This window comes from Cytobacillus praedii (genome assembly GCF_001439605.1).
GTDB classification, from domain to species: Bacteria; Bacillota; Bacilli; order Bacillales; family Cytobacillaceae; genus Cytobacillus; species Cytobacillus praedii.
In genome coordinates this window covers 1-40,868 of record NZ_LMBX01000037.1, presented here as the reverse complement: position 1 = coordinate 40,868, position 40,868 = coordinate 1, and the positions used below count along the sequence as shown (strand labels likewise).

Annotated in this window: 45 protein-coding genes, 1 riboswitch and 1 other annotated feature; of the genes, 30 read left to right on the top strand and 15 right to left on the bottom strand. The window is 35.9% G+C overall.

Annotated features, from left to right (window positions below; all coding sequences use genetic code 11):
* Positions 1 to 174 precede the first annotated feature (174 nt).
* From ASU02_RS23840 to ASU02_RS26155, 4 genes are all read left to right on the top strand, one after another.
* On the top strand, positions 175 to 699 hold the full coding sequence (locus tag ASU02_RS23840) for an NfeD family protein (protein ID WP_057767922.1): 525 nt from the start codon (positions 175 to 177) through the stop codon (positions 697 to 699).
* Positions 700 to 714: 15 nt separating this feature from the next.
* Positions 715 to 2,247, top strand: coding sequence for a flotillin family protein (locus ASU02_RS23835; RefSeq protein WP_057767921.1), 1,533 nt, complete (start codon positions 715 to 717; stop codon positions 2,245 to 2,247).
* Positions 2,248 to 2,477: 230 nt separating this feature from the next.
* Positions 2,478 to 2,594 carry a YjcZ family sporulation protein gene (locus ASU02_RS26160; protein WP_131237814.1) on the top strand — a complete coding sequence of 39 codons (117 nt, stop codon included), beginning with the start codon at positions 2,478 to 2,480 and terminating at the stop codon, positions 2,592 to 2,594.
* A 44-nt stretch (positions 2,595 to 2,638) separates the two neighbouring features.
* The gene (locus ASU02_RS26155; RefSeq protein WP_082620647.1) at positions 2,639 to 2,770 is read left to right on the top strand and encodes a YjcZ family sporulation protein; all 132 of its coding nucleotides are present in this window, start codon (positions 2,639 to 2,641) and stop codon (positions 2,768 to 2,770) included.
* A gap of 55 nt (positions 2,771 to 2,825) precedes the next feature.
* On the opposite strand, the gene ASU02_RS23830 is transcribed toward ASU02_RS26155, so the two are convergent.
* The 5 genes from ASU02_RS23830 to ASU02_RS23810 are packed head-to-tail and all read right to left on the bottom strand — an operon-like array spanning position 2,826 to position 6,396.
* A complete protein-coding gene (locus ASU02_RS23830; RefSeq protein WP_057767920.1) occupies positions 2,826 to 3,599 on the bottom strand; it encodes a TatD family hydrolase in 774 nt (257 codons plus the stop codon).
* A complete protein-coding gene (locus tag ASU02_RS23825; protein ID WP_057767919.1) occupies positions 3,596 to 4,339 on the bottom strand; it encodes an ABC transporter ATP-binding protein in 744 nt (247 codons plus the stop codon). The genes ASU02_RS23830 and ASU02_RS23825 overlap by 4 nt, the downstream gene beginning before the upstream one ends.
* Positions 4,336 to 5,103, bottom strand: a complete 768-nt coding sequence (locus tag ASU02_RS23820) for an ABC transporter permease (RefSeq protein ID WP_057767918.1) — start codon at positions 5,101 to 5,103, stop codon at positions 4,336 to 4,338. The genes ASU02_RS23825 and ASU02_RS23820 overlap by 4 nt, the downstream gene beginning before the upstream one ends.
* Positions 5,100 to 5,393, bottom strand: a complete 294-nt coding sequence (locus ASU02_RS23815) for a thiamine-binding protein (RefSeq protein ID WP_057767917.1) — start codon at positions 5,391 to 5,393, stop codon at positions 5,100 to 5,102. Before ASU02_RS23815 ends, ASU02_RS23820 begins: the two co-directional genes overlap by 4 nt.
* Before the next feature lie 13 nt (positions 5,394 to 5,406).
* Positions 5,407 to 6,396, bottom strand: coding sequence for an ABC transporter substrate-binding protein (locus tag ASU02_RS23810; RefSeq protein ID WP_057767916.1), 990 nt, complete (start codon positions 6,394 to 6,396; stop codon positions 5,407 to 5,409).
* Positions 6,397 to 6,505: 109 nt separating this feature from the next.
* Positions 6,506 to 6,614: riboswitch (TPP riboswitch) on the bottom strand.
* 210 nt (positions 6,615 to 6,824) lie between these two features.
* Between ASU02_RS23810 and ASU02_RS23805 the strand changes: the two genes are divergently transcribed.
* On the top strand, positions 6,825 to 7,424 hold the full coding sequence (locus ASU02_RS23805) for a cell wall hydrolase (RefSeq protein ID WP_057767915.1): 600 nt from the start codon (positions 6,825 to 6,827) through the stop codon (positions 7,422 to 7,424).
* A gap of 120 nt (positions 7,425 to 7,544) precedes the next feature.
* Here ASU02_RS23805 and ASU02_RS23800 read toward each other — a convergent pair whose 3' ends face one another.
* Positions 7,545 to 7,967 carry a YkvA family protein gene (locus ASU02_RS23800; protein ID WP_057767914.1) on the bottom strand — a complete coding sequence of 141 codons (423 nt, stop codon included), beginning with the start codon at positions 7,965 to 7,967 and terminating at the stop codon, positions 7,545 to 7,547.
* Between the two features lie 26 nt (positions 7,968 to 7,993).
* Positions 7,994 to 8,863 (bottom strand): metal-dependent hydrolase, encoded by an 870-nt coding sequence (locus ASU02_RS23795; protein ID WP_057767913.1) that lies wholly within the window; start codon positions 8,861 to 8,863, stop codon positions 7,994 to 7,996.
* A gap of 367 nt (positions 8,864 to 9,230) precedes the next feature.
* On the opposite strand from ASU02_RS23795, the gene ASU02_RS23790 reads away from it, so the two are divergent.
* The 7 genes from ASU02_RS23790 (at position 9,231) to ASU02_RS23760 (ending at position 19,700) form a co-directional block, all read left to right on the top strand.
* Entirely contained in the window at positions 9,231 to 10,811 is a 1,581-nt protein-coding gene (locus ASU02_RS23790) for a peptide chain release factor 3 (RefSeq protein ID WP_057767912.1), read from the top strand.
* Positions 10,812 to 10,983: 172 nt separating this feature from the next.
* Positions 10,984 to 12,378, top strand: coding sequence for a Na+/H+ antiporter NhaC (gene nhaC / locus ASU02_RS23785; RefSeq protein WP_057767911.1), 1,395 nt, complete (start codon positions 10,984 to 10,986; stop codon positions 12,376 to 12,378).
* A 148-nt stretch (positions 12,379 to 12,526) separates the two neighbouring features.
* Complete coding sequence (locus tag ASU02_RS23780; RefSeq protein WP_057767910.1) at positions 12,527 to 15,790, top strand: efflux RND transporter permease subunit; 3,264 nt, start codon at positions 12,527 to 12,529, stop codon at positions 15,788 to 15,790.
* 163 nt (positions 15,791 to 15,953) lie between these two features.
* On the top strand, positions 15,954 to 16,430 hold the full coding sequence (locus tag ASU02_RS23775; protein WP_057767909.1) for a hypothetical protein: 477 nt from the start codon (positions 15,954 to 15,956) through the stop codon (positions 16,428 to 16,430).
* Positions 16,431 to 16,589: 159 nt separating this feature from the next.
* Entirely contained in the window at positions 16,590 to 17,714 is a 1,125-nt protein-coding gene (locus ASU02_RS23770) for a DUF5667 domain-containing protein (RefSeq protein WP_057767908.1), read from the top strand.
* 133 nt (positions 17,715 to 17,847) lie between these two features.
* Positions 17,848 to 18,600 (top strand): RNA polymerase sigma factor SigI, encoded by a 753-nt coding sequence (gene sigI, locus ASU02_RS23765; protein ID WP_057767907.1) that lies wholly within the window; start codon positions 17,848 to 17,850, stop codon positions 18,598 to 18,600.
* Complete coding sequence (locus tag ASU02_RS23760) at positions 18,597 to 19,700, top strand: anti-sigma factor domain-containing protein (protein WP_057767906.1); 1,104 nt, start codon at positions 18,597 to 18,599, stop codon at positions 19,698 to 19,700. The genes sigI and ASU02_RS23760 overlap by 4 nt, the downstream gene beginning before the upstream one ends.
* A gap of 32 nt (positions 19,701 to 19,732) precedes the next feature.
* Here ASU02_RS23760 and ASU02_RS23755 read toward each other — a convergent pair whose 3' ends face one another.
* Positions 19,733 to 19,939, bottom strand: coding sequence for an alpha/beta-type small acid-soluble spore protein (locus ASU02_RS23755; protein ID WP_057767905.1), 207 nt, complete (start codon positions 19,937 to 19,939; stop codon positions 19,733 to 19,735).
* 266 nt (positions 19,940 to 20,205) lie between these two features.
* Between ASU02_RS23755 and ASU02_RS26280 the strand changes: the two genes are divergently transcribed.
* From ASU02_RS26280 to ASU02_RS23730, 6 genes are all read left to right on the top strand, one after another.
* Positions 20,206 to 20,355 (top strand): cytochrome c oxidase subunit 2A, encoded by a 150-nt coding sequence (locus ASU02_RS26280; RefSeq protein ID WP_095396760.1) that lies wholly within the window; start codon positions 20,206 to 20,208, stop codon positions 20,353 to 20,355.
* Positions 20,356 to 20,367: 12 nt separating this feature from the next.
* A complete protein-coding gene (locus tag ASU02_RS23750) occupies positions 20,368 to 20,829 on the top strand; it encodes a cytochrome c oxidase subunit II (RefSeq protein WP_057767904.1) in 462 nt (153 codons plus the stop codon).
* Positions 20,830 to 20,844: 15 nt separating this feature from the next.
* Positions 20,845 to 22,542 (top strand): cbb3-type cytochrome c oxidase subunit I, encoded by a 1,698-nt coding sequence (locus ASU02_RS23745; RefSeq protein ID WP_057767903.1) that lies wholly within the window; start codon positions 20,845 to 20,847, stop codon positions 22,540 to 22,542.
* A gap of 212 nt (positions 22,543 to 22,754) precedes the next feature.
* Positions 22,755 to 23,387: an SCO family protein gene (locus ASU02_RS23740; protein ID WP_057767902.1), complete on the top strand. Its 633-nt coding sequence runs from the start codon at positions 22,755 to 22,757 to the stop codon at positions 23,385 to 23,387.
* A 2-nt stretch (positions 23,388 to 23,389) separates the two neighbouring features.
* The gene (locus tag ASU02_RS23735; RefSeq protein ID WP_057767901.1) at positions 23,390 to 23,947 is read left to right on the top strand and encodes a hypothetical protein; all 558 of its coding nucleotides are present in this window, start codon (positions 23,390 to 23,392) and stop codon (positions 23,945 to 23,947) included.
* Positions 23,948 to 24,093: 146 nt separating this feature from the next.
* A complete protein-coding gene (locus tag ASU02_RS23730) occupies positions 24,094 to 25,458 on the top strand; it encodes a TrkH family potassium uptake protein (RefSeq protein WP_057767900.1) in 1,365 nt (454 codons plus the stop codon).
* Between the two features lie 224 nt (positions 25,459 to 25,682).
* On the opposite strand, the gene ASU02_RS23725 is transcribed toward ASU02_RS23730, so the two are convergent.
* Positions 25,683 to 26,033: a DUF3905 domain-containing protein gene (locus ASU02_RS23725; RefSeq protein WP_057767899.1), complete on the bottom strand. Its 351-nt coding sequence runs from the start codon at positions 26,031 to 26,033 to the stop codon at positions 25,683 to 25,685.
* 140 nt (positions 26,034 to 26,173) lie between these two features.
* Between ASU02_RS23725 and ASU02_RS26760 the strand changes: the two genes are divergently transcribed.
* Positions 26,174 to 26,335, top strand: a complete 162-nt coding sequence (locus ASU02_RS26760; RefSeq protein ID WP_165571574.1) for a hypothetical protein — start codon at positions 26,174 to 26,176, stop codon at positions 26,333 to 26,335.
* Entirely contained in the window at positions 26,335 to 26,469 is a 135-nt protein-coding gene (locus tag ASU02_RS27290; protein ID WP_269746011.1) for a hypothetical protein, read from the top strand. The genes ASU02_RS26760 and ASU02_RS27290 overlap by 1 nt, the downstream gene beginning before the upstream one ends.
* A 33-nt stretch (positions 26,470 to 26,502) precedes the next feature.
* Here the strand turns inward: ASU02_RS27290 and ASU02_RS23720 are convergent, their stop codons facing one another.
* On the bottom strand, positions 26,503 to 28,257 hold the full coding sequence (locus tag ASU02_RS23720; protein WP_057767898.1) for a B12-binding domain-containing radical SAM protein: 1,755 nt from the start codon (positions 28,255 to 28,257) through the stop codon (positions 26,503 to 26,505).
* 315 nt (positions 28,258 to 28,572) lie between these two features.
* On the opposite strand from ASU02_RS23720, the gene ASU02_RS27285 reads away from it, so the two are divergent.
* Positions 28,573 to 29,394, top strand: a complete 822-nt coding sequence (locus tag ASU02_RS27285; protein ID WP_408607309.1) for an N-acetylmuramoyl-L-alanine amidase — start codon at positions 28,573 to 28,575, stop codon at positions 29,392 to 29,394.
* A gap of 78 nt (positions 29,395 to 29,472) precedes the next feature.
* Here the strand turns inward: ASU02_RS27285 and ASU02_RS26150 are convergent, their stop codons facing one another.
* Complete coding sequence (locus ASU02_RS26150; protein ID WP_332307663.1) at positions 29,473 to 29,571, bottom strand: DUF2164 family protein; 99 nt, start codon at positions 29,569 to 29,571, stop codon at positions 29,473 to 29,475.
* A gap of 220 nt (positions 29,572 to 29,791) precedes the next feature.
* Here ASU02_RS26150 and ASU02_RS23710 point away from each other — a divergent pair, with 220 nt between their 5' ends.
* A complete protein-coding gene (locus ASU02_RS23710) occupies positions 29,792 to 30,016 on the top strand; it encodes a glucosaminidase domain-containing protein (protein WP_157684561.1) in 225 nt (74 codons plus the stop codon).
* 97 nt (positions 30,017 to 30,113) lie between these two features.
* Here the strand turns inward: ASU02_RS23710 and ASU02_RS23705 are convergent, their stop codons facing one another.
* Entirely contained in the window at positions 30,114 to 30,443 is a 330-nt protein-coding gene (locus ASU02_RS23705; RefSeq protein ID WP_057767895.1) for a potassium channel family protein, read from the bottom strand.
* 257 nt (positions 30,444 to 30,700) lie between these two features.
* Here ASU02_RS23705 and ASU02_RS23700 point away from each other — a divergent pair, with 257 nt between their 5' ends.
* The 3 genes from ASU02_RS23700 to lysS all read left to right on the top strand — a co-directional run bounded on the left by ASU02_RS23700 (position 30,701) and on the right by lysS (position 34,045).
* Positions 30,701 to 31,072: a YunG family protein gene (locus ASU02_RS23700; RefSeq protein WP_057767894.1), complete on the top strand. Its 372-nt coding sequence runs from the start codon at positions 30,701 to 30,703 to the stop codon at positions 31,070 to 31,072.
* A 700-nt stretch (positions 31,073 to 31,772) separates the two neighbouring features.
* Positions 31,773 to 32,132, top strand: coding sequence for a VOC family protein (locus ASU02_RS23690; protein ID WP_057767892.1), 360 nt, complete (start codon positions 31,773 to 31,775; stop codon positions 32,130 to 32,132).
* Between the two features lie 94 nt (positions 32,133 to 32,226).
* Positions 32,227 to 32,493, top strand: a binding site (T-box leader).
* A gap of 91 nt (positions 32,494 to 32,584) precedes the next feature.
* The gene (gene lysS / locus ASU02_RS23685; RefSeq protein WP_057767891.1) at positions 32,585 to 34,045 is read left to right on the top strand and encodes a lysine--tRNA ligase; all 1,461 of its coding nucleotides are present in this window, start codon (positions 32,585 to 32,587) and stop codon (positions 34,043 to 34,045) included.
* Between the two features lie 198 nt (positions 34,046 to 34,243).
* Here the strand turns inward: lysS and ASU02_RS23680 are convergent, their stop codons facing one another.
* Positions 34,244 to 34,780, bottom strand: coding sequence for a hypothetical protein (locus ASU02_RS23680; protein ID WP_057767890.1), 537 nt, complete (start codon positions 34,778 to 34,780; stop codon positions 34,244 to 34,246).
* Between the two features lie 519 nt (positions 34,781 to 35,299).
* Here ASU02_RS23680 and ASU02_RS23675 point away from each other — a divergent pair.
* The gene (locus ASU02_RS23675; RefSeq protein ID WP_057767889.1) at positions 35,300 to 35,860 is read left to right on the top strand and encodes a CBO0543 family protein; all 561 of its coding nucleotides are present in this window, start codon (positions 35,300 to 35,302) and stop codon (positions 35,858 to 35,860) included.
* Between the two features lie 31 nt (positions 35,861 to 35,891).
* On the opposite strand, the gene ASU02_RS23670 is transcribed toward ASU02_RS23675, so the two are convergent.
* On the bottom strand, positions 35,892 to 36,080 hold the full coding sequence (locus tag ASU02_RS23670) for a DUF4177 domain-containing protein (protein WP_057767888.1): 189 nt from the start codon (positions 36,078 to 36,080) through the stop codon (positions 35,892 to 35,894).
* Positions 36,081 to 36,504: 424 nt separating this feature from the next.
* On the opposite strand from ASU02_RS23670, the gene ASU02_RS23665 reads away from it, so the two are divergent.
* On the top strand, positions 36,505 to 38,064 hold the full coding sequence (locus ASU02_RS23665) for a glycoside hydrolase family 10 protein (protein ID WP_057767887.1): 1,560 nt from the start codon (positions 36,505 to 36,507) through the stop codon (positions 38,062 to 38,064).
* 141 nt (positions 38,065 to 38,205) lie between these two features.
* On the opposite strand, the gene ASU02_RS23660 is transcribed toward ASU02_RS23665, so the two are convergent.
* Positions 38,206 to 38,670 (bottom strand): hypothetical protein, encoded by a 465-nt coding sequence (locus ASU02_RS23660; protein ID WP_057767886.1) that lies wholly within the window; start codon positions 38,668 to 38,670, stop codon positions 38,206 to 38,208.
* Positions 38,671 to 38,834: 164 nt separating this feature from the next.
* On the opposite strand from ASU02_RS23660, the gene ASU02_RS23655 reads away from it, so the two are divergent.
* The 3 genes from ASU02_RS23655 (at position 38,835) to ASU02_RS23645 (ending at position 40,665) form a co-directional block, all read left to right on the top strand.
* A complete protein-coding gene (locus ASU02_RS23655) occupies positions 38,835 to 39,410 on the top strand; it encodes a nucleotidyltransferase family protein (protein ID WP_057767885.1) in 576 nt (191 codons plus the stop codon).
* Between the two features lie 232 nt (positions 39,411 to 39,642).
* Positions 39,643 to 40,095, top strand: a complete 453-nt coding sequence (locus ASU02_RS23650; RefSeq protein ID WP_198317486.1) for a GyrI-like domain-containing protein — start codon at positions 39,643 to 39,645, stop codon at positions 40,093 to 40,095.
* A 126-nt stretch (positions 40,096 to 40,221) separates the two neighbouring features.
* On the top strand, positions 40,222 to 40,665 hold the full coding sequence (locus tag ASU02_RS23645; protein ID WP_057767884.1) for an NUDIX hydrolase: 444 nt from the start codon (positions 40,222 to 40,224) through the stop codon (positions 40,663 to 40,665).
* Positions 40,666 to 40,868: the final 203 nt, after the last annotated feature.

Here is a 40,868-nt window from a genome sequence, read left to right as displayed (position 1 = left end):
TAGAGAAAGGTGAATTTGAGGTCTCTCAAATTCACCTTTCTCACTATTTGAAGCTAGTTATGTCCCAGCCTCATTTTTTTGTTTTGTAAGAATTTTGAAACTTTTGTCCTGCTTATACGTATATAAATTAAATCGAATATATCTGATAATAGATAATGAAGGGATGTGAAAAAAATGGAACTTTTTGGCGTGCCTATTCAAACACTATACCTTTATGTACTTGTCATTTCTGGTAGTTTAATCATCTTATACTTGTTTTTTGGTGATATGGTCGAAGGCTTGTCTGAGGCAGCGGGGTTTCTCAATCCAGTTCTAGTATTAGCTTTCTTAACCTTTTTATCAGCAATTGGCTATTTATTGGAGATCCTTACGGGGATGAATAGTGTACTCATACTTATCATCGCCGCAATCACTTCTGTAATTTTAGATACATTATTAAATGTTTTTGTTCTTATTCCATTAGCAAATACTGAAGAATCTCTTGTTTATACGGAAGATTCTTTAAAAGGGAGAATTGCTGCGGTAATTATCCCGATTCCAGAAGATGGCTTTGGAGAAGTTTTGATCGAAAGCTATAGCGGCAGAATATCAAAGCCTGCTGCTAGCTTAGATAATAAAGACATTGGTGAAGGACAAAAAGTTCTTGTTATCGATGTGAAAGATGGGGTACTTTATGTAGTTCCTCAAAATGAATATTAGATAGGGGGAGAGAAAATGCTTCAAATTTGGATTATTGTAGGGATTGTTGCATTCTTATTAATTGCCTTATTGGGTGTATTTATTTCGAAATATCGCACGGCTGGACCTGATGAAGCTTTAATTGTGACAGGAAGCTATTTAGGCAGCAGAAATGTTCATGTAGATGAATCCGGTAACAAAATTAAGATTATTAGAGGTGGAGGGACATTCGTACTGCCTGTATTTCAGCAAGCAGAACCGTTAAGTTTGCTTTCTAGCAAACTAGAAGTCTCCACTCCTGAGGTTTATACAGAGCAGGGAGTACCTGTCATGGCAGATGGAACAGCAATTATTAAGATTGGGGGATCAATTGGTGAAATTGCCACCGCAGCAGAACAATTCCTAGGAAAAAAGAAAGAAGATAGGGAAAATGAAGCAAAGGAAGTACTAGAAGGTCATTTACGCTCCATACTTGGTTCGATGACTGTTGAAGAAATCTACAAAAACCGTGATAAATTTTCTCAAGAAGTTCAAAGGGTTGCCTCACAGGATCTTGCTAAAATGGGTCTGATCATCGTTTCCTTCACAATTAAAGATGTCCGTGATAAGAATGGCTATCTTGATTCATTAGGGAAGCCAAGAATTGCACAAGTAAAACGGGATGCTGATATTGCGACAGCTGAAGCAGAAAAAGAAACGCGAATTAAACGTGCTGAAGCCGATAAGGATGCACAAAAGGCTGAGCTTGAAAGAGCGACCGAAATTGCTGAAGCAGAAAAAGAAAACCAAATGAAAATGGCAGATTACCGCAGGGATCAGGATATTGCTAAAGCGCGTGCAGACCAAGCGTATGATCTTGAGACTGCCCGTGCCAAGCAGGAAGTAACAGAACAAGAAATGCAAATTAAGATTATCGAGCGTCAAAAGCAAATTGAATTAGAGGAAAAAGAAATTTTAAGAAGGGAACGACAATACGATTCAGAAGTAAAGAAAAAAGCAGATGCGGATCGTTATGCAGTAGAGCAAGCTGCTGAAGCAGAGAAGAAGAAACAATTTGCTGAAGCAGATGCCAATAAGTACCGAATTGAAGCACAAGCAAAGGCTGAGGCTGAGCGAGTGAGAGCGGATGGATTAGCAAAAGCAGATTCACAGCGTGCACAAGGTGAAACGGAAGCTGAAATCATCCGTCTGAAAGGTCTTGCCGAAGCTGAAGCGAAGCGCAAAATTGCTGAGGCATTTGAGCAATATGGTCAAGCTGCAATCATGGATATGGTCTTAAAAATGCTTCCGGAATATGCAAAGCAAGTGGCAAGCCCGCTGTCAAATATTGATAAAATTACGGTGGTTGATACAGGCAGTGATGGGAAAAATGGCGGTGCGAATAAAGTCACCGGCTATGCAACGAACCTTATGTCTACAATGCAGGAAAGCTTGAAAGCTTCTTCGGGTATTGATGTAAAAGAGTTATTGGAAAATTTCTCAGGAAAATCGAATATACGTGATAGCATCGATCATTTAACGCTGGAATTGAAGGATAATAAACCAAAAGAAGATAAAAGTGAATTGTAAGAGAGGGAAAAAAGTGTAGACCTATCTCTCTTCAAAGAGGTATAAATAGCCCATTTTTTAATGATAAAAAAAGTACTGAAATCGAATAAAAACATCCATTTAGAGGGGTCCTTTTCATATGGGCCTCTCTTTATTTATGGGGATTATACCTAAAATTGTGCATTCGTCTATCGCACAATATAGGGTAAATGAATAGGATATATGGAAACAAACAAAGGAGGTATATGAACATGGGAAATGAATGTGGAGGCGTTGGTTGCGGTGGAGGCTTCGCTCTACTTGTCGTATTGTTTATCCTATTGATTATTATTGGAGCTTCATGGGGTTGCGGTGGTTACGGATATTAATAATAGGAAAATATGAATTTTAGACAGCAAGGAGGAGATCGTGTATGTATGGATACGGCGGCTATGGCTATGGTTGCTGTGGATATGGGGGAGGAGCTGGATATGGCGGCGGTTTTGCCTTAATCGTTGTTCTTTTCATCCTTCTAATCATTGTAGGCGCAGCTTGTTTTAGATAATTGGGTTTAGAAAAAGCAGGAATTCTCCTGCTTTTTTTGTTGTTTGATTGCTTTTTTATATAGTGTAGAAGCTTTTGGTATTTTTAAGCAGTTGACAGTAGACCTCCTGTACTGACATTCCTTTTAGCTTGGATAGGGAGGAAACTGACTCATTCATCATTTTTGGATGGGTAGCTAAACCCTGAAATGGCCCTTCAAATGGCCAAGGTCCATCCGTTTCAACCATGACTTGATCAATTGGAAACACTTTTGCAATCTCCCGAATTTCTTCTTCATAGACAATATCGGGTGTGAAAGAAATAAAGTAGCCATTTTTTATGAGACGCTGTATGGTTTTGCTATCCCCTTTAAACCAATGAAAATGAGCCTTTGCAATGGAGTGTTTTTCTAAAAGGTCACATACGGCAGGGGCATCATCATAAACGGCATGAAGAACAATTGGCTTCTCCCACTTTTTTGCAAGGACCATAAATGCCTCTAATAGTTCGATATAGCCTTGTAGTGGAAAAGATGGATCGGCTTTCTCCATTCGTAAGTAATAGGGAAGTCCTACCTCACCAATGGCAATCATTTTTTCTTTGTGTGATTCTATCCATGTCATTAAATTTGCGAGATCTTCTGAATTCGGTAAAGACTGTTCAGGATGATACCCGAAAGCTGGCTTCACTTTTGAATACTTTTCAGACAATAATAGATTTCTCTTTGCAGATTCTAAGTCATATGAAACAGAAATAACGGATTGAATAGATGGGGAACTTGAAATAATCGCTTCAATTTCCTCATCTTTATAATGATCAAGATGAATATGGGAATCGATCATCGATTTCATACGCTGTCCCTCCCTTTTAATGCAAAGTGAATCGTTCTCTTGCTTTCCAAAAATTGATCCTTAAGTAAAAGCTCTTCCTTTCTCGGTCGGCTAAAAGGAACCTTCAGCTCAGAAATAACATGTGACGGCCGGTGAGAAAGAACAAAAATTCGATCAGAAAGGAACAGTGCTTCTTCAATATTATGGGTAACAAAAAGAATGGTTGGTTTATGAGAATCCCATATATCGAGAAGCCATTTTTGCATATCAATCCTGGTTAATTCATCGAGTGCGGAAAAGGGTTCATCTAGAAGAATGATTGGCTGCGGACTTAAGAGCGCACGAATAAATGCAACTCGCTGCTTCATTCCACCTGATAACTCATGTGGGTAGGAATGCATAAATTCATTGAGTCCTGCCTTTTCAATCATCTCAATCGCTTTCTCTCGATTTATTTCTCCTTGAAGCTCCTGGCCTAATAACACATTTTGCAGAATCGTTCTCCATGGGAGCAATGAAGGAGTTTGCGGCATGTAGCTTATGGAGCCGTTCTTTCCAATTATGCTTTTATTTTGTAACTGAATCTTTCCTTCATCAGGAGTTAGGAGCCCACCGACTAAGTTAAAAATCGTACTTTTTCCGCTGCCTGAAGGTCCAAGGATAGAGACGAATTCTCCTGCCTTTACATCCAAGCATAGTCCCTGAATAACCTCATTATCTCCAAATCTTTTCGAGACATTTTCAATTGTAAGTATACTCATTGTTTATCATCCTCCATTCTTTTCCAGCGGATTAGAAAACGTTCTGCCAAAAGAATGAGCATAAATAATAAAAGACTTAATATCATAATAAATAATATCGCTACGAATACTCGATCTGTTCGAAAGGAAGAGGATGCTAGGGTCATATATACACCAATTCCTGATTTGGCACCGAGCCACTCTGAGATGACGGCTCCCATCACACTATATGTAGCTGAAATCTTTAAGCCAGAGAATATAGCTGGCAAGGAAAACGGAAGCTCAAGCTTCCAGAAAAGCTGCCTTCGATTAGCTCCAGCCATCATCATATAATGCTTCAGTTCATTTGGTGTTTGTCTAAACCCATCTAAAGCAGCAACAGTGATGGGGAAGAAACAGACAAGTGTGATGACTATAATCTTTGGCATTAACCCAAAGCCAAACCAAATAACCAATAAGGGAGCAAGAACGATGATTGGTACATTCTGTGATAAAATCAGCAAAGGGTAGATTGATTCTCTAACCATTGGAATAAGATGAAGGATAATAGCTGTCAGCAGTCCAACACTTGAACCGATAACAAATCCGAGCAACGAAAGTTTAATAGTTGATTGCAGATGCTCATGAAAATTTCCCCAGCCATCTATTGCTTCTTTAAGAATATCTGTTGGTGGTGGGAGAAGCCACGCAGGAATATCAGCAAGTTTAACTGCCACTTCCCAAATAATGAATAAAAGGAGGAGAACAAGAGCCGGTCTCCATCCTTTTAATAGATTGTTCATCATGAACGATATTTCTCCGTTAAATCATTCATTTCAATTCCTGAAGGCTGATATAAAATTTTTACTTGAGAAATGACATTTCTGCTCCCTTTTTCGATCATTTTTTCGTTCATATCAGCTATGATTCTTAATAAATGTTCCAATTCACCTTCCATAGTTGTTTCCAGCGGGTGAACCTCATACTTAACTCCTGACTCATCAATTACACGAATTGCTTCATCAACGTAGGGAATGACGTCTTCCCCGTTTTTTGTTTTTGGTATGATTTGAATACTTACTAATGCATTTGCCATACTTTAACACTCCTTATTCAGGTAAAAATTCATTCGTAAATGCTTTCTCTGCTTCTAATTTCTTATCAAGCAAACCGTTTTCAAACATCCAATCTGCATAGTTTTTCCATACGTTTAGCTTCTGCTCACCCCATCTTGAGGCATCGTCTTGGTAATGGGGAGCTAACCATTCCTGGCTTTTTTTCACAAGCTCTGCATCTAGATCTGGGGCAGCTTTCAATAGAATGTCAGCAGCTTCTTTAGGATTTTCGATGGTATACTTATACCCTTTAGACGCGGCTTTAACAAATGCTTTTACTGTTTCAGGATTGCTTTCAATCATTTTTTCATTTGTTGCAAGTACAGGAGTATAATAATCAAGCTTTTCGCTATAATCAGTTAAATAAACCATATTAATTTTTTCCCCGCGCAGCTCTGCCTCGACGCCTGTCCAGCCATAATAAATCCAAGCGAAATCAATATCGCGTTTTACAGCTGTGAAGAAATCAGCATCTCCCATATTCACGATCGAAACATCTTCAACATTTGCCTTTTCGATTTTCATTAACGAATCAAGAACGGACTTTTCAACAGGTGATCCCCATCCCCCATATGTTTTTCCTGCAAAGTCTTTCGGTGATTTGATATTTTTTTCTGCAGGGGAAGCAAATCCAGAAGTATTATGCTGAATCACTGCTGCAACGGAGACAAGAGGAACCCCTTGTACACGTGCTTGGGTAATACTTTCCTGATAACTAACTCCAAAATCAGCCTTTCCAGATGCAGTTAGCTGATCAGCGCCAGCTTCTCCAGGCATAATGATTTCCACATCAAGGCTTTCTTCTTCAAAGTAGCCTTTTTCCTTTGCAACATATAAACCAGTATGGTTCGTATTTGGTGTCCAATCAAGAACAACCGTAACCTTTTCTAGGTCTTTTTTGTCCTTTTCCTTTGTTTGATCATTGCCGCTGCTGCAGCCAGCAAGCAAGAGTGCAGTGCAAATAAGTGTGATCCATTTCTTCATTCTTTTAACCTCCAGGTGATTTATCTTTATGCTCTCCAGAATCTATGGATTTTTTGCAAAATAAAAACGCCCTTGGCATGAACCAGGGCGCATATAAACTAAACACATATTTGTTTTAGAATATGTTCCCTCCGCTGGTATCAACCAGATCAGGTTCAAAGGGTTATCATCATATTGATGAAATCTCAACCGATTACTCGGTTCCCCTACAATTCTGCCTATTAAATTTGTCAAAAGCATTTTTATTCCTAACCTATTATAACAGATATGTTCTAATTGACTAGAAAAAAGGACTAATTATATAAATTTGATTTGAAATTCCACTATTTTACTGTATTTCTATGGAAGAAATTGAGGTGTGGAGATGTTTAGTTTTCTATGTTACGGTTATATACGTTGTTCATGCAAGATAAAAAGGAGGAGATTGAATGAAGATACTTGCAGCGATTTTTGCAGGGTTCATGATACTCTCATTCCAGTTTGTCCAAACAGATAAAAATCACGCATACGCGGAAACGTTAGATCATGTTGATATATATACGGTTCAAAAAGATGATTCACTTTTTGACATTGGAATGAAATATGGAGTATCTGAGATAGATGTAATGAAAATTAATCACAAAGAATCAGAAAAAATTCATCCTGGTGAAAAGCTAATTTTACCAAAATCCGTCTCGAAAGAAGAAAAGGAACTTCTAGCAAGACTCGTCCATGCAGAAGCAAAAGGGGAGCCTTATGCAGGGAAGGTTGCTGTTGCACTAGTCGTTTTAAACCGAGTGGAAGATAATCGTTTTCCTGATAAAATTAAAGACGTCATTTATGAAGAAAGACAGTTTCAACCGGTGGATAACGGAGCTATTAATGAGCCTGCTGATAAAAGCTCCAAAAAGGCAGTCATGGAGGCACTTGCTCTTGAAGGTAAAGGAAATGATTCTGTCTATTTCTTCAATCCTGACGAAACAAGCAGTACATGGCTAAGAGCACAAACAGTGACAGAAGTAATTGGCAATCATCGCTTTGCTAAGTAAGAACATCTCTACAAGAGATGTTCTTTTTTGTAAAGGGATCAGTTAATAGGATGAAGACTTAGATACCGAGGGCACAAGATGAGCCATCCGGTAACCAACACTGAAAAAACAAAATTTCTGTCACATTTGCTTGTTTTCTTCTGCATCAAGGGGCTGATTTCGTTTCCAGCTCTTGTATTTCTCTAATTCATCAGAAAGTTGCTTGATAGCAAAGGCAATGACCGCTGCATCGTCAACAATGCCTAGACCAATCAAAAAATCCGGTATAATATCAATCGGAGAGATAAAGTAAAGGATAGAAGCAATAATGAACAAGATAGACTTTTTTGATATTGCTCGATATTCTCCGCTTGACCAAGACTTAAGAAGTTGAATAAGGAGCTGAAATTTCTCCCATATTCCAGAAAAAGATGCTTTATTTGCTTTTGCTTTCTTTTCAGTTTTTTTGAGCAATTGATTGGTTTCTCCTGGATTATCTACATATTGTTTTGCTTTTGAAAGAAATTTTTTATAGCCTGCTTCATGGTCTTTTTCATCTGGCATTTTTTTTTCCTCCAATTACATGAAAATTAGTTGTTTTTCTCAATATATTCAAATAGAAAAGATTGTCCATTCCGGTAAAAACGCGGGTCGTATAGGCCAATACGGTCATTATCATCAACAAGAACAACGAATGGTGCCCATTCATATAGGGTTTTAGCTTCAGGACGCTTATCAAATAGCATGTCCAAATCAGCTCCTTCAGATGAAAGCAATACATACTGCTCCTTTGTCTTATGAAATAGACTATCAGAAAAAATTGTTACAGTATCTTCTTTTTTAGCAACTACAGAAAAGGTCCAAGGAATGAAGCCAGCTGATAATGCCACTTGATCATAATTTTTATCATACTGGTTATAAATAAATATCCCTTGTATGGTTTGTACCATAAAATGCAGGAAGATAAACATCCAAGCTATTCTAAAATAGAATGGAGATTTTCCCCGTTTCCTCTTTGAAAAGATATAGGCTAAACCCATAATTATCCATACAACAAAATCAACAATGGGAATTGTTCCAAATGTAATTCTTAACGATGAGAATGGTTCTAAATACCCTGTTCCCCACGCATTAAATAAATCACTTGTATTATGTATAGTGACAGCAAGCCATCCAAAAAAGAACAGTTTTTTATCTTTTACCTTAAACAATAGCAGGCATAGGATCGAAAAGAGTAATGCCCACAGGGGAGTTAGGAAAATGGAATGAGTAATGCCTCGATGCCACATTTGATACATTCCTTCTGTATCCCAAAAGCGAGACAGGACATCAATATCCGGAATTAGACTTGCTCCGACTGCAGTAACAAGATAGGCTCGTTTATGCTTTATATCCAGGTGCTTCTTATCAACTGTTCCGTATAAAGTAAGCCCAAATAGAGTGTGAGTAATAGAATCCACTGGATCACCTCCGAATCATAAAAGATTATCTATGAATAGTATAGTTCATGAACGTTCTAGAAAAAAAGCAATAAGATGTGTAAATGCAGCATTGCAATCTTTTTTTCAGAGCGATAAAATGAAAGGTATGATTAAATTGAGAATTCCATCAGTGTGATATTCAAATTGCGCTGATAGGTAATTTGCGATAAAGTGAAGCTTTCATCAGTGGAGGGGTCTTTTATCTCCCACTGATAGTTAGCTGAACCAATCGGGCATTTACGGGCAGTTGATCCCCCACTTAGGCTTTTTTGTTTCCTCGAGTTTGAAGTGGTTTCTTACTGCCCGTTAATCTGCGATAAATTTGAGAGTCAGCGAGGAATTAACAATGGCAAAAAAGTTTGAAGAAGAAGTTTTATCACGCCGGACATTTGCAATTATTTCCCACCCGGATGCAGGTAAAACAACATTAACAGAAAAATTGCTCCTATTTGGAGGAGCTATCCGGGATGCAGGAACGGTAAAGGGAAAGAAGACTGGAAAATATGCAACAAGCGACTGGATGGAAATTGAGAAGCAAAGAGGAATCTCAGTAACTTCCAGTGTGATGCAGTTTGATTATAATGGTGCGCGGGTTAATATTCTTGATACACCAGGACACCAAGACTTTAGTGAAGATACGTATCGGACATTAACTGCTGTAGACAGTGCTGTCATGATTATCGATTCTGCAAAAGGGATTGAGGAGCAAACACTTAAGCTCTTTAAAGTTTGCCGAATGAGAGGGATTCCAATTTTCACCTTCATTAATAAATTGGATCGACAAGGGAAAACACCATTAGAACTTCTAGCAGAGCTTGAAGAGGTCATGGGGATTGAATCGTATCCGATGAATTGGCCAATTGGAATGGGCAAGGAATTCCTGGGTATTTATGATCGTTTTAATAATCGAATTGAGCAATTCCGTGTAGATGAGGACGAGCGCTTTGTTACTTTAAATGAAGATGGTGAAATTGAAGGGGAGCATGGATTGAAGGATTCAGGTCTATATGAGCAAACCCTTGAAGAAATATTGCTCTTGAATGAGGCTGGCAATGAGTTTTCTAAAGAGAGAATTGCTAAAGGAGAATTAACGCCTGTTTTCTTCGGCAGTGCTTTAACAAATTTTGGTGTGCAAACGTTTTTGGAATCGTATTTACAATTTGCACCTCCGCCACAGCCTCGAAATTCAACTGCTGGTGAAGTTGATCCGCTATCAGACAATTTCTCAGGATTTATTTTTAAAATTCAAGCGAACATGAATCCTGCTCATAGAGACCGGATTGCTTTTCTGAGAATATGTTCGGGGCAGTTTGAACGTGGCATGACTGTAAATATTCCGAGAACTGGGAAGCAAATTAAGCTTGCACAATCCACACAGTTTATGGCAGATGATAGAAGTACAGTTGATCTTGCTGTAAGCGGTGATATAATTGGTATTTATGATCCAGGAACATACCAAATTGGAGACACATTAACTGCGGGTAAGGAAAATTTCCAATTTGACCGCCTGCCTCAATTTACACCTGAGCTGTTCGTCAGAGTTTCTGCGAAAAATGTCATGAAGCAAAAGCACTTCCATAAAGGGATTCAGCAGCTTGTACAAGAAGGTGCGATTCAGCTTTATAAAACGGTAAAAACGGAGGATCTTTTGCTTGGTGCAGTGGGCCAGCTTCAATTTGAAGTATTTGAGCATCGAATGAAAAATGAATACAACACAGAAGTATATATGGAAAGAGTTGGATCGAAAATTGTCCGTTGGGTTGAAGGAGATGAGGTAAGTGAAAACCTCTCTAGTTCCCGAAGTCTTCTTGTTCATGATCGTTATGATAAAAAAGTATTCTTATTCGAAAATGATTTTGCACTAAGATGGTTCCAAGATAAAAATCCAGATGTTAAATTGTATAATCCTATGGATTCAGAGCATTAAAATAAAACGGTTCCTGTCAAGGAGCCGTTTTTATTTTGTATTGACATCTTTTAAAAAAAATAATATAGTAATATCATATTATTTCACTTTAACGCTAAAAAGCGTCTAAGTAAAATAGTGAAATAGATTCGCAGAATAAATGCTGCGTTTACAACATGAGGAGGTTTTTCATATGCAGCATGATCTGCCAAAATTGTCGATTTCTCCAGTAGAAGCACTTATTATTACTCTTATTCTTTTAGGTGGAATTAGCTATGCAATTATCTTTTCTGGAGTGGTTCCCCATGTTCCAATTGTATTAGCGGTTATTTGTTTATTGGTATATGGATTAATAAAGCGAGTGCCTATTAAAGATTTAGAAGCAGGGCTTGTGGATGGAGCGAAATCAGGACTTGGAGCAGTATTTATCTTCTTCTTTATTGGGATGTTAATCAGCAGCTGGATGGCAAGCGGGACAATACCCACATTTATATTTATGGCTTTAGAGGTAGTGGATGGGAAGTTCTTTTATGCCATAGCTTTTGTTGTTTGTTCAATCATCGGTTTAAGTGTTGGCAGTTCGCTTACAACGGCAGCTACCATTGGTGTTGCTTTCATGAGTGTGAGCTCAGCACTTGGATTATCGGAGGTGATTACAGCTGGAGCGATCATTTCTGGTGCTTTTTTCGGGGATAAAATGTCTCCACTTTCAGATACAACAAGTCTTGCATCCATGATTGTTAAAGTGGATATTTTTGAGCATATTAAAAACATGACTTGGACGACAGGACCAGCATTTGTACTATCTCTCATCCTTTTTGCTATATTATCACCTAGTGAAGCTTCAGCAAGCTTTGAAATGATTAATACGCTAAAAGCACAGCTTTTAAAGCTAGAATTTGTACATTGGTATTCCTTGATTCCTTTTATTCTATTAACGGTTCTCGCGATAAAAAAGGTTTCTGCTATCATAACTCTTTCTGCCAGTGTTGTAACGGCCTTAGCGATCAGCTTCTTTGTACAAAATGATATGAGTTTGGAGAAGATGATGAATTTATTATTTTTCGGTTTTAAATCTGATACAGGAGTTGAAGAAATCGATTCCCTTTTAACAAGGGGCGGGATGGAAAGTATGATGTTCTCTATTTCCTTAGTCTTATTAGCACTTTCCATGGGTGGTCTGCTTTTTAAACTAGGGATATTACCTGCTCTTTTGGAGGGGATAAAGGGACTGTTAAGTAAACAATCATCATTAATTTCTGCGACCGCTGGAACAGCTATCGGGATCAATTTTCTCCTTGGTGAACAATACCTATCCATATTATTAACGGGAAATGCCTTCCAGGAATCATATGATAAAGCAGGTCTTGAACGAAAAAATTTATCGAGAGTGCTGGAGGATGCGGGAACGGTTATTAACCCATTAGTCCCGTGGAGTGTATGTGGTGTTTTTCTCACAGGAGTTTTAGGCGTAGCAACTATCGATTATTTGCCATTCACCTTCTTCTGTTTATTATCTCCAATATTAACTGTTGGATTTGGGCTAACTGGATTTACAATAACAAAAAGTGCAAAGGCTGCAGCATAAATGGCTGCCTTTGCACTTTTTTGTTTGATTATCTTTTCATTCATGGGGATAAACTTGCATCAAGAAGTGACCTTTACTATAGTTAGAATAATAGTTGATTTACATACAATTACATATTTTCCAATATAATTTTAAAGGAGAACCCGGCATGAGAATTAGCAGCTTTTCGATAAAACGACCTATTTTTACATTGGTTACAATGTTCTTAATTCTGATTTTAGGAATTGTATCTGTTTTAAATATTCCGATGAAGCTTATTCCTGATATTAATCCGCCGGTTGGTGTTGTTGTTTCTACATATCCAGGTGCAAGCCCTGATGAGGTGGTAGAAAAGGTTACGAAACCTTTAGAGGAAAGTTTAGCGACAGTTCCTGGTTTAAAAACAATGACATCCTCATCACAGGAAAGTGCCAACTTTATTCTCATGCAGTTCTCTTGGACGACTGATATAGATGAGATTCAAAATGAAGTCATCCAACGATTAGATCAGGCCATTATACCAGATGATGCCGATCGTCCTCGCTTTCTAAAATTCGATCCTTCTCAATTCCCTATCATTCAATTATCTTTAAGTGGAGAAAATAATCCACAAGAGTTGAGACATTTAGCAGACCAGCTCAAATTAGAACTGACAAAGGTCGAAGGGGTAGCAAGTGTTAACCTGTCTGGTACAGCGGTTAAGGAACTCAGGGTGGAACTAAATCAAGGAAAACTAAAGGAATATGGGCTCAGTCAAGAGGATATCGTACAAACGATACAGGCCAATAATATTTCATTGCCAGGAGATACTATCTTATCAAACGGAAAAGAATTAACAACAAGGGTTATTAGTACGATTAACTCTATTGATTTATTAAAAAACTTAACAGTTTCTGTTAATCCATTGAATGGCCAAAAAATCTCATTGCAAGATATAAGCAAGGTTGAATTGGTAAATCAGGATGATCGGACAATTACCAGAACAAACCAAGAACCGGCTGTTCTGTTAAGTATCCTCCAGCAATCTGATGCAAATACAGCAGCGGTTTCAAAAGCGTTTAAGGCCGAACTTGAGAACCTGCTAGATAAAGAAAGATTTACTGGTATTGATTATGATATATTATTTGACCAAGGTGATTATATTCAGCTTGCAATTGGGAATATCTCCAGTTCACTGATTCTCGGTGGCCTTTTTGCCATGATTGTTCTTTTCCTTTTTCTGAGAAACGTAAAAAGTCCATTAATTATTGGGATCTCTATACCATATTCTGTGATTTTTACCTTTGTTTTGATGTATTTTTCTGATTTCACTTTAAATATTATGACTTTAGGCGGTCTTGCCCTTGGGATTGGGATGCTTGTTGATAATGCAATTGTTGTCATTGAGAATATTTATCGTCATTTATCGATGGGAAAAGATTCGAAAGAAGCAGCATGGGCAGGTGCAAAAGAGGTTGGAGGAGCGATTACAGCTTCAACACTTACCACTATTGCTGTGTTTGTCCCTGTCGTATTTATCTCCGGAATTATTGGAGAACTCTTCACGTCGTTTGCAATGACAATCTCTTTCAGTTTATTTGCTTCATTAATCGTCGCTCTTACAGTTGTCCCAATGCTTGCAAGCCGTCTCTTAAAAGCACCAGCAGTAAATATTGAAGCGAAAAGGCAAGAATCAAAAATCATGCTTATACTTGAAAAAGCGGTTAAATGGTCCTTGCGCCATCGTTTAGCTGTTATTTTTATCTCTTTGCTGTTTTTTGGCGGAGGAGTGTATGGGTTAACGACAGTTGGTACTCAATTTTTGCCTAATACGGATGAAGGTTTTTTTAGTATTCGTGTAAAGCTTGAAAATGGCATAGCATTAACAGAAACAGAAAAAGTTATTTCTGCATTGGAAAAGAAGCTTCAAGACGAAGAGGATGTTGAAACATATGTCAGCCTTATAGGAACGACCCAGGAAGGTTCATTCCGCGGATCTAGAAATGCAAATATTGCAGAACTCTACGTGAAAATGAAGAAAATTGATAAACGGGATCGATCTACTTTTGAATTTGTTGATGAGTTGAAGAAGGAGATTGAACAAGCAGCATATAATGCAAATGCAACAGCAGAATTATCGTTTAAACTGCAATCTTCAGCAGGAACATCGCCTAATACTTTGACATTTAGTGTTAGAGATGCGAACGTAGAACGTCTAAATAAAAATGTAGAAAAAATATACAAAGAGTTAATTAAACTGGAAGATGTAACTGAATTATCGACGGATTTAATGGAAACAGTGGAAGAGATCAGGATCAATGTGGATCGTGAAAAGGCTCTAGAACAAGGGTTAGTTCCTTCACAAATAGCCATGATAGTAAATGATGTGACGAGAGGTAACCAAGCTACACAAATTATTGATGAGAATACAACTATTTATCCAGTATTTGTCGAGTATGACCGGGAAGTCACACAAAATCTAAATCAATTAAAAACACTTTTGATAAAAAAACCGGATGGAAAGTTTATTCCTCTTCAGGAAGTAGCAGCGATAGAGAAGGGGGAAGGACCTGTAAGCATCCAGCGTATTAATCAGCAAAGTGCTGTCCAGTTTACATTGAAATATAGAGATTCAACTAACTTAGGAGCGATATCCAAAAAGGTTGATAAGAAAATTGAGAATCTTGACCTGGCTGAAGAAACGAATATTGTCTTTGGTGGAGATCGAGAATTACTCGAATCCTCGATAGATGATATGGTCATGGCTTTTGTGCTAGCGATCATTTTTATTTATCTCGTTATGGCAGCACAATTTGAATCTTTAAAATATCCATTTGTTATTATGTTTACTGTTCCGCTGATGATTATTGGTGTTTCTATCGCATTAATTGCAACACGAACGCCAATAGGGATTACAGCGATTATCGGTATAATTGTTCTGGCAGGAATAGTTGTCAATAATGCAATTGTCATTGTAGATTACATTAATCAGAAGAAAGAAACTGGAGTAAAAACGTATGATGCAATCGTTATTTCTGTGAAGGACCGTGCCAGACCTATTCTAATGACAGCTTTGACAACTATACTTGGCTTAATTCCGCTTGCTCTTGGCATCGGAGAAGGGACAGAAATAAATCAGCCAATGGGCATTTCAGTAATAGGAGGATTAATAAGCAGTACATTCTTAACCTTGTTTATCATCCCAGTTGTATACAGTCTTTTTGATAAGGAGACCAGACGTTTAAATAAAATGTATGCGACACCCGATGGTCATCTGGTCCCAGCTTATTTACTCGAAGAGTATATGGATACAGCTAAAGAAAAAGAAGCATTCGGAGAGAATACGCTGCCTATTAGCGAACCTGAGAATGGGAAATTTGATAGGGCTGATATGGCAGTCATGCTTGAAGAACTATTAAAAATCGTAAAGCAAGATAGAAATAACAAAGATTGAAAAGTAAAGTCAAATGAATAAAATAAAAATTTGCCGTTAATCAGTGGATTAGCGGTTTTTTTACGCTATAAAAGTAATAATAAGATATATAACAAAAATGGGAAATTAGAATCAGTCTGATTAAATGAGAGTGATCTAATTATGGAGCGGTTGGTGATTTAGGGTGAAAACGCAAGGTAAACTTGAGGCTGTTTTATGGAGTATAGCACTTCCTGGATTCAGTCAGCTACTTACGGGCCAAGTAATAAAAGGGACGCTTTTTGTATTGCTTGAATTCGTTATTAATATGTACAGTAACTTTAATTCTGCTATCATGTTCAGCTTTCTAGGAGAAATTGATAACGCCATCCAGGTAATAAATTTTCAATGGCTAATGTTTTATCCTTGTCTATACTTTTTTGCGATGTGGGATGCTTACCGAAGTGCGATGCCTGAGAAGGAAGAATTATCCTTCCTTCCATTTGTTTTTAGTGCATATTTTGTTACAGTAGGTCTAATGTACTCTACCCGTATAAAATTATTTGGCATATTAATAGGACCTGTATTTTTCCCAATGCTTTCCTTAATTCCGGGTTTAATTATTGGGTTCATAATTAGGTGGATTATTCTGTCAATAAGAAAATCCAGTACTCTGAAATAAGCAGCATCGCAATTAATAATGGCTTTAACAATTAAAATTTGTTAAAGCTTTTTTAGTTTTAATAAAAATTATTTGGCAACCCCCAGAAACACCTCATAACGAATCGTAAAGTTGTAATGAACATAGCGGCCGCTTATATCTAATTATGAGGTGAAAGAGTTGAAATTTTTATCAAACAATGAATTACAGAAATTAGGAAGAACATCTTTAGCATTAATACTTGCAGGGACGTTCACATTTTCAACGTCACTGGCTTCTGCTGCTGAAAATACAGGAGAAACAGAACATTATGAGACAGTTGAATTACCAGATAATCTTAATGTACCTAAAGAAAGTTCAAGTGTGGGTAATGAGGAACATACGAACGGGGACAAAGTGAAAGAAGAAACACCATCATTATTACCAGGAAGCTTTTTCTACTTTGCTAAATTAACTATGGAAAAAATTCAGCTTGCACTAACATTCAATCAAGAAAAGGAAGCAAAATTATTGGCTGCTTTTGCTGCTGAGCGTTTAGCAGAAGCGGAGGTGCTTTTTTCAGAGGGCAAGGAAGATGAAGCACTTAAGGCGATTAAAAATTCATTTGAAAGCTTAGAAAATGCTGAATCAATTATTGGAGAAGAGAAAAAATCTGATGCAGGTCCTGCTGATAGCGCTGAAGAAAAGATAGAAAGTGAAGAATCAGTAGAAGCGGAGCCGGAAAAAGATGAGGCATCAGAGGAGGTTATTGCTGAAGAAGGTGAAGTAGATCAGTTACTATCGCAAAATATTATTGCTTTAACTGCTGCAATGGAGAAAGTGAAAAATCCAAAAGCAAAAGCTGCGTTACAAAAAAATATTGAAAAAAGTTATGAAAAGCTAGCTTTAAAAATAGAAAAAATGAAGATGAAAGAAAAACATACAGATGAAGGAGCAGAAGAGGAATCTTCAAATATTTCAGAAATAGATGAGAACGTAACAGAAATTGTTGATGACAAAGTCGAAGCAGCAACCGTGGAAAAGGAAGATGAAATAGCTCCTCTAAAACAGAAAAAGCAAGAAAAAGCTGTTCAAAATCAGGAAAAGAAAGCAGCACATAAAGAATTAAAAATTCAAAAAGCATTAATTAAAGAAGAAACAAAAAATGCTCAAAAAAGTGAAAAGCAAGAGATCAAAGAAAATAAAGAGATTTTAAAAGCAGAGAAAAAATTAGAAAAAGCAAAAACAAAGGGAAATGACAAATATAAGGGCGGACAAAAGCGAAATGCACAAAAAGAACACGGGAAAAATAATGGAAACCATTAATTAAATGGGGAACCATCATATGCAAGGAAGCGCAGTCCATATGTGGTGTACTTTTCCTTTTCGTTTTAGCATACCCTTATAAACTCTACTGGGACAACGTATGTTATAATGTCTTGAATGAAGAGGTGAGGCTATGCTAAGTATGCTATTCATGGCGAAAAAACGAAAAAGAACGCTTGAAGAAGCGATTCATTTAATTCAGCAGGGTGATGCTGCCTTACAAAATGAAATCATAGATTCTTATAAACCATTTATCGCTAAAACCGTTTCCTCTGTATGTAAGAGATATATTCATGAATCGGATGATGAATTTAGCATTGGTCTCATTGCATTTAATGAAGCGATTCAAAAGTATAGTTCTGAAAAGGGAAGCTCATTAATCAGTTTTGCAGAAGTGCTAATAAAAAGACGAGTGATTGATTATATTCGGCAACAGGCAAAGTATCAAGATTTAAGTGTTGATTTCACCTATGGCTTTAATGATGATGAAGAGCAGCAGGCAGGAATGATCGTAGAAAATGAACGATCGCTAGATGAATTTAAAAAAAAGACTGAAGAAGAATTAAGAAGAGAAGAAATCATACGATTTACAGCTTTTCTTCGTGAATTTGAGCTCAGTTTCCAGGATCTGCTTGAGCAATCCCCTAAACATGCCGATGCAAGGAAAAACGCCATGATTGTGGCAAAAAAGTTAACAGAAAATGAAGAACTTAAACAAATACTATTAGACAAAAAAAGACTCCCGATCAAAAAACTTGAAAAGGAGGTATCAATTAGTCGGAAAACGATCGAAAGAAACCGTAAATATATTATTGCGATCGCTCTCGTTCTAATTGGTGATTATATTTATTTAAAGGATTATATTAAAGGGGTGTTAGAAACGTGAAAACAGGTATCATAATGGAAATGAACGAGCGTTTTTTAACACTGTTAACCCCTGAAGGTGAATTTCTTCGTGCACATAACCATCACAACCATTATCAGCTGGGGCAAGAAATAGAGTTTTTTCCGATTGTAATCGATGAAACGAAGAAGTCAATACTTCCCCCCGTTTTTCAAAGCTTTAAAGGGAAAGCGATTTTCTCTGTTGCACTAATCATTATGCTTACCTTTGCTAGTCTTATTCCTTTAAAAGGGTCGAATGAAGTATATGCCTATATGTCGATTGATGTGAATCCGAGTATTGAATTAGGCGTGAATGATAAGTTCCAAGTGATCGAATTTGTGTCTTACAATAATGCTGGGAAAAAAATCATCGAACAAATCCATGATTGGAAAAATGAAAATATCCATGTATTAACAAATGAAATTCTTCAAAAGATGAAGGAACAAGGATATATTAAACCAAATCGGGAGATAGTGATAGCTACAGTATATAAAGAGGACCGATTAGAGAAAAATAAGCGCTGGGAAGCAGAAATGAATGAAATTAAGAATACAATTAATAGAGAAAATCTTGAGCTGAAGGTTGTAGAAGGGTCAAACGAAGATAGAGCACAAGCGTTAGAAGAGGGTTTAACAACGGGTCAATATAAGATACAGCAATATAATACGAAACCTGCAGCTACTCAGCATTCAGAAGAAAAAACATTTAAGAATAATTCCAAAAAGCTAGATAAGCCGAATGAAAATAAGAATCTTACTCAAACGCAATCAACTAAACAGCCAGAACAGCAAGTAGAGCAAGAGGCAGGACATCAAACAAAAGTGCAAATGCCAGATAAACACCATGAAAATGATAAATCTGAAGGCAATCGTAATAGAAAAACAACAGAGTTTAATAACAGAAAACAAACCCCTCCAGGACAAGAAAAAAAAATGGAGAAGATACAAAATAAGCCGAATAAGGAGAAAGATAAGTTCAATCCTCCAGGACAGGCTAAAAAATCAGAAAAAAAGCCGGATCAGATGGACGGTAAAAACAATTTAAAACAGCAAAGTAACAATAAAGATAACCAGCATAAGAAAACACATAAAGATGACTAGGAAAAGTCCGGTGAATACCGGACTTTTTCTATTTAGATTCGCGGATTATTATGGCCTGTCATTTGAGCTTGAGCTTGTTTGACTAATCTCTTCGTAATTTCGCCCCCGACTGACCCATTTGCCCTCGATACGGTGTCAGACCCTAAATGAACCCCGAACTCTTGAGCAATTTCATACTTTACTTGATCTAAGTATTGTTCGATTCCAGGAACTAATAGCTTATTACTGCTTCTTGTCATTACTTTCAACCCCTTTGCTGTCGGTTACAGAGTATTAATTTTCCCTGTACTTGTATTATGGATAAATAGTAACGAATTATTGATGGAAATATTTACGGATGGTCTTTCTTCCTGTAAATAAAGTCAATAGAAATTTTTGTGAAATTATTTTCACATATATGAACAAAATTTCAAAATCACATTTGCTATGTGATATTATGCACTATTCGTCACAATGCCTTCACCTATAATGAGAACAGATATCACACAAGGAGGGGATTAGTTCTATGGAAACAAAGGTTAATAAAACTAAAACAGAAGTAGTTTCAACTGAAGAGGAGACACATAAAGGCACAATTATTTCTGTAAGTGTGGTAGGATTGGTCATTCTTATAACATATTTAGTTCTATACGGACTATTTATGGCTAGATATTAGGAGGGGAAAAAAATGCATCGTTCCGAGAAGATTTGGTTAACGTTAAGCTTTGGTATGATCATGGTGTTTATGATCTTTGCAGGTTATCAAGCATTTGCTTTAGAAATGGGACCACCAAGTCATGGTGAAAGAATAGATCCGCAAAAGGTAGATCAAACAGCACCTTTTGATCAGCCTGGAATTAAGCAAATTGGGGAAAATGAATACGAAGTCGTGATGACATTACAAATATTCAGCTTTACTCCTAGTGATATTGAAGTTCCAGCAGGATCAACTGTACATTTTACATTAACTTCTAAAGATGTAGTACACGGATTTCAAGTGGCTGGAACAAACATAAATGCAATGGTTATGCCAGGTTATGTGCAAAAAATCACTCAAAAGTTTGATAAAGCTGGTGAATATTTAGTGCTTTGTAATGAATATTGTGGTGCTGGTCACCAATTAATGGGTACCACTATTACTGTAAAATAAAGGAGGGAAGCTAGCGTGGAAACAGTCATCTCACATAAAGGAAATTCAAGTGTATTAAAGGAAAAAGCTAATAAAATACTTGGAGTTAATCTTCAGGATGCTAAAATATCGAAATCATATTTATCTGTTGCATTTATTGCTTTATTAATTGGCGGAACTTTAGGGTTATTACAAGGGTTAAACCGTGCAGGCTTATTAGAATTACCATCATGGCTTAACTACTATCAAGTGTTAACAGCACACGGATTATTACTAGTCGTTGTGTTTTCAGCTACATTTACAATTGGTTACTTTTATGCCGGTATGTCCCATACATTAGGGGGACTCCTTCCAAAAGTTAGAATGATGGTTTGGATTGGTTTCTGGCTAAAAATAATAGGTGTCGTTTTAGTAGTGATACCAGTATTAATGAATAAAGCTTCTGTAATGTATACTTTCTACCCGCCAATGGCTGCTGACCCAATGTTCTACTTTGGTCTAGTATTTGTTGTTCTTGGTGTATGGATGGCCTGCTTTGGCGGATTCATTCAAGTTGCTAATTGGAGAAAAAATCATAAAGGTCAGCATCTACCGATCTTTTCATTTTTTGCAACTGGAGTATTTGTATTATTAGTTGGTGCAACAGCATTTGTTGCTGTAGAAGTTATTTTCATGATTATCCCTTGGTCTCTTGGCTGGGTTGATACGATTAATGTTATGGTTGCTCGTACATTGTTCTGGGCATTTGGCCATACGGCAGTTAATATTTGGTATTTAACAGCAGTTTCTGCATGGTATGTAATTGTACCAAAAGTTATTGGCGGAAAACGATGGAGTGACTTACTTACTCGTATCGTTGTTATTGCCTTAGTTATTATGAATATTACTGGTGGATTCCACCATCAAATTGTTGACCCTGGTATTTCAGAATCAGTTAAATACATGCACGTATTTATGAGTTTAGCTATTGGATTCCCATCTTTAATGACTGCTTACGCAATGTTTGCTGTATTTGAAAAAACTGCAAGAAAACAAGGCGGAAAAGGTTTAATCGGATGGTACAAGAAAATGCCTTGGAGTGATGTTCGTTTCCTTGCACCATTCATCGCAATGCTTGCTTTTATCCCAGCAGGTGCAGGCGGTATCGCTCAAACTACTAACCAATTAGACCAAGTTGTTCATAACTCAATGTGGATCGTTGGACACTTCCACTTAACATTAGGTATGTCAGTTGCAATGACATTCTTTGGTATTAGTTATTGGCTTGTTCCTTATTTATCTAAGCGAGTATTGACTAAAGGAATGAACCAATTCGGTGTTGTAACAACTGTTATTTGGACAATTGGTATGATCACAATGTCAGGTGCAATGCATACAGTTGGATTATTAGGATCACCACGTAGAACTTCTTATTCTACTTATTTTGAAAATGCAACAGCATTAAGCTGGGACCCATATTTAATTTTCCTAGCAATTGGCGGTACATTATTAATGGTTGCCGCAATCATGCAAGTTTATGCTGTGTTTAACCTAATGTTCTTTGCTCCAAAAGGAGAAACAGAATTCCCAATTGCTGAAGTAGAAGAAGGAGAAGCAAAAACTCCATATTGGACTGAACGTTGGGGTATTTGGATTGTTCTTATGATCATTGTTGTTGCAATGGCATATGTCATTCCATTAACAGACTTTATCGTAAATGCACCTCCAGGATCACCACCATTTAAAACATGGTAATTAGAAAAGAGGAAGCGCCTTCCTCAGTGGCTTATGACTCGAGCCCTTAGGCGCTGGAGATAGACAATACGAAAAGCGGATGCTTCTTGCTCACTGGAGAGAGATAATTGATAAATAAAGAGATAGCTCGATGTTGGGCTATCTCTTTCTGCTCAAAAAAGAAGTATAGGTTTTTAAACAGCCTAGTAAATAAGATTTGGGAAGTGATTTCCATGATCAAAAATCGGCACAATACATTTGCATCTATCCTCGTTATTTTATTTGGAATCGTCCTATTTTATTTTGGGACGGACGGTTTCCAAGCGTTTACTGCAGAAACCGCTAGAGTTAATCAATTAATGGATGATAAGCCTAGGTTTCCAGATGTGACACTGGAGGATAGTAATGGAAGGAAATATTCAATTTCTGAGTTTAAAGATAAGTATGTATTTATTACATTTCTTTATACTTCCTGTGCAACGGTTTGTCCTCAGTTAGAAATGAATATGTCAAAGGTTTATGATTTATTGCCATCGAAGTATATTGGCGAGGATATCGTATTCTTAAGTATTAGCTTTGACCCAAAAAGAGATGACCCAGAAACATTAAATAAATACAAAGATGCCTTTAATAGTGATGGGGAAACTTGGAGAATGGCAAGAATTCCGAATCAATCTGAATTAGATTCCCTGCTAAAAAAATTCGGTGTGATAGTTATCCCTGATGGGAATGGGAATTTCTCGCATAATTCAGCCTTTTATTTAGTAGATAAAAAAGGCCGTTTAATAAACGTTATGGATTATCAAGAAATTGATGAAGCAGCTAAAAAGGTTACAAATATACTTGTAAATGAAACGGAGGAATAATAATGAATCAGAAGACATTTGGCTTAGGATTATTTATTTTTTTGATTATTCCTCCTGTTGCAAATTTAATGGAATCAGTCATGATCATTCATATGCATATGCAGATGCCTATCTTAGTTATAACTGGCTTCCTAATGGCACCTTTCTTTCAATCAAAATTTCCCCGTTTCTTTGAAAAGTGGAATCAAAATGGAATCCCAGGAATTCTGTTATTTATCATTGTTGTTGGTTATTGGATGCTTCCGCGAACAATGGATGAAGCATTAGAATTATGGGCGGTAGAATTATTTAAATTTATTAGCTTACCCTTTTTAGCTGGAGTGCCCTTAAGAGATAGTTGGAGAAAGCTAGGACAAGCAGGAAAAAATGCAGTAATAATCTTTTTTTCAATCGCCTTTATTACTATGGGCTGGTTATATATTAATGCTACAATGCAATTATGTAATAATTATTTATTAATTGAACAAATTACACTTGGATGGGGATTCCTAACTATGGGGATAGCTTTTGTGATCTTTTTAGGGTATCGATTTTTCTTTAACCCATCTGCATATGAATAATTATTTTACGATAGTCTTTGTATAAGAAGGCTATCTTTTTTCATATTTTATAGGGATCTTTAAAGTTTTTTTTGTTTTTACTTTCAAATCATGCATTTATTCTTTATGATAGGGGGTATGAAAAACAATGAAGGGAACAGCCATTCATGTGGAAAAAGACTCGAGATTTTCTGGATAAACTGACACCTGCCCAAGTCATTACAAGCTATTATTTACTGGCGGTAACAGTTTCAGTTTTATTACTGCGATTACCTGGTGTTCACAAACCTGGAGTTAAAGTTGATTTTATTGATACCGTATTTACAGCAATTAGTGCTGTAAGTGTAACGGGATTATCTGTGGTTAATATATCAGAAACATATAGTGTTTTTGGATATTTTGTCATTATGGCAATCCTGCAATTTGGCGGGGTTGGAATTATGGCGATTGGTACATTTTTTTGGATGATTCTTGGTCGAAAAATTGGCTTGAGGAGCCGCAAGCTAATAATGGTTGACCATAATCAGTTTGCTTTATCCGGGCTTGTTCATTTAATTAGAGAAATTATTAAAATTATCTTTTTAATAGAATTAATTGGTGCGCTTGTTTTAGGTTTTCACTTTTTAAACTATTATCCTTCTTGGGAAGATGCAATGCTTCATGGGCTTTTTGCTTCGATAAGTGCAACTACAAATGGGGGAATGGATATTACAGGAAATTCTCTTGTGCCTTATGCAGGGGATTATTTTGTACAATTAATTAATATAATTTTAATTACTCTCGGTGCAATTGGTTTTCCAGTTTTGATTGAAGTGAAGCAATATTTATTTAGAAAAAGGGAAGAGCAAGAGATCCCCTTCCGTTTTACTTTGTTTACTAAGCTTACTACTTTAACTTTTGCTGGTCTGCTGGTTGTAGGAACCATTATTATTTTAGTTTTTGAATTTCAGCATTATTTAAAAGGACTTACCTGGCATAAAAGTTTTTTCTATGCATTTTTCCAATCTGCTACTACTAGGAGCGGTGGACTATCAACAATGGATGTTAGTGATTTTTCAATGCCAACATTATTAGTAATGAGTCTAATGATGTTCATCGGTGCATCGCCAAGCTCGGTCGGTGGAGGTATTCGGACGACAACCTTTGCTTTAAATATTTTATTTGTCTATCATTTTGCAAAAGGGAAAATGGATGTAAAAATATTTAATCGCGAACTTCATCATAATGACATAATGAAATCGTTAGTTATTACGATCTTAGCCACAATTATGTGCTTTACGTCAGTTGTATTAATAAGTATTACAGATAGCCAGCACGAATTAATTGAAATAATTTTTGAAGTGTGTTCCGCATTTGGAACGACAGGCTTGTCTATGGGAATCACAGCGGAGTTGAGTGATTTTGGAAAGTGTATTTTAATGATTTTAATGTTTATCGGTAGAATTGGGTTAACATCCTTCCTATTTATTATTGGAGGGAAGGAACAGAAGGCAAATTATCATTATCCGAAGGAAAGAGTCATTATCGGATAAAATTAACCCGAGGCAATTGCCTCGGGTTTTTTGTAAGGATAAGAAAGATTACTTTGGTGTTAGAGAATCGTCTATCCATCGCCTATCGCCAATCAATCTTCAGGTTCCCACAGCAATGATTGCGTCAACATCCGTTCGCACTAGCTCACCTTGCTTCCTTTATTAAAAGAACCGGCCCTTCCCGTTTGAGCGGTGTTGAACAATGCGCTTGTGTTTTTCTTATATTAATCTGTACCGCGGCTTACATCTTTAGTCGGATGCATAAAAGGATATGCATGTGGCTTCTTTTTTCTTTCTAACAGTTCTTTATTTTCTGTGGTGTTCCAGCCAATGTCATTCGTAGGGTGTACCCATTCATCCCCAGCCATAATGGCTGGGTCGACTTCAACACTCCAGTTTTCTAAAGGAGAATTTTCCGATGCATAATAGCTGTCTCCAATTATTACACCTTGGGAATTTTTAAAAGGAGGCTCCATCTTAATTCCCGTACCTTTAAAGCTTGGCGCTTCAATTTGATGTGGAAGTGTTTCGTCTATTCCAATACTCTCCATATGTTGTTCTTTATTTTTTTTCATGTGCAGTCATCATCCTTTTTATAATAGTTTCTGTTGTAATTTTTATTTTATTTAAGAAAAAATAGGAAGATTCCCTCCCGAATGAAATGAAGAAGAAGGAGAAAAATAGAAAGGAATTCATGATAAAGGAGGCGTAAATCTTGGCAAAAAGAAAAGCACAATTCGATGCTGTAGAAAAATATAGCAAAACACCAAAGAAAAATGTTGCAGAATCGGAGTTTTCTGCAGAGTTTAGTCAAGGGGATAACCCAATGAAAGGTGCTAATCGAAATTCTAAGCAGGGAAGAAAGGGAAGATCGTAGTGGGTAAAAAAATCCAAAAGCAAAAAAACGCTGCTGCAAATGTGGAATTCGGCAATGAATTTGGTGATATGAATGCAAGTAAGCAATATGAGATCCCTTTCATGAATGAAGATAAAAAGAAGAAGAAGAAATAATTAAAACCGGCTAATAAAGCCGGTTTTGTATTATTATCCCTTTTCAAGTGTAGAATATATCATCGTTTTTTCTGGGTTTGAATCAAAATAGGTTAGAATAGTCGTTCCTCTTTTTTCAATCGTGCCTTCTGAAAAATATTTATCCAAATCAAAAGTAAGCTTCTCAATAAGGGTATGTTTAAATAAATCTTTCTCAGTAAGCCCCAGATTAACAAAATTTTGACCAAATTGGTTTGGAGACTGAATAATACTTTGATAGATGACAGATCTCTCTCCCTTATCGTAACTTGCACTTGGTCCCCACCATGGCTTTCTAGGTTTGTACTTTTGCCTAGATAAGTAATCATATTTCATTAATCCTTCTATTACATCAAGGTCTTCAATATCCCTTGTCTCAAGAAACTCATACAAACGTTTGAATAAGTCTTCTAGCTGGTGTCCAATTCTTGACCAGCCCTTTTGTTCCCAAAAGCTTCCGAAGTCTTGAAAGAAATCGAATGGAGAAGGGAAGGTATTTGTGACAAGATATTCAATGGTAAAATCCATTCGATGATCATTCCAATATTTTTCAAGAACATCTTCTACTTGCTTAATTCGAATAATATCATCAAATGAAAGAACATTATTTCCGAGCATTTCATATGGGGAATGATCCATATAAATATATTTATGGTCTTCCGCACGTAATCTGAGACCAGTCCCTCTTAATAACTTAAGAAACCCTAACTGTAATTCTTCTGGTCTCATTGCAAATACATCGTTGAAAGTTTTCCTAAATGAATGATAATCCTCTTCAGGAAGACCGGCTATTAAATCGAGATGCTGATCAATCTTACCGCCTTCCTTTACCATCGTAACCGTGCGGGAGAGCTTCTCGAAGTTCTGTTTCCTCATTACAAGCTCATTTGTATAATCATTTGTTGATTGCACTCCAATTTCAAAGCGGAATAATCCCGGAGGAGCCTCCTGATTTAAAAATTCGATTACCTCTGGCCGCATAATATCTGCTGTGATTTCAAATTGAAATACGGTTCCAGGCAAATGCTCATCAATCAGGAACCGGAACATTTCCATTGCATAACTTCTGCTAATATTAAAGGTTCGGTCAACAAATTTAATCGTTTTTGCTCCATTTTGCATTAAATAACGAATGTCTTCCTTAACCTTCTCCCTGTCGAAATAACGTACACCTACTTCAATGGATGAAAGGCAGAATTGACAGCTAAATGGGCAGCCGCGGCTTGTCTCAATATAAATCACTCTCTTGCTTAAATGAGGAATATCCTCTTTGAATCTGAATGGTGAAGGAAGCTCTCGCAGATCAAGTTTATTTCTTTGAGGATTTATTTTTATTTGCCCTTCTTGCCGGAAAGCAATTCCGTGAACATTCTCCATTTGCTTATCTCCATTTAGCTCGGTAAGCAATTGTTTAAATGTTTCTTCTCCTTCACCAATAGCAATGAAGTCAAATTCCTTAATGTTCTCCATCCACACAAAAACATCATAGGATACCTCGGGACCGCCTACTATAATTTGAATAGCCGGATCAATTTTTTTTATCATTTTTACGACTTTAATTGTCTCTTCAATATTCCAAATATAACAGCTAAAGCCAATAATAGCAGGCTTCTTTCTAATTAGATCGGTCACTATATTCATAATTGGATCTTTGATTGTATATTCCGCAAGTTCAATATTAAACTCTGGCTCAGCAAATGCTTTCAAATAGCGGATGGCAATATTTGTATGGATGTATTTTGCGTTTAGTGTGGAACAAATAATCTTCATAAAAGAACTCCTTTAAGAGTAATAAAAACATCAACTTACTATTATAACCCATTGTTGACAATTTGGGTAGAAAAAAGTCAATTATAAGCAATAAAGCTGTGGAAAGGCTAATTGTTTAGATAATATAGAAGAACGGAAGGAATCTCAATGGAATATGTTAATAAAGAGAGCAGCCAATTGAAAGAGGATTCATGTATTTTTAAAATAGAAAATACATGAAATAAAGGCCGAAAAAATTTAAGGTAGTAGAAAAGAACATTGATAAATAAGGAAAATAATAATTAATTTAATATGGGATAAGGAGGGTTTCAGTTGGTGAAATTCTTTATTGATCCGGGACATGGCGGAATAGACTCGGGGGCAGTCGGAAATGGCCTTCAAGAAAAGAACCTTACACTGCAAATTTCAAAAAATATTAGAGATATACTAAATGAATACGAAAATGTTCAAGTTAAACTTAGCCGTGAAGGGGACGAAACGCTTTCACTAACTCAGAGAACAGATGCCGCAAATTCTTGGCGAGCTGATTATCTATTGTCAGTCCATATTAATTCAGGCGGTGGTACGGGGTTTGAAGATTACATTTATCCGACTGCTAGTTCAGATGCGGTAAAGTATCAAAATGTGATTCATGCAGAAATAAAAAAGGAAGTTGACTTTCAAGATCGGGGAAAAAAGAAAGCTAATTTTCATATGATAAGAGAAAGCAAAATGCCTTCAATTTTAACAGAAAACGGATTTATTGATCATCCATCTGATGCAGCTAAATTAAAACAGCAATCCTATATTGAAAGGATAGCTCTCGGGCATGTGAATGGTTTGGTACGTGCCTTTAATCTACAGGAAAAAGAACCAAAACCCCCAATGTGGGACGGATTGGAATTGCATAAAGAACAAATTGGCCGCATCAGAATTTTAAAAAGAATCAACTTATGGAAACGCGATGCGAATGATCAGCTTTTTTTCGTTAGGATTTTACAGCCTGGTGAGGTTTACAGAGTCTATGGTTATGATGATCTTTATTTTGGACAATACGATGTAGGGGATAATCACTGGATTACTAAAATAGACGGCTATATCAAATATGAAACTCCGTCAAAGGCCTTGTTAAAGAAGGCGAATGAATTTTATCAATAACAAAAGGTCCCTTTCAATAACGAGAGGGACTACTTTTTTACCTATTTTAAAGGACGTTCAAATGTTAAGATTTCATCATCAAGGTGAAGAAAATTGCTGTTCAACCAACCGTTTGACATCCAGTACAGCTGCATTATAGAAGTGCGGTGCAAGAGAATCCTTAATGAAATTTACCATTGCACAAGCAATACTGGAAAGTGATTTTGGTAAATCTGAACTTGCTGTAAAAGCAAATATCTCTTTTTGATTAAAGGTAAACTCGACCCAGAAAGGAGATGTTTACTATAAAAAGACTAAGAATTTTAAAAATGGCCAACGGATTGAGGGAACTGCTGCCTTTTATAAGTTTCAGAGCTGGGAAGCGTGTGTAGATTATAAAGCAGTGTGTTTTTTTTAGATGCCTCAATATATGCCCCTTTGGGGTGTATTAGAGTATAAGGAAGCTTGCAGGATTATTTGGGAGTGTGGGTATGCAACGGATCCAAACTATCCACAAAAACTAATTGAACTAATTGAAAAGTATAAGCTATTTGAAGATGATTCAATACCTATTAAGGAAAGGGATGAAAAGGTGGAACAAATTGCCAAACGGGTTGAAGAAATAAAAAAATTAAATGGGTAAAAAGATGCTATCTTAAGTTATAGAAACGAGGCTGTCTACACAATAGGTTGTGACAGACAGCTTTATTCATTCAGAAGATATCGGATTTATCTTGAATTTACTCATTTTTAGATTCCATTATCATTGCATAAGCAAGGTAGCCGATTAAACTAATAAATAATCCGGTTCCGCCAACAATATAAATCATTGTAAACACTTTTCCTAAAGTTGTCTGTGGTGTAAAGCTTGGATGACCAACTGTACTTAACGTGGCTATGCAAAAGTATATCGAGTCAACTACAGATAGACCTTCCTGCTTAACATAGAAAATAGTTCCTGAAAGTAACACTACCAAAACGAGTACAAATAAAACCTGGAAGTTTTTCATTTTAAAAGCATGCCATAAGGCTTTTAGCAAACGTTTCAGTGTAAGAATAAATGAGATCATTGCCGTATTGAAATCCTCTCTGCCATAGCATATAAATAAGTTAAACTAGTGTTGTAAATTATGTTAGTTTAACTATACATTCTTAGATGGAAAAATGATAGTTGGAGGTTTTGATGCAATGCATTAAGGATTGAAAGATGTAAGCATAGCTATCATAAAATTAGAAGGGTTCATTCATCGATTGTCCAAAAGTTTCGTTACTTTTGTGTTTTAATAATTTGTTTACTATATATAAAGGAAAAGAGAGGGGGATATATATGCCTGCAAAAAATGATGAATTAGATAATTTGCTGTATTTCTTATTCCAATCTTGGTCCATTCAATCAAGTTCTAAATGGACTGAGGATAATCCTGCAAAGGGGCAATGCGGGGTAACGGCATTAGTGGTAAACGATATTTTCGGCGGAGAAATATTGAAAACCAAGTTGTCAGGTGGATGGCACTTCTACAACAGTATCGATGGAAAGCGTTATGATTTTACTAAATCTCAATTTAGAGAGGAAATTAATTATAAAGATAGTAAATCCAATAGGGATGAGGCTTTTTTGGATACCAATCCAAAACAATATACATATTTAAAACAAAGGGTAGAAGAATTAATCCTAGTATCGCAGGAAGACATCAACTAACCCAATGGAACTGTAGCAATGAATGAATAAAAAAGTAAAAGAAGCCTGTTGCAATAATTAAATGAAAAATAGTTTGTTTTCGATTTTTTTCGTGATAACATTCGATTGCTTGATAGGTGTTAGATATAAAGATTGCAGCATAACAGATTGTTAAACCTAAATCTAATTTTCCGGTAAGCAAAGAAATAAATATGAAGACTAATAGAATAAAACCAAATACCTTTTTCAAACAAATTTCACCCCATACTTACATATTATTCCTAGTAATTGCTTTTGTATAGGTTAAAATTATAAAATATTAAATATTCAAAATAAAAAGAGGGTTTCCCCTCTACTCACCATCAATAGGGTGTAGTGCGTAAGCTCCTTTGTCGCAACAGGAGGGACAAATTGGCTCGTTGTTTATATAGGCCATATTCTCAAAACTAGCTAGTTCTCCACATTCATTACAAACGATAAATTCACTCAAAATAATCACCCTTTCAATGATTTAGTATTAAGTGTATTAGGATAAAAGCATTTTTATGAAAAGAAGGTATTATTTATTATAAATGAAAAAGGTGTTAACTAGGTAAAAATTATCCGACAACAATTTACTCATCCTTTCCTATGAAAATCAAATTATATCAATTAAAAAAAAGGAAAAAAATAAAAAATGTAAAATATATAAAAATATATGATTATTTAGGAGTTGGTATGAATGTCGACATTATTTAAAAGAATTGATACTGTTTTTTTACAAGTAAATGACTTTGATGGGACTATCAAATGGTATTGTGATGTACTAGGATTTACACTTCGCTGGAAAGATGATAAAGGCGGGTACGCTGCTCTAAATATTGGAGAAACTGCATTAACATTAGTTCGTTCAAAGACAGAGCCTCCTAAAAACGCAAATATATCATTTAATTTCTATACTGCTGATATAGAAAGTGCACAACAGCTTCTCCTTCAAAACAATGTAAATGTGGGATCGATTAATGAAGATGGACAAGTTAAATGGTTTAAATTTCAAGATATAGAAGGGAATGAGTTAGAAGTTTGTTATTTCAAAGAATAACGTAACATATACAGTAAATTTCTTGGATGATAAAATACACATTGACTTAATTGACTATTTCAAATAAAATGATTTCTAATTATTAAATATTGGTAATAAAGCGATGAAAAGAAGAGTAATTTTGATTGTTTATTTTCAGAGAGCTCCAGTTGGTGGGAAGGAGTAATAAAAATCTTAATGAACAAAGACTTGGAGCTTCGTGATGGATCTAAGATTAAATTCTTAGTGATGATGCGACGGGATCTCCCGTTAAAGAGATAGGGTATACCCAATACATGAATTGGCGTACCTGAAGAGGTTGATGTGGCAACATATCAATAAACTGAGGTGGTACCACGAAGTTATAACTCTCGTCCTCAAGACAAATCGTCTTGGGGGTGGGAGTTTTTTGTTTTTAAGAATTATTTAACATAAATAGTCAGATAAACAATAGGAGATTGGAGTGAAGTAAAATGGCAAATGATCAAACAATCCGAAGAAGAGAGAAATTAGAAATGATGAAATCGGATGGGATGTCAGTATATCCAGAAAGTTTTTCAGTAAATTATAACCTTAATGAAGCGGTACATCTTGAGGATGGGGTGGATGGTGTACGAATCGCAGGAAGAATCATGTCTATTAGAAACTTTAGTCATTTACGTTTTATAACGATCTCAAACATCGAAGGGACTCTGCAGCTTCTTTTGAAAAAGGATGAAATCGGTGGGTCACTTTACACACAATTCTATCATTGGTTTGACATCGGAGATTTTATCGGAGTGGAAGGGCAGATGTACACAACCAAGACTAATGAGAAGACACTTCGTGTAAAGAATTATGTCTTTCTTGGAAAGGCATTGCGTCCTCTCCCTGAGAAATGGCACGGACTAAGCAATGTTGAAAGCCGATACCGTCAGCGTTACTTGGATATGATGATGACAAAAGAAACTAAAATGCGCTTAATAACAAGGACAAAATTAGTTCGTTCGATTCGCAACTTCTTTGAAGACCATCATTTTTTTGAAGTAGAAACGCCTGTTTTACAACAAACCTCATCAGGTGCAATTGCAATGCCTTTTAAGACCTATCACAATTCTTTAGGTATCGAACTACATTTACGAATTGCTCCTGAAACTTATTTGAAGAGATTAATTGTAGGTGGTTTTACGAGGGTATTTGAATTTGCAAAATGTTTTAGAAATGAAGGAATCAGTCCTCAACATCTGCAGGAATTTACCATGGTGGAAGGATATGCTGCGTACTGGAATTATGAGGATACAATGAAACTAATGCGCGAAATGATGCTGTATATCCTTGAAGATACATTTCAAACCACAAAAATTGATATAGGAGGCCAAATAGTTGATTTTTCATTAGACTGGAACATTGTTTCATTTAGGGATGTGATTTTTAAAGACACAGGCATCGATATAGATCTTTTTCCTGAGGTAAAGGATTTATTCCAAGAAACGAAGAATAGAAATATTAATTTGGACCATTTAGATATTGAATTATTAGGAAGAGGGAACTTCATCGATCTTCTTTATAAGAAAGTGTGCAGACCACAAATAATTACGCCTACTTTTTTGATTCAGCATCCCATTGATTTATCTCCACTTGCTCGAGCGAATGATAAAAACCCAGCTATAACTGATCGCTTTCAATTAATTGTAAATGGGGCAGAGATCATAAATGCTTATTCAGAATTGGTGGACCCAATTGAGCAAAGAAGAAGATTAGAGGAACAAGCATCCTTAAAAAATAACGGAGATGCGGAGGCAATGGAGATGGATGAAGACTATTTAACGGCAATGGAATATGGAATGCCACCCATCTCGGGTTGGGGTTTTGGGATTGAACGTTTGCTAATGGTCCTGACTAATTGTGAAACAATTAAAGATTGTGTGTCTTTTCCTTTGACAAGAAAATTGTAGTACTCTCTTAAACACTCTCCTTCTTTATTAAACTGCAATCACTAAAGAATAAAAGAAGGAGAGCAAAGGATATTTATTCATATGCAGGATTTGCGATAGGAATGAGAGAAGGCAGATACGAACTAAATCAAAGCCGGTTAGAGCATATTAATGAATTAGGAGAGCCTTTTTGCTTTAAATAGCAGAAATATCAAAAAACTAATCTTCTATTTCAACAAAGTCTTTTAAGTTTTTTTCAATGATGTTATTAATGTTTTTAATAGTTAGAGGGGATGTATCTTCAAATACGCTATATAGAGATTGAATGGTTGCGTAAAGTTCTTTGTTATTTGCTAAATCCTCACGTGTAATTGTAAAGGATTCTAATGTTTCTGGGAATTGGTGTTGTTTAAGAATCAGTTCAATTTTTTCTAGGAGTATAAGCATGTTGGTATCTTCAAAAAATTTTAATGCTGCTTTAATTGCTGACCAGCTTTTAGGTTGTGCGATAAAATAAGCGCTCCACCAAAAGAATTCAATAGATGATTTACTTACATGAATGTAGTAAGCATAAAACATAAATAATGCCCTTTGGCCTTCCGTTAGTTCCTCGTAAAATTGTTCCTTCATCTGAGTAGAATCTGTTTGTTCTGCCATTCTCTTCTTGTAATGCTTAATAAGCGGTTCAAAGCATTTTGTACTGAGATCAGCATCTGTTATTGAATTAAAATCTTGCCTTTTAATCTTTGCTTGCAATTACTATCACACTCCTTGCGTTATTATACAACATTTGGAAAAAGTGTGATAGTCAAAAATACATAGGAGAACTCGAAATGACAAAATGAATAAAAGTCTATACTGTAAAAAAATGTAAGATCACCAATAAGTGATTGATTGTCTCATTGATAATTTCCAAAAGTATGAAAGCTTATTTGAAGACGATCACTCAACTGGCTGAACAAATAAAATGGAATGTGCTATTTTCTTCCTTAATTATAAAGATAGGGGTGACTTAAACCTTTGTAGAAAGAAACTTTATTGAATTTTATTATTTCGGAGCCTAGCAAAAGGATTGTGCAAACAAGGACTTTTTTTTCATGATATCACTGGGCTATTGGAGTGGATTACTGGAGTTAGAGCCAGAAGAGTGATTTGAGGCTTTTAGCTAGAGGGAACAGCTGAAATCTTTAATCAGCCCATTAATTTAAGAATAAAATTAAAACCATGTCAAATATTAAGTGGTGAGTATGAAGGAATAAAAAGGGTGTGGAAAGTATGACATTTCAAGAAGGGTTAAAGCAGGTAGAAAAAGCGAATAAAACTATTGTTGATGCAAACGAATTAATTGTTGATGCGACAATGAATGCTTTCCTATTCACTTGGAGCTGGTGGATAGCGTTAGCCATGTTAGTTGTACCATGGTTCCTTTGGGCAATTTTCCGAAAAAGGGAAAGTTCCGCAAGACTCTTGTTTGTTGGATTTATTATAATGTTATTATCAACATACCTAGATGGAATAGGAGTTGATTTTGGCAAATGGACCTATCCAGTTAAAGTGATTCCGTTACCAACGATAAGCTATTCCTTCAGAAATTCAGTCATTCCCGTGACAATTATGTTTTTAATTCAATATAAATCACACCTCAATCCATTCTTTAAGGCACTTGGGTTTGGAGCATTTGGTGCTTTTGTAGGTATGCCCATTATGTCTATGCTTGATCTATATAATAAAGTGGACTGGGCATATACCTATTCTTTTTTTATTTTTACAGCTCTGTTCTTAATCGGTCATTGGTTTAGCAGGAGGAAAAGCTTTGAAATGATTGGGGGCAAATAGAAAATAATGCAGGCTTATTCGTTAGCCTATTTTATCTAAGTTTCCTTTCAAATATTAGCTCCATTGTGATTGCTTGGCCGCCTGATGCAAAGGGAGGAGTTAGAATTTGATGAAGCCTCCACCCTTCGCGTGAGTGTTCATGAACAATCTCATGGTAATCTTCTTTCGGATATTTACTAAATGTGCCAACTGCAACTTCGACAAACTTGTATTCATACATGTGCATCACTCCTTTATTTCTTGATTCTACTACGTTGGACTAGGCTAAATAGTTTCATAAAGCTCAATTATCATCATTTCTCATGAAGAACCATGATAGAAATTCTTTAATATCTCAACCTTCAATGAAATACTACACCATAATTTTTGCAAAAAGGTAAGAATTAAGCTAGAGCCTAGAGAACAAGTCTAGTTGCATAAATTGACTTTTGCATAACATGCTAATCGTTCTTTAGTAAGTCTTGTACATAACAGGCTGTCAGTTTGAACTTGAGTTGTCATAGAAAACCCCACGAATTTTTTGTGCTTCTTAATTATATAAAATACGGTAAAAAATAATTTCATTCATATAATAATTGACTATACTTCCAATACTTGTGAAAATTAGAGTGTCATAGAGTACTACTTCACGAGGAGGACGAGGAATGAAAATATTAAAACCGGCTGTATTTGTTTTGCTTTTTCTAGTATTAATGGGGACTGCATTTCTACAATATCCTAAATCCGGACAGGCAGAAACACTTACAGAATACAATGAAAGAGAACTTAGAGCTGTTTGGATTGCTTCGGTAACTAATATTGATTGGCCTTCAAAAAAAGGACTATCAATAGAAAAACAAAAAAAAGAGTTTACGAAACTATTAGACGAAGCAGAGAAAATGGGAATGAATGCAGTTGTCGTCCAAGTTAAACCAACGGCAGATGCATTTTATCCTAGTAAATATGGTCCGTGGTCAGAATATTTAACAGGGACACAAGGGAAAAACCCTGGCTATGACCCGCTAGCATTTATGATTGATGAGGCACATAAGCGTAATCTCGAATTTCATGCTTGGTTCAACCCATACAGAATTTCCATGAATCACACGAATATTAAACGGTTATCAGCAGATCATCCTGCTAGAAAACATCAAAATTGGGTTAAATCATATGGCGGAAAGCTCTACTATAATCCTGGAGTTCCAGAAGTAAAAAAATTTATTATTGATGGAATTTTAGAGGTTGTTAAGAACTACGATATTGATGGTGTTCATATGGATGACTATTTCTATCCTTATAAAGTAAAAGGAAAGGATTTTCCCGATTCTGCTGAATTTAAGAAATATGGAAAGGGGAAATTTAAAACTGTAGCTGATTGGCGTCGAGATAATGTAAACCAGCTAGTACGAGATTTGAATATGGCAATTAAAAAGGAAAAATCCTATGTTAAATTCGGGATTAGTCCATTCGGAGTTTGGAGAAACATTGCAAAAGATTCGACAGGTTCTAAAACAACAGCTGGTTTAAGCAATTATGATGATTTATATGCCGATACAAGAGAGTGGATACGCAAAGGTTATATCGATTATATTACTCCGCAAATCTATTGGAATATTGGCTATAAGCCAGCAGCATATGATATTTTACTAGACTGGTGGGTTAAAGAGACGAAGGGTAAACCAATTCACCTATATATTGGACAAGCAGCCTATAAAATTAATAATGATGCTAGCTTAGCATGGAAAAACCGTGAAGAATATCCAAAACAAATGAACCTAAATCGTCAATATGATACAGTGATGGGCAGTATGCATTTCAGTATGAAAGATTTAAATAGAAATCCACTTGGCATAAAAAATCACTTAACCAATGACCTTTATAAGCAACCAGCGTTAATTCCAACGATGCCTTGGCTTGATAATATTGCACCTCAGCAGCCATATCTTAAGAGTGCTGCACGTACTATGAATGGCACTGAACTTTTTATTGAAGACCATCCTTTAAATCAAGACTCTACATACTTTGCAATTTATCGATTAGAAGGGGATAGTAAGGAAAGCATTGAAGAATCAGTCCGTTTAGTAAAGTCGATACGAAAAACAGGTAAAGAGCAAATATTTCTTGATAAGACGGCTGAAGCTGGAAAGAAATATACGTATCTAATTACATCTTTAGATCGCCTTCATAACGAAAGTGAACCAAGTAATATTGTAATTGTACAATAAAAATAATAACTGAAACCTTCTTGATTGTAATGAGCTAAGAAGGTTTTTTTTCGAATTACTTAATCGGCTTTCCGGAAATGTCAGTATGGAGTTTGCTATAAGCGCATCAAATTGAAGAAGATGATAGTTAAAGTATATTCTTTAATTTTGTTTGGTGTATTGATATATTATCCAGCTATTAGTAATATGACCAAATGCAAGTATAATTACTGATATTCCAAGCCAAATCGATTTTCCCCAAATTGCCGCAAAGCCAAATGCTAATACCGGAAAGATAGCCATTGGTACTGGAATAAATCCAAGAGATTTATATGCAGTAGAATAGGTTCTGCCTTGAACAAAATATCTAATCCATAGAAAATAGTAAAAGCTAATGCAAGCAATCATCAGGAAAAAACAAATATTTATATTAGTTTCTTCAAAATTTGTTTCGGAAATAACTAATAACAACATACAGCTTCCTTGTCCAATTCGCTCTGCAATCGTAAAAATTAAAGCGGGATCTTTTATCTCTTTGGGTATGTTTTGTGGCGGGAATGCAATAAATAGAAAATTTGGTATTAAAATACTAATTACGATTATAAAGCCAATAAGTGAGAATCCCATCCTTTAGTTACCTCCTTCCCGGAGTACATAAATCTCCAATAAACCTATATATAGTTGTTCATTCAAATATTTACAAGAACATTGACTTACGAAACACATGGGTGAAAAGTTTTATTGTGGAATATGATTTTGAAATCTATTGTGAAAGACCGAGGTGGGTCTGCGTGAACAAAAATGAGAAGCAAGTAGTAGAGATTATAAGTACCAATTACCAATTGAAAAGATTATGCGAAATACTAAAAGAATCAAATCTCCCTTTTAATTATTACATTGGTGCAGGGTGCATTACAAACACTATTTGGAACCATCTATCTGGCTATCCTCTAACTTACGGAATATCTGATGTAGATGTCGTATATTTTGATAATAAAGATTTAAGCTTAAGAAGTGAACAAAAATTTACTGGCTACTTGGCTGATAAAATTGGAGATTTTCCCTTTCAATTAGATGTTAAAAATCAAGCAAGAGTTCATCTGTGGTATGAGAAAAAGTTTGGCTTTTCAATTCAGCCCTATGTATCACTCGAAGACGCAATACATAGTTGGCCAACAACAGCTACTTCAATAGGTATTAGAAAAGAGCAAAATGATTTATTCAATATTTATGCACCTTACAATCTGGATGATCTGTTTTCCATGATAGTCAGACCTAATAAGCGTATGATTACACGTGAAATCTATCATAATAAAGCGATAAAATGGCAGAAGAAGTGGCCAAAACTTACAGTTATTCCATGGTGAAATGCTTTGGAGATGGAGTAAGGTAGTGAATTAATACATGTAAATTGCGAAGCAACGTACTTTGGTGAAAGAGTACAATTTGTATAGAGTAAGGTGACCAGGTCACCTTTTTTTATATTCACTAAGTGGAGCAGATTTATAGAAAAAGAAGGGATCCGAGTATCATTTGTAGAAATTGTAAAATATCGGAAATGAAAGGGGGATGAAGGTGTCGGAAATAATCATGCAGAATATGACTATTAAAGAGCTTGCTGAAATAAAGTTAGTAGGGTTTCGAGTTTTGTGTTCTGGCGACCAATATATTGTGGAAATTCCCAAGGCATCATTACATTTAAGCGAGAGAATGAACGAAATTAAACAAGTTGTAAACCCAATACAGCAGTTTGGTGCATTTTTTGTAGAAAACAAAATTGCTGAGGAAGATGGGTATTGGGTTGGTGTTGAAGTAAAAGAGTTTGAGGATATTCCAGCTGATATGATAACAATAACAGTACCACCACAAAGATATGCAGCGGCAAGACATGTTGGTCCTAACTACAAAATAATGGAAACGTATGATCTTTTACATAAATGGATTGAAGAGAACAACTACACAAGACTAAAACATAAATGGCATATTGAAAAATTTTATGATTGGAAGGAAACCGAAAAAGTTGATGTAGAGCTGTTAGACACGATCAAGTAAAATCTATTGATGTGTTTCAAGAAAAATTAGAAACGTTTTTCTAATGAAATTAGTGGATTAAGAGAGTATGAACTTAAAATGTTTAATTACTAAGTCCAATTAATGATTCGTTTTCTGGGGGTTATGATGGGATATATCGAGGGGTTACGAAATTTGGTTGGGAATCAGCCTCTTATATTAGTTGGAGTGGCGGTTTCGGTAATAAATGAGATTGGTGAATTCCTTTTACAAAAGAGAAGTGACGGAGTTTGGGGAGTTCCGGGAGGGTTTATGGAATTAGGTGAATCTGCCGAGGAAGCTGGCAGAAGAGAGGTTTTAGAAGAAACAGGAATTGAAATTGGCAATCTTGATTTAGTAGGAGTTTTTTCGGGGAAGCAGTATCATGTTAAACTGCAGAATGGGGATGAATTCTACCCTGTTACCATTGCATTTGTTACAAAAGAAATTAAAAGTGGAATCTTAAAAGCAGATGGGCAAGAAACAACTGAAGTGAAATTTTTTAAGGTCAATGAATTACCTGAAAAACTTAATCCTCTTATTAAAAATTTAATTAAACAATATTCTTCTTAATCATTTTATTGTGGGTTTAGGTACGCTCGGAGTCTTGTTTGTGAAGCTGGGCTGCTAATCATGACTAAATTTATTAAATCTATATTCAAAATATAAGAAAAAGAACCTATTTATTCAAAATAGGTTCTCAGACTGTAGACAAACTCGATGAAAATCGAGTTTGCCTACAGTCTTTTTTGTTTTAAAATAGAAATAGAACAATA

What these genes read in the sequence shown, in the direction of transcription:
- ASU02_RS23755 (WP_057767905.1), bottom strand. Translation starts at nt 19,939, where the DNA reads ATGACAAGAAGCAGTAATAAGCTATTAGTTCCTGGAATCGAACAATAC.
- ASU02_RS23810 (WP_057767916.1), bottom strand. Translation starts at nt 6,396, where the DNA reads ATGAAGAAATGGATCACACTTATTTGCACTGCACTCTTGCTTGCTGGC.
- ASU02_RS23830 (WP_057767920.1), bottom strand. Translation starts at nt 3,599, where the DNA reads ATGAAATCGATGATCGATTCCCATATTCATCTTGATCATTATAAAGAT.
- ASU02_RS23730 (WP_057767900.1), top strand. Translation starts at nt 24,094, where the DNA reads ATGTGGAAAAAGACTCGAGATTTTCTGGATAAACTGACACCTGCCCAA.
- ASU02_RS23735 (WP_057767901.1), top strand. Translation starts at nt 23,390, where the DNA reads ATGAATCAGAAGACATTTGGCTTAGGATTATTTATTTTTTTGATTATT.
- ASU02_RS23835 (WP_057767921.1), top strand. Translation starts at nt 715, where the DNA reads ATGCTTCAAATTTGGATTATTGTAGGGATTGTTGCATTCTTATTAATT.
- ASU02_RS23670 (WP_057767888.1), bottom strand. Translation starts at nt 36,080, where the DNA reads ATGTATGAATACAAGTTTGTCGAAGTTGCAGTTGGCACATTTAGTAAA.
- ASU02_RS23725 (WP_057767899.1), bottom strand. Translation starts at nt 26,033, where the DNA reads ATGAAAAAAAATAAAGAACAACATATGGAGAGTATTGGAATAGACGAA.
- ASU02_RS23710 (WP_157684561.1), top strand. Translation starts at nt 29,792, where the DNA reads ATGCCTCAATATATGCCCCTTTGGGGTGTATTAGAGTATAAGGAAGCT.
- ASU02_RS23660 (WP_057767886.1), bottom strand. Translation starts at nt 38,670, where the DNA reads ATGGGATTCTCACTTATTGGCTTTATAATCGTAATTAGTATTTTAATA.
- ASU02_RS23705 (WP_057767895.1), bottom strand. Translation starts at nt 30,443, where the DNA reads ATGATCTCATTTATTCTTACACTGAAACGTTTGCTAAAAGCCTTATGG.
- ASU02_RS26155 (WP_082620647.1), top strand. Translation starts at nt 2,639, where the DNA reads ATGTATGGATACGGCGGCTATGGCTATGGTTGCTGTGGATATGGGGGA.
- ASU02_RS23750 (WP_057767904.1), top strand. Translation starts at nt 20,368, where the DNA reads ATGCATCGTTCCGAGAAGATTTGGTTAACGTTAAGCTTTGGTATGATC.
- ASU02_RS26150 (WP_332307663.1), bottom strand. Translation starts at nt 29,571, where the DNA reads ATGGTAAATTTCATTAAGGATTCTCTTGCACCGCACTTCTATAATGCA.
- ASU02_RS26160 (WP_131237814.1), top strand. Translation starts at nt 2,478, where the DNA reads ATGGGAAATGAATGTGGAGGCGTTGGTTGCGGTGGAGGCTTCGCTCTA.
- ASU02_RS23700 (WP_057767894.1), top strand. Translation starts at nt 30,701, where the DNA reads ATGCCTGCAAAAAATGATGAATTAGATAATTTGCTGTATTTCTTATTC.
- ASU02_RS23825 (WP_057767919.1), bottom strand. Translation starts at nt 4,339, where the DNA reads ATGAGTATACTTACAATTGAAAATGTCTCGAAAAGATTTGGAGATAAT.
- ASU02_RS23720 (WP_057767898.1), bottom strand. Translation starts at nt 28,257, where the DNA reads ATGAAGATTATTTGTTCCACACTAAACGCAAAATACATCCATACAAAT.
- nhaC (WP_057767911.1), top strand. Translation starts at nt 10,984, where the DNA reads ATGCAGCATGATCTGCCAAAATTGTCGATTTCTCCAGTAGAAGCACTT.
- ASU02_RS23820 (WP_057767918.1), bottom strand. Translation starts at nt 5,103, where the DNA reads ATGATGAACAATCTATTAAAAGGATGGAGACCGGCTCTTGTTCTCCTC.
- ASU02_RS23645 (WP_057767884.1), top strand. Translation starts at nt 40,222, where the DNA reads ATGGGATATATCGAGGGGTTACGAAATTTGGTTGGGAATCAGCCTCTT.
- ASU02_RS23780 (WP_057767910.1), top strand. Translation starts at nt 12,527, where the DNA reads ATGAGAATTAGCAGCTTTTCGATAAAACGACCTATTTTTACATTGGTT.
- sigI (WP_057767907.1), top strand. Translation starts at nt 17,848, where the DNA reads ATGCTAAGTATGCTATTCATGGCGAAAAAACGAAAAAGAACGCTTGAA.
- ASU02_RS23840 (WP_057767922.1), top strand. Translation starts at nt 175, where the DNA reads ATGGAACTTTTTGGCGTGCCTATTCAAACACTATACCTTTATGTACTT.
- ASU02_RS23790 (WP_057767912.1), top strand. Translation starts at nt 9,231, where the DNA reads ATGGCAAAAAAGTTTGAAGAAGAAGTTTTATCACGCCGGACATTTGCA.
- ASU02_RS26280 (WP_095396760.1), top strand. Translation starts at nt 20,206, where the DNA reads ATGGAAACAAAGGTTAATAAAACTAAAACAGAAGTAGTTTCAACTGAA.
- ASU02_RS23740 (WP_057767902.1), top strand. Translation starts at nt 22,755, where the DNA reads ATGATCAAAAATCGGCACAATACATTTGCATCTATCCTCGTTATTTTA.
- ASU02_RS23805 (WP_057767915.1), top strand. Translation starts at nt 6,825, where the DNA reads ATGAAGATACTTGCAGCGATTTTTGCAGGGTTCATGATACTCTCATTC.
- ASU02_RS23800 (WP_057767914.1), bottom strand. Translation starts at nt 7,967, where the DNA reads ATGCCAGATGAAAAAGACCATGAAGCAGGCTATAAAAAATTTCTTTCA.
- ASU02_RS23815 (WP_057767917.1), bottom strand. Translation starts at nt 5,393, where the DNA reads ATGGCAAATGCATTAGTAAGTATTCAAATCATACCAAAAACAAAAAAC.
- ASU02_RS23665 (WP_057767887.1), top strand. Translation starts at nt 36,505, where the DNA reads ATGAAAATATTAAAACCGGCTGTATTTGTTTTGCTTTTTCTAGTATTA.
- lysS (WP_057767891.1), top strand. Translation starts at nt 32,585, where the DNA reads ATGGCAAATGATCAAACAATCCGAAGAAGAGAGAAATTAGAAATGATG.
- ASU02_RS23650 (WP_198317486.1), top strand. Translation starts at nt 39,643, where the DNA reads ATGACTATTAAAGAGCTTGCTGAAATAAAGTTAGTAGGGTTTCGAGTT.
- ASU02_RS23675 (WP_057767889.1), top strand. Translation starts at nt 35,300, where the DNA reads ATGACATTTCAAGAAGGGTTAAAGCAGGTAGAAAAAGCGAATAAAACT.
- ASU02_RS23690 (WP_057767892.1), top strand. Translation starts at nt 31,773, where the DNA reads ATGTCGACATTATTTAAAAGAATTGATACTGTTTTTTTACAAGTAAAT.